The sequence below is a fragment of the Salmonella sp. SJTUF14076 genome, from assembly GCF_015534835.1.
GTDB classification, from domain to species: domain Bacteria; phylum Pseudomonadota; class Gammaproteobacteria; order Enterobacterales; family Enterobacteriaceae; genus Salmonella; species Salmonella enterica.
Map to the genome: position 1 here is coordinate 171,276 of NZ_CP064675.1, position 56,237 is coordinate 227,512.

The 56,237-nt window shown below is 41.3% G+C and carries 45 protein-coding genes and 3 pseudogenes (1 of these 48 only partly in view); 7 read left to right on the forward strand and 41 right to left on the reverse strand.

Features of this window, described 5'->3' with window-relative positions; genetic code table 11:
• The 16 genes from HU143_RS23555 to trhI form a co-directional block, all read right to left on the reverse strand.
• Positions 1-887 carry the 5' portion of a hypothetical protein gene (locus HU143_RS23555; RefSeq protein WP_046788424.1) on the reverse strand. The gene continues 70 nt to the left of window position 1, outside the view, so 887 of the gene's 957 nt are visible here — the first part of the coding sequence; it begins with the start codon at positions 885-887; its stop codon lies beyond the left edge, outside the window.
• A gap of 171 nt (positions 888-1,058) precedes the next feature.
• Positions 1,059-1,997: a hypothetical protein gene (locus tag HU143_RS23560; protein WP_000472043.1), complete on the reverse strand. Its 939-nt coding sequence runs from the start codon at positions 1,995-1,997 to the stop codon at positions 1,059-1,061.
• Positions 1,998-2,063: 66 nt separating this feature from the next.
• The gene (locus HU143_RS23565) at positions 2,064-2,984 is read right to left on the reverse strand and encodes a hypothetical protein (RefSeq protein WP_000991699.1); all 921 of its coding nucleotides are present in this window, start codon (positions 2,982-2,984) and stop codon (positions 2,064-2,066) included.
• A 68-nt stretch (positions 2,985-3,052) separates the two neighbouring features.
• Positions 3,053-3,988, reverse strand: a complete 936-nt coding sequence (locus HU143_RS23570) for a hypothetical protein (RefSeq protein ID WP_000691118.1) — start codon at positions 3,986-3,988, stop codon at positions 3,053-3,055.
• Between the two features lie 70 nt (positions 3,989-4,058).
• Positions 4,059-4,937, reverse strand: coding sequence for a hypothetical protein (locus HU143_RS23575; RefSeq protein WP_000762004.1), 879 nt, complete (start codon positions 4,935-4,937; stop codon positions 4,059-4,061).
• 78 nt (positions 4,938-5,015) lie between these two features.
• Positions 5,016-5,537: a hypothetical protein gene (locus HU143_RS23580; protein WP_080229799.1), complete on the reverse strand. Its 522-nt coding sequence runs from the start codon at positions 5,535-5,537 to the stop codon at positions 5,016-5,018.
• 270 nt (positions 5,538-5,807) lie between these two features.
• Entirely contained in the window at positions 5,808-7,040 is a 1,233-nt protein-coding gene (locus HU143_RS23585) for a DUF7146 domain-containing protein (protein ID WP_000220381.1), read from the reverse strand.
• A 113-nt stretch (positions 7,041-7,153) separates the two neighbouring features.
• Positions 7,154-7,375, reverse strand: a complete 222-nt coding sequence (locus tag HU143_RS23590; protein WP_042634307.1) for a hypothetical protein — start codon at positions 7,373-7,375, stop codon at positions 7,154-7,156.
• Between the two features lie 71 nt (positions 7,376-7,446).
• A complete protein-coding gene (locus tag HU143_RS23595) occupies positions 7,447-9,459 on the reverse strand; it encodes a VWA domain-containing protein (RefSeq protein ID WP_046788423.1) in 2,013 nt (670 codons plus the stop codon).
• Between the two features lie 77 nt (positions 9,460-9,536).
• The gene (locus HU143_RS23600; protein WP_000174395.1) at positions 9,537-10,664 is read right to left on the reverse strand and encodes a DUF3150 domain-containing protein; all 1,128 of its coding nucleotides are present in this window, start codon (positions 10,662-10,664) and stop codon (positions 9,537-9,539) included.
• Positions 10,665-10,727: 63 nt separating this feature from the next.
• Positions 10,728-10,901, reverse strand: a complete 174-nt coding sequence (locus HU143_RS23605; RefSeq protein WP_001176647.1) for a hypothetical protein — start codon at positions 10,899-10,901, stop codon at positions 10,728-10,730.
• 131 nt (positions 10,902-11,032) lie between these two features.
• Entirely contained in the window at positions 11,033-12,091 is a 1,059-nt protein-coding gene (locus HU143_RS23610) for an ATP-binding protein (RefSeq protein ID WP_000063335.1), read from the reverse strand.
• A 57-nt stretch (positions 12,092-12,148) separates the two neighbouring features.
• A complete protein-coding gene (locus HU143_RS23615; protein ID WP_042634278.1) occupies positions 12,149-13,126 on the reverse strand; it encodes a hypothetical protein in 978 nt (325 codons plus the stop codon).
• A 60-nt stretch (positions 13,127-13,186) separates the two neighbouring features.
• Positions 13,187-13,564, reverse strand: coding sequence for a hypothetical protein (locus tag HU143_RS23620; RefSeq protein WP_000120822.1), 378 nt, complete (start codon positions 13,562-13,564; stop codon positions 13,187-13,189).
• 57 nt (positions 13,565-13,621) lie between these two features.
• Positions 13,622-14,494: a hypothetical protein gene (locus HU143_RS23625; RefSeq protein WP_000041927.1), complete on the reverse strand. Its 873-nt coding sequence runs from the start codon at positions 14,492-14,494 to the stop codon at positions 13,622-13,624.
• Positions 14,495-14,888: 394 nt separating this feature from the next.
• Positions 14,889-16,673 (reverse strand): IncHI-type conjugal transfer helicase TrhI, encoded by a 1,785-nt coding sequence (gene trhI / locus HU143_RS23630; RefSeq protein ID WP_042634277.1) that lies wholly within the window; start codon positions 16,671-16,673, stop codon positions 14,889-14,891.
• A gap of 179 nt (positions 16,674-16,852) precedes the next feature.
• Between trhI and HU143_RS23635 the strand changes: the two genes are divergently transcribed.
• On the forward strand, positions 16,853-17,725 hold the full coding sequence (locus HU143_RS23635; RefSeq protein ID WP_000771832.1) for a hypothetical protein: 873 nt from the start codon (positions 16,853-16,855) through the stop codon (positions 17,723-17,725).
• Positions 17,726-17,753: 28 nt separating this feature from the next.
• On the opposite strand, the pseudogene trhN (HU143_RS23640) reads toward HU143_RS23635, so the two are convergent.
• Positions 17,754-18,761, reverse strand: a pseudogene (gene trhN, locus HU143_RS23640) (IncHI-type conjugal transfer protein TrhN); the annotation flags it as partial.
• 75 nt (positions 18,762-18,836) lie between these two features.
• Here trhN (HU143_RS23640) and HU143_RS23645 point away from each other — a divergent pair.
• Positions 18,837-20,065, forward strand: a protein-coding gene (locus HU143_RS23645) for an IS3 family transposase (protein WP_089541817.1) whose coding sequence is annotated in 2 segments (ribosomal slippage) — positions 18,837-19,152 and positions 19,152-20,065 — 1,230 coding nt in all. Because the reading frame shifts where the segments join, the coding sequence is not laid out codon by codon here.
• Between the two features lie 11 nt (positions 20,066-20,076).
• On the opposite strand, the pseudogene trhN (HU143_RS23650) reads toward HU143_RS23645, so the two are convergent.
• The 10 genes and pseudogenes from trhN (HU143_RS23650) to parM form a co-directional block, all read right to left on the reverse strand.
• Positions 20,077-22,278, reverse strand: a pseudogene (gene trhN / locus HU143_RS23650) (IncHI-type conjugal transfer protein TrhN); the annotation flags it as partial.
• 18 nt (positions 22,279-22,296) lie between these two features.
• Positions 22,297-23,352 carry an IncHI-type conjugal transfer protein TrhU gene (gene trhU, locus HU143_RS23655; protein WP_181196458.1) on the reverse strand — a complete coding sequence of 352 codons (1,056 nt, stop codon included), beginning with the start codon at positions 23,350-23,352 and terminating at the stop codon, positions 22,297-22,299.
• Between the two features lie 144 nt (positions 23,353-23,496).
• Positions 23,497-25,008, reverse strand: a complete 1,512-nt coding sequence (locus tag HU143_RS23660; RefSeq protein WP_001256133.1) for a TrbC family F-type conjugative pilus assembly protein — start codon at positions 25,006-25,008, stop codon at positions 23,497-23,499.
• Positions 24,995-25,507 (reverse strand): IncHI-type conjugal transfer protein TrhF, encoded by a 513-nt coding sequence (gene trhF, locus HU143_RS23665; RefSeq protein ID WP_001286759.1) that lies wholly within the window; start codon positions 25,505-25,507, stop codon positions 24,995-24,997. The genes HU143_RS23660 and trhF overlap by 14 nt, the downstream gene beginning before the upstream one ends.
• A gap of 277 nt (positions 25,508-25,784) precedes the next feature.
• Positions 25,785-30,089 (reverse strand): IncHI-type conjugal transfer protein RSP, encoded by a 4,305-nt coding sequence (rsp, locus tag HU143_RS23670; RefSeq protein ID WP_001232107.1) that lies wholly within the window; start codon positions 30,087-30,089, stop codon positions 25,785-25,787.
• 119 nt (positions 30,090-30,208) lie between these two features.
• Positions 30,209-30,763, reverse strand: a complete 555-nt coding sequence (locus tag HU143_RS23675) for a hypothetical protein (RefSeq protein ID WP_000235777.1) — start codon at positions 30,761-30,763, stop codon at positions 30,209-30,211.
• 8 nt (positions 30,764-30,771) lie between these two features.
• Positions 30,772-31,197: a hypothetical protein gene (locus tag HU143_RS23680; protein ID WP_000836980.1), complete on the reverse strand. Its 426-nt coding sequence runs from the start codon at positions 31,195-31,197 to the stop codon at positions 30,772-30,774.
• The gene (hdtA, locus tag HU143_RS23685; RefSeq protein ID WP_000952689.1) at positions 31,187-31,639 is read right to left on the reverse strand and encodes a H transfer determinant A; all 453 of its coding nucleotides are present in this window, start codon (positions 31,637-31,639) and stop codon (positions 31,187-31,189) included. Before hdtA ends, HU143_RS23680 begins: the two co-directional genes overlap by 11 nt.
• 403 nt (positions 31,640-32,042) lie before the next feature.
• The gene (locus HU143_RS23690; RefSeq protein WP_001107537.1) at positions 32,043-32,681 is read right to left on the reverse strand and encodes a hypothetical protein; all 639 of its coding nucleotides are present in this window, start codon (positions 32,679-32,681) and stop codon (positions 32,043-32,045) included.
• Positions 32,682-32,692: 11 nt separating this feature from the next.
• Positions 32,693-33,730, reverse strand: coding sequence for a plasmid segregation protein ParM domain-containing protein (gene parM / locus HU143_RS23695; protein WP_000818955.1), 1,038 nt, complete (start codon positions 33,728-33,730; stop codon positions 32,693-32,695).
• Positions 33,731-34,093: 363 nt separating this feature from the next.
• Here parM and HU143_RS23700 point away from each other — a divergent pair, with 363 nt between their 5' ends.
• The 4 genes from HU143_RS23700 to HU143_RS23715 are packed head-to-tail and all read left to right on the forward strand — an operon-like array spanning position 34,094 to position 36,774.
• Complete coding sequence (locus HU143_RS23700; RefSeq protein ID WP_000718594.1) at positions 34,094-35,041, forward strand: metallophosphoesterase; 948 nt, start codon at positions 34,094-34,096, stop codon at positions 35,039-35,041.
• A complete protein-coding gene (locus tag HU143_RS23705) occupies positions 35,038-35,874 on the forward strand; it encodes a hypothetical protein (RefSeq protein ID WP_042634275.1) in 837 nt (278 codons plus the stop codon). Before HU143_RS23700 ends, HU143_RS23705 begins: the two co-directional genes overlap by 4 nt.
• Positions 35,867-36,388 carry a hypothetical protein gene (locus tag HU143_RS23710; protein WP_000598516.1) on the forward strand — a complete coding sequence of 174 codons (522 nt, stop codon included), beginning with the start codon at positions 35,867-35,869 and terminating at the stop codon, positions 36,386-36,388. Before HU143_RS23705 ends, HU143_RS23710 begins: the two co-directional genes overlap by 8 nt.
• On the forward strand, positions 36,385-36,774 hold the full coding sequence (locus HU143_RS23715; protein WP_001572421.1) for a hypothetical protein: 390 nt from the start codon (positions 36,385-36,387) through the stop codon (positions 36,772-36,774). Before HU143_RS23710 ends, HU143_RS23715 begins: the two co-directional genes overlap by 4 nt.
• A gap of 61 nt (positions 36,775-36,835) precedes the next feature.
• Here the strand turns inward: HU143_RS23715 and HU143_RS23720 are convergent, their stop codons facing one another.
• From HU143_RS23720 to HU143_RS23765, 10 genes and pseudogenes are all read right to left on the reverse strand, one after another.
• Complete coding sequence (locus tag HU143_RS23720; RefSeq protein ID WP_032192066.1) at positions 36,836-37,840, reverse strand: ParB family protein; 1,005 nt, start codon at positions 37,838-37,840, stop codon at positions 36,836-36,838.
• Positions 37,837-39,090 carry a ParA family protein gene (locus HU143_RS23725; RefSeq protein WP_032084678.1) on the reverse strand — a complete coding sequence of 418 codons (1,254 nt, stop codon included), beginning with the start codon at positions 39,088-39,090 and terminating at the stop codon, positions 37,837-37,839. Before HU143_RS23725 ends, HU143_RS23720 begins: the two co-directional genes overlap by 4 nt.
• A 3,836-nt stretch (positions 39,091-42,926) precedes the next feature.
• The gene (locus HU143_RS23730) at positions 42,927-45,608 is read right to left on the reverse strand and encodes a TraC family protein (protein ID WP_000387412.1); all 2,682 of its coding nucleotides are present in this window, start codon (positions 45,606-45,608) and stop codon (positions 42,927-42,929) included.
• Between the two features lie 8 nt (positions 45,609-45,616).
• Entirely contained in the window at positions 45,617-46,567 is a 951-nt protein-coding gene (gene trhV / locus HU143_RS23735) for an IncHI-type conjugal transfer lipoprotein TrhV (RefSeq protein ID WP_001022587.1), read from the reverse strand.
• 9 nt (positions 46,568-46,576) lie between these two features.
• The gene (gene htdT, locus HU143_RS23740) at positions 46,577-47,329 is read right to left on the reverse strand and encodes a protein-disulfide isomerase HtdT (protein WP_183079335.1); all 753 of its coding nucleotides are present in this window, start codon (positions 47,327-47,329) and stop codon (positions 46,577-46,579) included.
• Between the two features lie 118 nt (positions 47,330-47,447).
• The gene (locus HU143_RS23745) at positions 47,448-47,930 is read right to left on the reverse strand and encodes a hypothetical protein (RefSeq protein ID WP_000377633.1); all 483 of its coding nucleotides are present in this window, start codon (positions 47,928-47,930) and stop codon (positions 47,448-47,450) included.
• Positions 47,931-47,937: 7 nt separating this feature from the next.
• The gene (gene trhB, locus HU143_RS23750; protein WP_000351841.1) at positions 47,938-49,293 is read right to left on the reverse strand and encodes an IncHI-type conjugal transfer protein TrhB; all 1,356 of its coding nucleotides are present in this window, start codon (positions 49,291-49,293) and stop codon (positions 47,938-47,940) included.
• A complete protein-coding gene (gene htdO / locus HU143_RS23755; protein WP_000521240.1) occupies positions 49,283-49,744 on the reverse strand; it encodes a plasmid transfer protein HtdO in 462 nt (153 codons plus the stop codon). Before htdO ends, trhB begins: the two co-directional genes overlap by 11 nt.
• 1 nt (position 49,745) lies before the next feature.
• Positions 49,746-51,017 carry a TraK domain-containing protein gene (locus HU143_RS23760; RefSeq protein ID WP_000592090.1) on the reverse strand — a complete coding sequence of 424 codons (1,272 nt, stop codon included), beginning with the start codon at positions 51,015-51,017 and terminating at the stop codon, positions 49,746-49,748.
• Positions 51,017-51,238 (reverse strand): annotated as a pseudogene (locus HU143_RS23765) (pilus assembly protein); the annotation flags it as partial. The pseudogene HU143_RS23765 and the gene HU143_RS23760, both read right to left, overlap by 1 nt.
• A gap of 69 nt (positions 51,239-51,307) precedes the next feature.
• On the opposite strand from HU143_RS23765, the gene HU143_RS23770 reads away from it, so the two are divergent.
• Positions 51,308-52,288, forward strand: a complete 981-nt coding sequence (locus HU143_RS23770) for an IS5-like element IS5 family transposase (protein WP_000019402.1) — start codon at positions 51,308-51,310, stop codon at positions 52,286-52,288.
• A 131-nt stretch (positions 52,289-52,419) separates the two neighbouring features.
• Here HU143_RS23770 and HU143_RS23775 read toward each other — a convergent pair whose 3' ends face one another.
• The 4 genes from HU143_RS23775 to HU143_RS23790 form a co-directional block, all read right to left on the reverse strand.
• Positions 52,420-53,004, reverse strand: a complete 585-nt coding sequence (locus HU143_RS23775; protein WP_229038689.1) for a type IV conjugative transfer system protein TraE — start codon at positions 53,002-53,004, stop codon at positions 52,420-52,422.
• An 11-nt stretch (positions 53,005-53,015) separates the two neighbouring features.
• Positions 53,016-53,366: a type IV conjugative transfer system protein TraL gene (locus HU143_RS23780; RefSeq protein WP_024152015.1), complete on the reverse strand. Its 351-nt coding sequence runs from the start codon at positions 53,364-53,366 to the stop codon at positions 53,016-53,018.
• Between the two features lie 17 nt (positions 53,367-53,383).
• Complete coding sequence (locus HU143_RS23785; protein ID WP_080229806.1) at positions 53,384-53,737, reverse strand: pili assembly chaperone; 354 nt, start codon at positions 53,735-53,737, stop codon at positions 53,384-53,386.
• 1,148 nt (positions 53,738-54,885) lie between these two features.
• Positions 54,886-55,761, reverse strand: a complete 876-nt coding sequence (locus HU143_RS23790) for a RepB family plasmid replication initiator protein (protein ID WP_000594612.1) — start codon at positions 55,759-55,761, stop codon at positions 54,886-54,888.
• Positions 55,762-56,237: the final 476 nt, after the last annotated feature.

Consider the following 56,237-nt stretch of genomic DNA (forward strand, 5'->3'; position numbering starts at 1 on the left):
ACTAAGTCATTACGGTCGTGGATTTTAATCCGCCCACCGGTTAACTCTGAAACATAAACGGTATGGCAGAGGTCAGTAACCACTTCGCCGTATTCATCAACGACTTCCAAAGATGCAATCATCGGAATATAAGAAGCCGCAGCATAGCTCTCATAAATACTTATTATGGAGTCATTGTTGCGTCGAGAAATTACCCTACCAGAAGGTAAAGCCTCATCTTCCATATAGCAATCAGATAGGTCCTCACAGAAGTCATTTTCTTTAAGTGAAATATTAAGGGTCAATTCACTGTTGATAGAGCGTGAATAAGAATATTCACTCAGTTTATAGCAAGCCAAACTAATATCACTAAAAGTTTCATAAGCTTTATAGAGGCTCGATGTTATAGACTCAGATACAAATGTTATTAGTCCAATAAAATGAGTATCCCAGAACTGTTGCAAAGCAAAACGGGCAATCATAACCTGACCATCAACCTGCATCAGTCTGTTATATTCATCCCGGTCATAACCTTTCGACTGAGAAACATCATTAGACATGCTAAGAACTTCACTACAAACATCATCATATTCAAAACGACTAGTTGCAAAGTGTTTTCCTGAAATTTCAAGGTACTGACCAGAGACTGCGTCAAACACCTCAAGAAAGTAACAGAGTCGCGATTTTAAAGATTCTCTGTTTAAAGCTTCTATTTCATTCTCAGAGATACTATCGACATATAAATCAACAACATTCTTGAGTTCAATAGCTTTGATATTACAGGTAAAAGAAAGCTCGTCACTTTGACAATGGCAAACACTTAATACTATATCCGCCTCATCAAAATCTATGCCAAGATAACTCAGAACTGCTCGGACATAGTTTTTATCATCAGATGAATGTGTCATATACACTACCTCGAATTTGAGAGGAAGTGCCCCAGAAGGGAAGCGACTTCCCCACTGGGTTAGATAAAAATTTGGTTAAGCTAAAAGAAGATGCCAGCGACAGATTTTACATTGTCATAGACAAGTGTCTTCAGCCAACCAAAGTTACTTTTTTGGACTGAAGCAAAAGGATCATTGAGACGCGTTACGAAAATCGTCAAAAGCTTCAGTTATTAGTAATGTGCGATCAGTTACTCTGTATCGGTCATTACTTTCGAGAGATACGTAAGTTGAATGCGAAGAATCACAGACAACACGCCCTCTTTTATTGATCAATCTTACTTCCATCATCACCGGCACATTGATAATTGAAGCAACATCGGTATAGAGGGATATGAGGGCATCATTGTCACAATATAACGCCCCGTTCCCATCAAATGTATCGTTAAACTTAATATATATATCTGGCATATTTGCCGGATAATCATCAGTATTGAAATCAATGCATAACTTTAAGTCATCATTAATACGGCGATTAATCTTATGCTGCCCTACACGTACAAAGCCATGTTCAACAGCTTTGATAATCCTTAAAGTTTCATTAAGACAATCTGTAATTCTTTTCTCGACAAATGAGATAAAGTCACCAAAGTCGGAATGAAAAAACTGTTTAAGTGCAAATTTCGCAACTAACACTTTCCCATCCACCTTCATTTTATCGAGATAAAGATTTCTTATAGCATCAGTAGAAGAATTAGCTTTAGATAACTCTTCACAGTCATTAATAATCATTGAAACAATATCAATAACTTTAACTGGGCTTAAAGTATTACTATATCCGCGAATATCAAACGTAAAAAATCCGAAATTCTTAAATACTCCAAGAAAATAAATTATTTTTTGTTTCAAAAGAATAGAATCGGAGTAAGATGCGTTGTGCTTTATTAGCTCAGATATGTAGAGATCCAACATACAATTTAAATTATCGATATCTACATCGTAATCAAAGGTTACTTTGTCGAACGAAGTATCAGATAATTGAACGGTTATATCGTCAGCGGAAACATTAAGGCCTAAATTTTGATAAAGAAAGGCACTAACAAATTCCACGTGGTCAGATTCTTTAAACATTTACACTACCTCATGACTAAAAAGGAAGTGCTTCCCACCGGGAAGCAGGTTCCCGGATGGGTTAGATTAATTATAAAAGAGTTCTTCAGAAGGTACATGCATTTCTGGTTTGAACTGTTTTAAGGAGTTGTTTATAGCTTTTCGATATAACCCTGAAGAGTGTGGCTTAAACATTTGATATTCCGTAACGAGCAGAGGAGACGTAAAGCATCCTAAGTTCACTAGTGAAATACTTGATGTTTCTTCACAAACATCTAATTCAGCGTATATCCGCCTCTTCATTACCCTGCCTGCTAAATAGCGACGAACATGATTTATAAACTTGTCCGCATCTGATATAGAATTAACTATATAATCAGATGTGACTATCTGATTAGATACAGTTTCAGGTATAGCTTCGGCTATTATTTTTACGTTCATTTCATAATCAACACTATGGAAGCAAGCAAGAATTTGTGGCTTCGCGCTTTCTAAAATCTTTTCAAGAACAGAAAAAATCAGAGAGAACTCGTTTAAAATTCGCTTTTGTATAAGTCCATGTAGATGTTTTATGAAAGGAGAACCGTGTTCAACAAGGCCTAGTATAAGATCCTTAGAGGCCAAATCTGAGCGGTAATAAACGTATTCTAGATTATCCCGGTTAAATCCTTTGAAAAGCAAATCAGGCTGCTCTGAGACCAGTCGTAAATGAGTTGAAGCTATAGAAACTTCAAAACGAAAGTTCGCGAGATTTACAGGACCTGCTTTTAATGTAGCCGCTTCGGAAAAATAAATGAAAAGAGGATGCAAATCATCGTTACCACTGTAAAGATGGTCTGCACCCTTAAGATATTTCACCAAATGAGGTAGAAAAGATATTACTGGAATATCAGCCACAAATCGAATATGCCGAAATGGTTTTGAATCCAAATATATATTTTCCACTACAGCGCCAACAAAACCCATTTTAACAAGAATAGATTCAACTAACTTTTGTATAGCATTCATTTCAATACCCTCTTAATAGAGGGATTTCTCCCATAGGGAGAAATCCCTATGGGAGAAAATAATTTTAATTAATAATTATAGCGAAGCGCATGTTCTTTTTCACTAAGATGGTTTTCATATTCCGACTTACCAGAACTTAAACACTCTTTGAAAAAGACCTTTGAAAAATTCTTCAAGTCACTTCGGTTATTAATTTCTTTGTCAGACATCAACTTAGCTGAGTGTGAGGTATCAACAGGCCCCAACCACCATTCATATTTAATATAAACACAATTGGTTTGTGTATGTCCATTTAGAAATCGTTTTGCATTTCTAAGTATTTTTCTACAACCGTTAAGGTCTGAAAGTAAGATATCTGGAGCAATGAGCTCTTCCAGAATATGACCAGGTAAGCCTTTCCTAAAAAGCTCAACATCGTAACTACAATACCAGTCACGATAATTAAAAGCTTTAATAAGTCTTTCAGGTGTATCCAAAGATATCTTATTCAGGATTTTTAATGCAAAGCATACAGCATCTTTTAACAACTCGTGCACCTCAACATTGATAAATGAGAAAAACGAGCTTAATTCTTTCTCTAAGGAATTATACAACTTACCGTAAATATCCTGAGAAAAAAGATACTGCAATCTTTCTTTATTATAAGTGCAATTCGAAATTGAATAGACTTCTCCTCTTTCGATTTTGCACCCTTCCCTTAAAACTATAGGAAACCTCAAATGGTTAACAAAGAAAGAATGATTCTTTCTTTGCTTCAAAGCATCTAATTGAAATTTCGTAATTTCCTCCAGATTTGCATCTTCAAAACCTGGAAAGGGAATATCACAGAAACAAGAACTATATGCTTTTGCTGATTCATACATAAACTCCAGTGAAACATCAGCATCAAAAGACATACCAGAGAACATGCCCTGCCCATTGTCTAAAAATGTAATGTTTTTAACCTGTATTTTTTTATGTTGAACAACCAAAAAGGCATTAATGATTTTTTCGATAATTTTCATGTGATCCTCTCTCAATAAAAAAAGGGATCACTCCCATATGGGGTGTGATCCCCACATGGGTATAATTTAATTAAAAATCTGTAAGACCTAAATCTTTATTTCTACCACAAACTGTAGAAGATATAAGACGTTTTACTCGCTTTCGAGCACTTCGGCCTGACGTATCTTTCAAGTACATCGGTAATGACAATGATGAAATTTGATTACTTCGCTTATGATGGCAGACTATATAGCCCTGCCTCCACCCCGAACGCACAAACTCACGGATGCGGTTAATATATGCCGAAGCTTGAGATTTTGTACTTATCGATTCAGAACACTTTAAGTTCTGTTCGATAGAGTAAAGCTCAGCCGCCATGAATTTCACCTCATACAGCTCATCGCCATAACTTATAGTTTTCAACAGCTCTTCCTTTTCCCGAATGAAAAATACTTGCTGCATTCCAAGGATCAGGTCATAGGCCTCTCGAAAGAGGTCGATAAGCTTATTACGAACATAAATCATAAACTCCTCAAAGTGCTGAAGCCAGAAATAAGCCGCATTACTTATTTGTGAATTGTGAGAACAAACAAGCCCTTTAGCAAGCTCGACCTCTTCCTCCCGAAAAGTAAAGTTACTTTTCTTAAACCGACTTTGTTCAAAAATGCTTTGATGCATTTCTATCCATACAGAAACAAAACCGAGGGATTCAAATTCTTCGTTTAACAAATGTAAACTTTCGAAGATTTTCTGAATTTCGATCCCGATGTCATATGACAGTGGACATTCTTTTATAGAATAAACATAACCGGGTAGGAAGTGAGATAAATGCTCAGTTCGCAAATATAAACTGAATTTAAGTTCTGTCAGTGGTTGTTTCAAAGATAACTTAGATGATTCGCTTATATTTACTGGTTCAACGCCATTTCTAATCAAAATAGCTTTTACCAGGTCCGTAGCTAACTTCATACAGCCTCCATTCGTTATTGAGGCCTCCCTGATGCAGGTTGGCCATCAGGGAAAATATGTAAATCAATTAGCAATCAATCAGACCGTTGCCATGACATTGTCAATGTATCTGACAAGGGATGGGCGGTCGTCCTGTAAGGCAAAACGGCGAAGGTCATCAAGATTATACGCAGGAAGAGAATCAGCGTAACCTCGAATACGAAGGTCCTCAACCACAACTTTTATATACTCAAATCGTCCAAGATTCCCTTTTAATGGGGGTTTTCCTGGACTAGACAGCATATCGTCTGCTTGCTCCCATGTGATTTCTTTAGCTTCACCACTATGTAGATCAAGATGGACATATATGAATGACTTATAATCTCCACGGCAACGAAGATAATATTTCGGATAGAAATATTTGTCACAACGCAACAAACACGTTCCTGAAGGACGAACTACGTACAACAGGTTTCTGTCATTTTCTAATATGCTATGTTTCAAAATCGTTATATCTATCTCATTATCATGCAGCAAATAGCATGACGATGGTTCATTGACGATGCGCGATTTTATAACAGCAGCAAATTTATTAAAAACTTCGTTAATTTGAAAATTCATTAAAATGCTCTCCGATGTAAAACGACGAGCATCACCATAACGGTAATACTCCCGTTATGGGTTTTAATAGTTTATGGAATAACCATGTCATACAACCGACCATAGCCAGTAGTACCGCACATTTATTTAACTGAGCAAGCATCTCAGCCGTGAAAAGACCTTAAAGGCAGGTAATTATCACGAAGGAAAGCGGTTATCTTATCAATACAATTTTAAAATATAATATTGATAAGATAACCCCCCCCGCAAAAAGCGGGGGAGTTATCGTTGTTACAGCTGATTAAGACATTCAGGAGCCCAGTGAATCGGGAATCCATCCTGCCCTGTTAACTGGAGAACATCGTTCCAGTCGATACCCTTTTTCCCATCAGGAATATCTTGTGCTGGTTCGAAGACTTCAATTGTCAGCTTTGATGCGGGATATCGTTTAGCCAAAAACTCAACCATGCGGCTTTGAAGTCGCTGAGCAGCTTCAATACCGGCACGAGTGCCTTGTGAGTTAGCAATATCCTTATCCGCCCAGATATAAAAGTTTATAGATTTTACATCCGGCGGAGGCAGTAAAAAATCAGGAACAGTAACGTTTTCAAGGCACCATGCGGAGCTGGCTGCCCAGCATGGTGTTGAAGTCGCTTCTACAACAGAAAGCGCGTTCTCGATCCCTTCAGCCACTCCCAGTGTCCAGGTCGAACTACCTGAATCATAGTGAGGGTCAAACAACTGAATTGAGCCACCTGTCATATCGGCAGGAGGCTTCATCATCAGCTTTGGATTTTCTACAGGTGCCTTATCACCATTTTTGTCTACGTATGTTCTATGAATAGTCAGAGGCCGACCTCGGGTGTCACGATAGATCGCAATCATTCCCGGATAGATAATCGATTTCTGCTTATCTTTATCCCAATAGTAGATCCGGTTATTAAAGCCTAAATCCTTTGGTAAGTGACTCAGTAAGCGGGAGATCCCACGATTACGGAGGTACAAAGCAACAGGAGTATTAGGCTTGATTTCACCGGTATAGTGATACATCACATCAAGTTTTCGCATTCGCTTTGCCACTTCCTCTCGGTCAAGAGTTTCTGTGGCACGAACTGCTGATTTATAGCGTCGTTCATTTTCAATGTCGGCGTCAGTTAACGGAGCATGCAGATCCATCCCGAAAAAATCTGAGAGAATCTTTTTGCAAGTCTGCGTTTTACTTAATTCATAATATTTCGCCAGAACATCAATTCCGTCGCAAAACTCATTTACCGGAAAGTCATTATGGATCGCACATCCGGTATAAAGGTCTTTTTGTCGGAAACGAAACTTCGATTTCCCTGCGCCAGTAAACGGGCAAGGAACCTGGCTCGGGGCTTTTGCACAAGCGTCTTTGAAAGCAGGTATTCTTTCGAATATATACTTCCAGCCAGACACTTCAGCAATTCGAGCATGAACGAGTTTAATAAAGTGTTCAGATACTTCCTGTGGATTACGACGAAGAGCCGGGGATGCATAAGTCATGATGATCTCTCTTATCTGGCATTGTGAGTTTCTCAATGCCTTCTGCGGTGCAGAAGACAGGGAGAAACCCACAACGCAGAATTTAAGAAAGAGGGCCCGGGGGCCCTCAACATTTATGCTTCAGTCGTGAAGCCATTATTCTCAAGACACTGTATGTAGTTATCTACAAGTAACGCAGCCTGCTGGCTATTACCCTCCGCTATAGTGACTTCGCGGAAGATTCTTTCCTGAGGGCTATCATTGCTTATAACTTCACCAACACGTCCGAAAATACGGACTTTATGCATCGCACCGACTTTTTCATGTTCTACACGGTAAGTTTTTATCTGAGTCATATTTTGCTCCTTATTCCTTCATGGAGCAAAAAGACCCACCGGGGCCTTTTGCCCCGATTGGGTAGAGTTTATTAAGAAAGTATTTGATGAACTAGCTTACTGACTTCAATAGACAATAAAGAAGTATCATCAACTGTTACGAAAGTGTCCGTTTCAAAACCAATTATTTCATCAGTCTTAATACCAACACCAACGATTTCTATTCCATTACATTTAGCCTTTTCCATAACTTCGCCGATAGTAAATTCCGATTTATTCGGATAACCATCAGTTATAAGAAAAATTATTTTCCTATCGAATTGGCTGTCAAGTAACAGATCAACAGCTGCCATTAAAGCCGATCCCGTAGGGGTATAATAACCCTTACATCCAAGAGTGAATTTCGATAGAGATTCCTCAACGCTTTGATCAAACGTTTTGATAATCTCAAATTCACTTTCCTTGAAGGGAAAGACTATATTGGAGACATGCATTTTTGACAAACTTTCAGCGGCCATCGATAAAGCAAGATCTGACTTAATGGCATGAATATATCTTTCATCATTAGCCATTGACGCTGAAATATCACGAACTAATACGAGGCCAACATGCCCTCTATTTTTAGATTCGCTTTGAGCTCTGAAGACATCACGAACTCCCATTGGTGACAGAATTAATCGATTTCCATCGAAGGTAATTCCACGCTCATGAGTTTTGTTTCGGCCACGCATTTTAACCTGCTGTAAAACAGACAAGTCGCTACCGATTGAATGACTCAGAGACAAAGCCTCATTGTAAACATTCAAATCGATAAGGAGATCAGGGATATCCCATTCAGAAGCACCGAATTCGGCTTTCACGTCATCGGATACTTTTGATGCAATACCTTCAATCTCTTTAGCCAAAGCATCGTGATAATCTTCGCTATCCTCATCACTGCCAAGAAAGGCATCCAACAAATCTGCCAGTATCTCCCATTGAGCCGATGAAAAGTTACTTTCATCTTCAACGTTAGTCGAACTGGCTTCATCTGATTCACTCTCGGAAGGGTTAATCGCATCAGTATCGTCTTCAATAATGTTATCACCTGTGGGATTGCCACCGGTGGGTTCATTATTTCCCTCGTTATCTTCAGCAAGTTCTGAAGGCTCAGAACATCCCTCTTGAGCAAGATCAGAGTTATCGGAAGTATCTGCCTGACCTTCACTATCGTCCTCAGAATCATCCTCACGACTATCAGTCGACTCAAGCGATTTATCTTCTGATTCGGTATCGGTATCGGTATCGGTCTCGGATTCATCATATGCCTCCTGCTCCTCCTGCTCTGTCTGCTGCTGTTGTTCCCTTGCCTCATCCCGCAGTCTCTCTAAAAGAGCCAGGGTCTTACGAGCAAGGGATTCACAGCCCTGAGTATTTTCACAACCAAGAGCATCATGAAAAATTTCCTCAACATCAGAAATTACTGGAGAAAGTATCTTTTGGGCATAGTCAAAAAACGGATCGAGTGTTTCTTTGTGACCTGCCTGCTGAAGGACTTTTACTCGCAATGAGTTAAGCAGATACCACTCAATAAATAGGACAGGATTTTCCGGACGAGAAGATATATCAGGAGTCATCCTTCCGGCTTTAACCATCAGTGCGTAAGTGGCTGCAAGCCGCCGCTTTGCATCCGGATAATCGTTACCAACCTTCTCTTCCATCTGTACATCATCGAACAGATTTATAAGCCCGGTAAGACGTTTTGCCCTGCTATAAGCTTTACGTTTCTCAGCGAGGCTCTCAAACTCTGCATTCATTCCGTCATCGAAGCGTGTAAACCCTTCAGATGACTTGAGAACACTATTAAAGGCGTCACTGTAAACCTCGCTGTCGGTATAGCGACCATGACCAGCTTCATGACAGGTAAAACCTTCAATCAGACTGACAAAGTCATCATCGCTATAATCGCCGTTTGGTAAAACACAAACTTTATTTACAGGATCAAAATACGGTCCTTTGGTATTGTCGTCTATTACAACTCTTACATCGCCTAAGCCGCTAATGACTTTTGCTATATTCTGTAAACGCTTAATATGGCGCGGTGATGATTTAAGATCTAATTTCATAGAATACCTCTTTATAAAAAAGGGGTACTCACCCAGATGGTGAAGTACCCATCTGGGGTTTTTAATAAAGCAAACAGTTACCAGCCTTTGAGCTCGATATCAAAACCATTTTCAACATTGTCTTCCTGTTGCGAAACTGATTTCTCAGGTTCAGCTACAGGATCAGTGTTTGAAAACGTGCTGTTATTTATATCGTTCTCTACGACAGGTTCAACCTGGAACACATTTGTTGAATCTAAAATAGCTTCAATACCTGTGTTCTGTAGCGCGTTCGGTTCTGTTTGTGAGCTTTGATTAAATGATCTGGTAATAGATTCCAACCAGTCAGTAACCTTTTGCTCTCCTGAAATAATACGCTTTAACATTGAAGCATCACTCATGAAATAAAACCACTGCTGTAACACCGCAACGTCGCGAGGTTCAGAAATGGCACCTTTAGGTAAATTATTCATTATGTGTTTTATAGCTTCTGCAAGTACTGCCGCCTCTTTATGTATAAACATGAAGCTAATGATCTTATTTTGCATTTGCTTCAGTCGGTCAATAGTACTTGAGCGCAAATTGTTATTTTTGCTAATTTTTTCATAAACCTTCATTGCTTCTTCTGCCAGATCTGTTATCAATTGTTCCTGATAGTAGTCCTGGGTTTCATCACCTTCAACGCTAATAGGCGTAAAAGGAATAAAGTGAGCAATATTAAATCTAAAGGATTTTATGAAATCATCTTTAGTTAATTTCAACTGATCAATCAAAGAAGACATTCTTGGGCTTCTATTTTTTTCAGCCTCAATATGCATCTCATAATTGTCTACAACGTTTTGAATACCTGCCTGAAACTCTCGTTCAATCTCTTGGGCCCCTTCCAGAAACTCTTCCATACTGGATACTGGTAAAATCCACATATTGCTATAGCGGATGCACAAGCGTGAGCAAAGAGTTGATATTCTGCTGGTAATCGTACTTTTGAAGCTAAGGGCTTTTATGTCAATCCAGCGTACTTCGCTTTTAGATACGCTTTTTTGATCCGTAATATCATCTCCATCATAAGACAAATCGATTTTATCGGTTCGACGCGATCCTTGACAGCCACTTATTTCAATTTTTGTTATAACTGCACCTTCCAGTAAATCTGGATATGATTTTGCAAAATTCTCAGAGATTTGTTTTGCAGATACTTTGTTAAGCATTGAAGTATTTAAAGTCATGGGTTTCTCCAAAAAAAAGGGGAAACCCTCCCCAACGGGAAAGATTTCCCGATAGGGTTGATATTAAAGCTTCTCTGGTGAAATTAAAAGAATACCGGGAAACTCAGCAACAACATCATCATTGCCCATTGCTCCCTGATACATATAACCTTTTAATTCCATTTGTTTAATCAGACCTTCCATATTTATTTTACCATCATGATAAAACAATAAAGAATAGTCGTTATTCAGTTGCATAAGTCCAGTAAAATTAGTTCCGTTTTTTGCTATAGCAATGGTAGCAGCACCATCCGTACTTAAAAACGCACTAAATTCAAGATGGGATAACTCTGAGATACAAATATCAGAGGTTTCATAACAAATCCCATCTAACTCGACTTTTTTGCTGTGAAATACTCCAGCGATTTATCCTTGTCTTCGCCAAGAGAAAGATCTATAGCTTGAAGAACAAGATCGACCACATGTAAAGGTAAAGCAGAAGCAAAAGCTATTTTGAAAGTGTCAAGAAGACTAAAGGTTTTTAACGTCATCGACGTGCCAACCCAAGCTACTAATTGACGAATATCCATCACACTGTCTTCTGTACCAGAGTCATTTACTGCAATCGCTACTCTTACGAACTTCTCAATGACCTGAAAAGGCAAAGAGCTATATCGTTTAGTAAGCACATTGGTTAAAGCAACTTTGTCGGGCTTCTCCATTTCAACTATCAAGAACCGCTTTATAAAAGCTGCATCTTGACGTTGAGAAGAAACGAACCGGCGAGCGCCTCCACTCATGTTTGTGTTTGCAGTACCAATAAATCGCGTGTAGCCATTAGCAGTTATAACCTCACCACCATTAGCACTGAGTGACCAGGGCTTACGTTCAATGGGCATGTGAAGTTTTGCTGCCGTATCAGGATCGATTTTGTCCACTTCATCCAGAAGAATGAGGTGACCATTACGAAATCCCGTTACCAAATCGCTGTGTACAAAACCTGTATTACCACCATTAAGACTGCGCTCACCTTCAAGCTCATCAACTCGAATATTGCTGTTGATCTGCTTAATTGTCAGCGGCCAATTCATCATGTGGCTAATGTACATTACCATTTCAGTCTTGCCAGAACCGGACTCACCTTTAAGACACACACTTAAATCTATATCCGGACTGATAAGCAGTTTAACCACTTGTTCAAGTATTCGGGGATTTGGTATGTAGTCTTTGTTCAGCGGAGCTCGATACGAGGTTTTAGTTTTGAAAACAGGCACAGCCATCTTTGGATCCATTTCTGGAATACCAAAAAGGTCCTTTGCTAGAACTAAAAGATACTCACCTTTATCCACATAATGTTTTAACTTTATAACATCCGGGGAAAGAAGAGCTTCTAATTTTTCATAAGCATCAGAAGATGTTTCATTTAACTTCATAGCGGCATTAGACATTTTTAACTCCGGTAAAATGCAAACACCGCCCTCTGGCAGATGTTTGCCAGTGGCATTTTATTTGAGATTCATTTGGCAAATAGTTGCCATCAGTTTCCTGATTTGAGGCACATTATAACCAAGATGATTTCCCACTATTTCAAAAGCTTCAGACATGATCCATTCAAAATGATTTTCGAATATTGGATTGATTTCTAACTTGCCAAAAGCGTTTCGTTTAGTTAACAGATCACATGAAACAAGCTCGTCAAACAACTCTAATGTGGATTTAAAAGCTTTTATGTAAACATCCATAATTTCCCTGTCAGTCCATTTAACAGCCAGTTTTTTTTCTGACATTAAATAATCCTGATCAAAGAAGATGTCCCAGCCCATATCGTCATTGCAATCATGCAAAATGATTTCATCATCATTCCTGCATTCAGCTAATTTCGTGTTTTCACTAATCGAACGATGCGAATGATAATAGAGCCATGATTTTAATTCCGCTCTAAATTCACATGCATCAAGTCCATGACATAAACAAGTGTATTCAAATGATTTTGACATATACCACCGTGTTTCAGCTTCTAAAAGTGGATTCACTGTGATATTACCATTGTCATCTTTGAAGAATAACTTTCTCCTCAACACTAGTTCTTTAATGATTTCCAAAGACTCTTCCATAGCGGATAGAAAAACAACATACACATCCTCAGGGGTCCATTCTATTACCAGACCACCCAAATCTGGGTTATATTCTTCAACCGTATATAGATAATCTGTTTCTGCTGCAAAATTAATTGTATGCAAAATCTGATTTTTAAGTAATTTGGATTTTTCATAAAGGTGATTTTCACGCCTTTCAGAATCATAATTTATCTCAGAAATGTTACTTTCTTCTGATTTAAAGTTTAATCCGGACGTGTAAGCATCATTTAAATGCTCTTTGGGTGAATCAACTATTTGCGTTATTTCATCTTCATCTATATCGAGTATAGAAAAAAAACTAAGTTGATTACTACTTATTGCAGTAGCCCTAAATTTTTGTTTCATGGGGACTCCAAAAGGAGAAATCCCATGAAGGGATTTCTCCCCTTTAGGGTGGGTTTAATGTCAGATCTGATTAAAGCTACTTTGTCCAAAACCTTTTAGAGGTTTAGGTATGTGAGCCAACTTACTTGTTGCTACCACTCTCATGTAGTCAAGAGGATGTTCTCTCCCTTCAATCATAATAGTATCGACAACAATATAACCGGAGACCATCAACTCATCACCCTGATTTATACCAGTGAAACAGGTTGAATACATTTCAGGCGACACCTTGATTTGAACTGAAAATTCTCTCTCAGTGATTTCACCATCAACTTCTGTCTTCATCCTATTTTTGAGCTTTATTAACAAACCTATACTCTGGTCAGTCATTTTTTTCTCCACAGCACTGATAACTATCCCGGACACTTTTACTTCATTGATATATTCAAGATATGACATTTTCCGCTCCTCGATTTGTTCAAAGAGAAGCCCCGTTAGGGTTCCCCCTTAACAGGATTAAATAAATTTATTAGTTACATACATGAACGTGCAGACTACCAAACAGGCAATTCCGGCAATATGTAACCAATTTCTTGTTGGTTTAGTTGGTGCAATCGCTAAAGAGTTCTCCAACTTCTCTGTTACAAGACGTCGATTCTCTGCTTTAGCCGCATCATCTAAATATTGAGTTTCACGCTTAGCGAGAGTCTCAATTTTCGATTTTATTGCATGGTCCCATCCTTTAGTTTCAAAAACGCTTAACTCACTAAAGGTGTGCGTCATGAGATCTTCTGGGAAACCCAGTTTTTTCATTAACGGACGAATGGTATCATACATTTTTTCTACATTTTCGTAGTGGGCCTTTACTGCGACATCAAAACGCTTACGTAAAGTTAATTTTTCACGTTTGCAAATGATGTCCGAAACCCAATTTATTAACTGCTCATTTTTGAGTTCACTGGCTTTTTCAAGTGAGTAATCCAGATTATCCACGTCAAGAAATGAATTTAATCCGTATTTTTCAAACTCCTCAACAAGATATTTATCCAGTTCAGTTAAGCTTTTAAAAAGTGGTACATCTGGGGAAGCTTTAAGAAGCTTATAAGCTCCTTCGAAATCAATTTTCTTGACCACGAGCTCCACAACATCCACATGATAATAGCTTGAATAAGCAGAAAGCTTTTCGGCCAACAAAGACACAGGCTTAAGAGACTTAAGTTCAATGATATTTGGGCCGTCCTCATTCAAAATAACAATCAGTTCATTATCACGTTCTGTATATTTCATCAGAACTTCTAAGAGCTGTTTGTTTAGCGCCTTATCCATCTCTGGAATAATTTCACTAAAGGTTTGATGAAGGGCTTTACTGCGAGCTTTATTTTTAGACATTTGGGGTCACCTATATATAGTAAGAAGGAAGAAACAATTTTTTGTTTCAACACGAAGGCAAAGCCTGTCATTCATCTCCCGTAAGCTATGAACCGCCTGATTTATACTATCTGGCATTAGAAGTACGCAACAAAAATAGCTCCAGGAGGAGCTAAATTAGTTACGGTTTGGTAAATTCAGATTGCCTTTTTCAGGCATGGGAAGTGCACCAGCGACAAAGGTGACATTTTGCCGGTGGTGTCTTACAGCTTGTTTAAGCTGGCCGCTTTTCACGGCTAAATCAACGCTTAACGCGAAAGTAACTTTAAGCAAAGTTACTCAAATTTGGGAGCTGATATTTAAGCTCATTGTTTTTATACTATAGCTTTAAGCATAAGTAAATGCCCATATCGAATTATTCTGTATAAACTGGAGAAATTCGAATATTAGCTGCTTCTTTTATCTTTTCTTCACTGCATTCTCTTAAAAAGAAAGAAGGGTCACCATACCACATTACAAAAAGTTGCTTTTCTGCACGCGTAAATCCAACATAAAGCAAACGTCTTTCTTCTTCTATTGCCTCCTCCCCAACTGATCTTTTACTTGGTATCTGATCCGCATTACAACTCATTATTATTACTTTATTCCACTCAAGACCCTTTGAACCATGCAAGGTTGATAGGACTACTTTCTCTGGGCTGTATTCCTCGTCCTTCTTCCTAGGGCCTAATGACATTGCAGCAGCACGATTGATCATATTCATCCAACCAGTCTTTTCTGCCCACTGTTTACAAGTGTCTAAAGCAATTTTTGTTAAGGTTGCTGTACCTTTATTACTCCTCATCTTGATTGACGACGATTCCATCCATTTCGTAAGGTTGGCGAAACGTTTTGCTATCTCAACTTTATCAGTACTTTCCTGGGTAAAGCGCACGAAGTTTGAATGTAATGTTTTTGTTTCGAGAGAACTGTCCTCCGGGATGGCAAGGTCGCCAAAAGTAACTTTTCTTCCTCTCATACTCAATGCCACATCATCCAAAACTGATTCCTGTTCTCCAAACAATGCCAATACTCTCTTCATTAAGCGAGGATCATTTGATTGTCGGAAAAAGGCCATAAGGCTTAACACATCGCTTGTTTCTTTTTCATCCCAGAATGATTTACCTCCGTAACGAATTACTGGCTGTTCGATCAAACTTTCTAGCTCATCCAAGTGAGCATTATTGCGGCTTAGAATTGCCCATCCATGTGGATCCTGATTTATAAGGCTTAAAATACCCTGTATCTGTTCCTCCATATCTACATATGAACGAAAAGTGACCTTTCCTCCTCCCTTTTTTGCCGAGCGTAACTCTTTGGCATAACGGTAAACATTCTTTCCTATCAGTGCTCCGGCCACCTCTAAAATTTCAGGTTCACACCTAAAGCATGTGTTTAAGTAAAATATGTTAGGTCTGAAGTGTTTTTCAAACTGTTGAAATATTTTGACTCCTCCTGAGGATCTGAAGGAGTAGATGGCCTGATCATCGTCTCCAACTATACTCGTATAGACTCCAGCTCTTGTATGCAATGCTATCCATGAGAATTGTATAGAGTCAGTATCCTGAACTTCGTCTACTATCAAATGTGTCAAATCTAACGTGCGCATTTTTCCCGAATGCATTTGACCGACAACAAATTTTGAAAGAGCATTGAGGTCCGCCACATGGTCTTTCTGGCATAACGCCTGATAGGTATTAAATAAATGGATCTGTTGTCTGTTATGCCGAACTGAAATCACATCCGTATCCATTTCTCTGCCGATAGCATCAATAACGAATTCAGCTTCAGCAAACTTCATCGTTACACCGGATTCTTTCAAAGCCCGGTGAATGACAGATCTCTGTGCTGGCCCTATCAACATCTTTCCCGGCCAGCGAATCATGTCCAGTTGCTTCTTAACGAGTCCGTGAAAAGTATCCACCAGCACCCGGTCAAGATCCTTCTTGCTCAATCGCTTTTGTAACTTTGCTGCAAGTGCGTTTGTTGCAGCGCGAGTAAAGGTCACCATCCCGATTCTTGCATATGGATACTTTTTGAGAATCGATATAACCGCTTCTATCATGGTGAATGATTTGCCTGATCCAGGCGCTGCTATCACCATATTGTTTGCGCTAGCATTCTCGATAACAGGTCTTTGCTCTTCTGTTGGCTTACCCATTTCAACCTCATTACTTCGTTTTAATAATTATACATTTTTATAAAAGCGCTTTTCTTGTGTACTGCTGGTTCTACTGGAAATCACTTTTTTTCCTTTTTTATGCAATCAGGTTGTTTGTGAAACGCGTGACTATGGAATAATGGTTCCATCTCCAAAAGACATTACAAAAAGGGCTTTAAATGAAACTTTTACGTTTAGTATCTCTGGTCTCTTCTGTCGTCATTGGTTTTTCCCTATCGGGTTGTGCCGGTGACACCGGCACTACGCCAGGCACCGCTCTGAATGCGTACAGTCACGGCCAGTACTGGCATGCTAAAGCAAATGATTCTGTCGCCAAGAATGCCTATTCGTTTGCTGGTTTCGACGTTAATTTTAAGGAGCAAGAGGTTACTCCTGGAGGGGATGCCGACAACTTTCTTTCTAAGTATCTCATCAATAGTTCGATGGGCTACGTAACAGGCGGTCTAAAAGGTTTTGGGATCATGAGCCTCGGCTCTTTGTACAGTTCTTCTGACGCCGAATACATCCAGGTCAATCAATACCTAGTGTTCGTCCCCAATCCAAAAAAATTGCCTTACAATGATGAAAGTTTGGTACGTGAAGGAGCTAAGTATGTTTTTGAGCATACAAAAGCAACTCAGGCCTCATTTGGATACAACCCTGAAAAACAGAAAGCAGCTCTGGCCACATGTAAAATTGATATGGCAGTCGTCAATAAATGGAGTACCTGTGATCTGCCCTCTAAGCCTGATGCTGATGTTTTCCCTACAGATTCAATGTACAGCTTTCAGGCGATTCGCCCCGCAACAGGAACCGAAATTCCTCAGCTAAACCTTCCCGCTGGTGATTACGCTGTAATTCGTTATGTGTTCATCCCATTTAAAGGAAACGAAACAAGCGCTGATTTTTCGGGTATCATTTTCCGTTCTGATAGCCCAAATACAACAACTCCAGGGGGTGTTGCAGCCTCCATCAACGGAAAAGATTATTACCTCTTTACCGGTGAATACGGTAAAAAAGGCTTCCCAGAAAAAACATTGAAAGCCAAGTAATTAAAAAAGGGGCCTAACGGCCCCTTCTTCAATATTTCGGCAACTGCTTGCCCGTAACCGGATCCAGCGTAGTTGAACCTACCTCACATATGGCCGGTCGAGGTAAATAGCTACAATCTACATTTTCCTCTTTTATAGCCTGAGCATTTTCTTGTCTGGCCTTTATCATATTTTCTTCACCGCCCATTGCTTCCTTGGTACGTTCTGATGGAAGTTGATAGTTCTCATTCTGGAATGGTAAGTTTTCCACAATTGATTCTTCGGAGAATTTTGAATATTGATCAGGAACTTCTCCTACCTGAACTGCATCATTAATCCACTCCGTCAGATCAATTTTATCGAAATCCAGTTGCTGTATTTGCTTTATTGATAGCCCCACGCAATTAGAGGCGACAGGGTCTATTCCTAATTGCGGATAAGCTTGTTGCATAATAACGCGTGACAACATGGAATTATAACAGCACATGTCTGTTGCTTTTTTAACGCATTTCTTTGTGAAACCAACATTCAGATATTTGACGCATCGTTCCGTATCTAATGTAAAACAGGATTTTTGATTCTTATGAATAGAAGCTTCCATCTCTTTCTGGTCGCATGCTACCAACATTTCTAAAAGCATTTTAGTGACCTGATAGGCTGTATAAATCCAACCGATCACGTTTAATGCAAGCATAAAGTTTTGAACCGCAGCCGAGAAGACAACCTCTCCTCCGGTAGTAGCAACGTTCTTAAAGACAAAGTCTCGAACTGTATCTGGTAGCAATTCGTAGGCTTTCTTCATTGCCATCTGCTTAAGCTGACCTATACCGAAGCTGGACATTGTTTCCTGTGCCAACTGGCCAGCACCTCCTGCCCCTCCAGAAGTTGCGGAAGACCCAACTGCCCTGCTTAGATTACCAGCGACGTTTTCATATACGCTCGTTAAGGAGCTCGTGACATTGTTCCACATTTGCCCTACTGTTTTACCAGCTGATGCAGTCCACTCACCGACCGCATTGGACATAGAAGCCCATGTACCTGTAGACTGGCCCCCTGAATCTCCAGACAACCAATATCACTTAAATAAGTGATAGTCTTAATACTAGTTTTTAGACTAGTCATTGGAGAGCAGATGATTGATGTCTTAGGACCGGAGAAACGCAGACGGCGTACTACACAGGAAAAGATCGCTATTGTTCAGCAGAGTTTTGAACCGGGAATGACGGTCTCCCTTGTTGCCCGGCAACACGGTGTGGCAGCCAGCCAGTTATTTCTCTGGCGCAAGCAATACCAGGAGGGAAGTCTTACTGCTGTGGCCGCAGGAGAGCAGGTCGTTCCTGCCTCTGAACTTGCTGCTGCCATGAAGCAGATTAAAGAACTCCAGCGCCTGCTCGGCAAAAAAACGATGGAAAATGAACTCCTTAAAGAAGCCGTTGAATACGGGCGTGCAAAAAAGTGGATAGCGCACGCGCCCTTATTGCCCGGGGATGGGGAGTAAGCTTAGTCAGCCGTTGTCTCCGGGTGTCGCGTGCGCAGTTGCACGTAATTCTCAGACGAACCGATGACTGGAAAGATGGTCGCCGCAGCCGTCACTCAGATGATACGGATGTGCTTCTCCGTATACACCATGTTATCGGAGAGCTGCCCACGTATGGTTATCGTCGGGTATGGGCGCTGCTTCGCAGACAGGCCGAACTTGATGGTATGCCTGCGATCAATGCCAAACGTGTTTACCGGATCATGCGCCAGAATGCGCTGTTGCTTGAGCGAAAAACCGCTGTACCGCCATCGAAACGGGCACATACTGGCAAAGTGGCCGTGAAAGAAAGCAATCAACGATGGTGCTCTGACGGGTTCGAGTTCCGCTGTGATAACGGAGAAAAACTGCGAGTCACGTTCGCGCTGGACTGCTGTGACCGTGAGGCACTGCACTGGGCAGTCACTACGGGCGGCTTCGACAGTGAAACAGTACAGGACGTCATGCTGGGAGCGGTGGAACGCCGCTTCGGCAACGAGCTTCCGGCGTCTCCAGTAGAGTGGCTGACGGATAATGGTTCATGCTACCGGGCTAATGAAACACGGCAGTTTGCCCGGATGTTGGGGCTTGAACCGAAGAACACGGCGGTGCGGAGTCCGGAGAGTAACGGCATAGCAGAGAGCTTCGTGAAAACGATAAAGCGTGACTACATCAGTATCATGCCTAAACCAGACGGGTTAACGGCAGCAAAGAACCTTGCAGAGGCGTTCGAGCATTATAACGAATGGCATCCGCATAGTGCACTGGGTTATCGCTCGCCACGGGAATATCTGCGGCAGCAGGCCAGTAATGGGTTAAGTGATAACAGGTGTCTGGAAATATAGGGGCAAATCCAACCTGTATCACCGCCGGTCCATTTTATTAGCTGAGCATTAACTCTGGTCCAGTTAGTGTTTCTGATCATAGATCCGGCAAGCATGATACCTTCAAGTGCTCCTGCGGTTCCCTGCGGTGCTTCGCAGCAGTCCGTCTTTGCCAGGCCATTTACAAAGCCTACTGAACGACCACACCATTCAGGTTTTCCTTCAAAGACAGAACAGGAATTGGCATCGTTAGGGTCTTCGCATTTGGCTTCGCCCTGCATGTACTGAACCATGTTTGAATAAGCCGCAACTTTTCCAAAATCGTTGTTCTCTTCCTTTGGCCCAGTTTCGCATGTTCCTCCAGAACATGGGATCATGCCAACACAGGCATTTGTAGAAGATTCAACCTCACGAACTACATCCTTACCTCTGTCACAGGTGTATTTCTGTTCATACATGTAGCAGCTGTTAGTGCCCTCATCGAACCAACCCTCTGCACATGTTTGTTTATCGAGTACACATGCTGCATCATTTTTATAAGAACTACATGCATCAGGCATACTCTTAATTTCTTCGTAGTTGTAACAGAGGTCCTTTCCATTAGCGTCTTTCATAATTTTCCCACTGGCGTCATAAGAGCAAATCTTGTCTTTAGCCAATGGATCACAAAAATAGCCTTCAAGGTTAGTCTTCCAGGTAAGAAAGCCTTTATCGCCTTCATACAGCGGCTTTGCCATAGAAAGCACGCTTTCCGGAAGCCGCTTCGTGCCAACATCCATATCTTTAAACCGATCGAAACGGCAGAATGTATTTGGTGTTTGTACAGCATCGTAACAACCAGCTGGTTCCTGGACGTGCTTATCTTCGAGCTTCATATTTTCAAACGTCAGCTCAACCTCAAAGTACCCTTCACCTCCCCCACCAACCCAGACTCTGGATGCCATTGTCACTTCACGATCAGGTTCTTCATAAACTGATTTTCTGACCTTTTCAGTTACATCGTATACTTTGTCGAGTTTCCACGATTTTTTTAACTCCCAAGATCCCTTTGGAGCCGGATAGTCACTTTCTCGATATGCACCATCTATGTGAGCAAAAATCTGCGTGCCATCAAGTGTTACCCGCATGTGGTCATCCCACTCCGCGTTAACAATCTTTGCTGAGGCCAATTTTGCATCCGGATGGAATTTTAATGTCAGTTCGTTATCAAATACCCCGTCACTCCAGTAGTTGTCATCACGGCGACCAAACCATATACGCACACAATTATCGCCGCACATCGACATGTCTCCGTTTCCGCCTGAAATGTATACAGGAACAGAGAAGTCACGAGTTATCGTGCAGCTGCTGAAGTTATCTTGCTTAGGCGAGTTACAGTAGAACTCTTTGTAATCAGGATAGTGTGTGGTTATTGTTTTTTTGGAGGTCTCAACATTACAGTTCTGAAGCCAGTTTCCAGTACCAGCAACAGCATTGGTTATCTCATTTCTCCCCGCAGTAAACATGGGATCGTTAGGCTTTACAGACGATGCCGGGTTGTCCTTGTTAGCATTTACGAGGGTGCGGTAGGCAACGCCATCATAACTTTGAGCATCAAATAACTGGCTTTTCCGATTCTTTATATCGTTAACAAAGCCATCCTCATCCCCATAACGATCTGCGGCGTTGAACTTTATATCGCTGTGCTTTTGCTCTGAGCTGAAAATCTCTCCCGTATTTGTTTTGGTTCCAGGAGTAGTATTGGGATTACTGCTTATACCAATGTTGCCATTAGCATCACGAGAGAGCAGCTTTGCCCCTTCCTTGGTGTAGTTTGAATTGATTGTCCCTCCAGACATACTCGGCAGTTGTACGGCGCTACCAATAGACTTTCCATCGGATGCGGCATTTTTCATGACACTTTCATTAGAGTTCCCTGCCCCATACTTCCCGAGATTAAGATTAGCGGATTCGGCTTTACCCACGTATTTCTCGGTGATCTTCCCACTGACATTCTCGCCTGAATCCGCGTTCTTGTATTTCTCCACAATGTCCTGAGCACTGGTGGTTGCATTGCGATTTGCGTTAGGATTTGCAAGGTTAAAATTATTTTCGAGCTGGTCAAATATAGCGTCAGCAGCGTAAACACGTGGTGTCATTACCATGTTTATGAGTGTGACATAAAAAGCCCAACTCATAGTATTGGCAACCATTGATGCAATAATCGCTGAGGTGATTGTTTTTCTAAGTTTCACTTATTTTCTCCTTAGAAATCAAACGCCTGGAACGTAGCGAACACAACAGTCATTGTAACGCCACAACATATAGACATAATTATCGTTGCCTATTTTTTTGCGCCCACCTTTAAGGGTTGACCAGTCGTGTACCGAATCACCAAGACGATGACAGCAATCCGGTCCCTTCGCCTCAGGAGTAGGGAAAAGCATTGAAAGCCGATACTGGGAACGTGGTGTAAAGTATTCCCACGTTTTCTCACACATTGCGTCTGCTCCCATCGTTCGCATCAGCATGCCTTGGCGATGTAGTTTTGTCAGAAGACGCTGGGTAATCAGTGAACTCGTCCTTACAGCGTCATCATTTGCGTAAATGTGGCCGGTTAATGGGTAAAGGTTGCCATCGCATCCGGCACAAAAGTATGCAGCGAGATTATCCTTTCCTGCTGTTACTGCTACACAGTCAGCAGCGCACACCATTGAGGCAATTGGGTTTGCAAAAACTACTGCCTCGGGATTCAGGACGAGTGTAAGCAGATCACTTTCCCACATAGGGTCCACTTCGCTTATATAGGTCAGGCTGGCATCTATATAGGGTTCAGCAGTGCACTCGCCAATAATCAGTAATTTGAGCATTGTCATGATTGGGAACTCCCAAAGATGAACATCGTAAAATCCGGCTTCAGTTGCTGTCATTGGCTGATTAGTGTTGCTTTTACCAATATCAAACTGCGATTTTTGAAGCATCGTGCCTTCAAGAAAGGGGCTGCACCAGGGGCTCTTTACAACTTCTACAATCTTCACCGGCTGAAAGAAGCTCAATTGCCAACCTATTTCCGGTACGCCGTTCTGATCTGTGCAGTAGCAACCCGGACGTGAAGGTGCAGCGCCTTCTGGAGCAGCCCCTATGCCCATTATCCTCATGGGAAAAATGCAGCTCCAACAGATATTCTTAATCAAGCCCTGCCACACTCCAGCTGACTGACACATAGCCCCAGGGACTCCAGCATCTGCTGCCATAGCCATACCAGGTATAGAAAGCGAAAGCATAACTGCTACAATGAACTCTAAAAGTAACTTTTTGAATTTTTTCACCATCATGCTCACTTGGATGTAATAAATGTTGCAACACTTTCGATATAGTCGACGGCTTTGGTAAAATAACTTCTCATCTGGTCCGGATAATTTAGCGTCAGCCATGTTGCAAAGAGAGCGCCTATAATAAATCCGAGTTTCATATTATTTTTCCTCTGAAAGATTTGGGGCTCCGATTCCACGGACTTCTGCCTCGCTAAACAGGGTGATCCGGAATTTATCTTGGTCAGTAGTTATAAGCGCAGGTGTATTTTTAATCTGAAAGCGTGAGATAATCTGTTCGTTTACTTTAAACACCTTACCGTTAAATTTTTCACGTAAATCATTTAGGTGATCCCATCCATTATCTTTTTGGATACGGGTAAACATTGGCATTACTTTTCCACTACCCAGACGTTGTCGATACTGCTGCTCAGCCCATACCAGCTGGCCCGGATTGAGTGGATCGAAAATTATCATCGTCAGGTTTTGAGGAAATCTCGAAAGTGGATTAATCAACTCACCGGCGGAAGCTATTACACGGCCCTGCTTATCTTTTACGTCCTGAGTGACCCTCACTGTAGGGTCAATTAAAAATTCTTTGTGTTCCTGGGCAGGAGGGAGATCGACCATCCATTGATTTTTCCAGGTGTCCGCAACGGCCCTTTTTTTTGCACCTTCCCAGTCATATTTTTGTGCGCGTTCTTCCAGTTCTTTAATGATGCTCTTTTCTTCAACGGGATAAATCGTACCAGCAACAGGAAAAATGTCCTGATCGGGTTTTTTAGCAAGTTCTCGCTGAAAAAACTCAACGTTGAAGGACCCTACCATTTTTGCAAAACGAGCTTGCTCCCGAGAAATAATTGTCGGTACTTGAGTTACTTGATACTGACTGAAGCTATCAGGATCAATTGTAATCAAAGGAGATTCAAATTTTCCTTTGACAATCATTTGGTTTATTGCTGCCTGTGTCTCTGGTAGCCGAGTAGTTCCTTTCTTTAGACCATTGAAAACTACACGAGCTTTATGCTCTGAGGCCGTACGTAAAAGGTCTTCCAGTACATAATCCGGTAAGCTAAATGAAGCAAAGATCGTTATACCATTTTCAGTTGATAGTGCTTCTTCACGTGTGCTATCCATTTTTCTTTCGAAGTCAGCAGCTGTGATGCCCGAGGAACCAAACAATTTTTCGATATTTTTAGATTGTCCTCGCATGACTTCCGGCTTATTTTCCACAGCTTTCAGAGCCGCTTCATTAAGGCTGGCGTTTTCCTGAATTTCATCACGTCTTCTAATTATATCGTTGACAGCATCAGAGTTATTACTTTGGGCCCTTATAGCCTGGGTATGGTCTATAACTGCTTGAACACTATCCGCATTCATACCGGGCACGTAACCACGGTTTGTTTGCCTGCTCAGGTCCTGGTTTTTTTTGAGTGCTTCAGCTTGCGCAATGTACTTCTGCACATCTGGTGAATTTAGCGTAGCATCAAGGCTAAGAGCCCCATCTGGCTGCTGTGCACCTTTAGCCTGAGCGCCAAGCCCTTTTGCTTGCTGAGCGATTAGGTCAGCATCATGTTGATACTCAGTGCTTGCATTTGTATTACTTAAAACTGCACATAACGCAAGTCCAGGAAGTATTGGTAAATATTTTTTATTTACATTAAAAGATCGCATATGTTTTCCCAATTACTGAATTCAGCTTTACTGTTCCCCAAAAACGGGAATCCCATGAGTGATCGGTTTGCCCAATTAGGAAAACTTCGCCTTCAGGAATTATCAATTCTTTTTCAATCAAAATGGACGGAATACTGTATTTCTTTGAAATACGACGTGCATTAGCTTCAAAAAATTTGTCCCCGTTATAAACCCCATCCATTGTTACTTTGAGTTTGTCACCGCCCACACCGGCAACAATTTTTATGACTCGTTCATTTTCTGGGATAAAACGAACCGATTTCGGCATGTTGAAAGCTATGAGTTCACCAGTTTTAATAGTTTTATCCGAATGATCAATCATATAAAAATCAGCAGGCAGGCACCCATTCAATAAACCGTATCCAAATGTATAACGGGTGAAAAAGACACACATAACGAGAATCAGCAATAAAATATTAATGGGGACATACCAATCCAGTATAAGCAGCCCTCTCTTTTTAGGTATGTAGTCGCTCATATTTTTCTCACTAGCACTGAAGAATATTTTTACTAAGTAGATACACCTCTATCCAAGTAACTATTATCCATGTTTTTCAACGCTCGGAAGTCTGCAAACTAACCTAATATTAACCTATAAGGATGTTAATTTCTCAGCATGTAGACGCAGCCTTGTTAGCGGCCATGAAAGATACCTTTGTAGCAAAGTTACTTTCCGGTATTAATTTTTCAAAGGTCCAATTGTTGGGCATAAAAAAGCCGGGACAAAATGTCCCGGCTTTATATTTAAAAATTTATTACTCACTGCTTGGTATTGATACAGTGTTTTCAGACTTACTTGCCTCTTCAGCCGGTCCGAAAACTGTCACGTGCTGCGTTGCAAAGTCTCCACTATCATCATAAGCAATTACTTTTATGTCCTGCTTACCACGGTTAAGGTTTTTAGAAAGTGTAGCCGTACTACCGAAAACGTTCCTTAATTCGCCGTTGATGAACCATTCATATCTAACCATTTTTCCATCAGTATCATCACATTTATTGGTAAAGCTCCAGCTTAGGTTGGTTTCCGTGTAGCTCAATGTACAATTAGGCACTGCGTTTTTAACGACATCAAACTCAACAGATGCTGAACCTCTCTGTCCAAGTTTACTAACAACATCAATTGTGATCTCGTATTTCTTTTCTTTTAAACCCGAAATCAGTTGAGCCCAATAATTTTTGCCGCTGGGTATTACCTCACCGTTCACCTTGTATGTGACCGTATCTATCGAGTCCGCCGAATGAGATAGCTTGATGTTTGACCTTAAGGTTACATCGAGTGGAGCTCTCATATATTTGTTAGAGAACTTGGGTGTCATCTCAACGTTCATTGGCGTTTGTTCATCGACAACAAAGGTATTTTCGATACGCTGTTCATTGTTGCGGTTATCTTTGAAAACAACCATCAATGTATATTTGCCAGGATTTTCAATTGTAAATTCTTTGGTGTCACCTTCATCTTTAGTGATTACCAGATTCTCTTTGTCGTAAATCCATTCTCGGGAATAAGTAACACCAGGATAGTCTCCATCCTTAATACCGCTCAACGCAACGCGTAGGGTGGTCGGTGCCATGTCGTATTTAAGTTTGGAGCTTATTTTCATTTCGGGGAATTTATAAACCCACGATTTGACAGAAACTCTACGGGTAGAAACCGTATTCTCCTTATTGTCCGCTAACCATGCACTGTATTCAAAAGCAGCATATCCCTGTTTATCCAACATTTGCTCAGTAAGGGTAACAGACAGTGTAGAGCCTTTAAATGTCTGGCCATCCGGTGTTTTCCATTCTTCAACTACGTTATTACCATTCTGGTACTTACTGTTAGGGTTCGTGAACTTACCTTCCAAAGTAACTTTTTGACCAACCTCTACCTTAGAAACCCCCGTTACCGAGACAGAAAGGCGCTTGGGTTTTGCGGCTGCCAACCGAGCAGACGTTTCCTTCCATGAAGACTCCTCTGCCAGTTCATCGGAATCAAGGTAACGCATCCGGGCATAAATCGTAGACGGTAGGGTATCAGCTGAAGCCACAGTGTAAGTTGTATCTCCCTGCACCCAGTTGACTTTATCCTCTGACCAGAGAACCTCAGCGGTGCCTGCTGGTATAGGCTCATCGTTATCAAGCAGGGTTACAGGTACATCTGAGCCCTGAAGAATGTCTGTCACATCTATACTGAGCTTAGGCTGCTTGTAGGTAACTACCGTTAAGGCATCTGTGTAGGAAACCTTAGATGTGAATTTATTGGTCATTTTTGCCCTATAAAGCCACTTTCCTACTTCTGTCTTTTTGATACTTACACTTCTCTTTCCGGTCATGTCGGAAAGCATATTCCAGGTTTGACCATTATCAGAGGACTGCTGCCATTCGGTGGGGGCAAGTGCGTCAGAGTTAGCAGTACTGGCAGATTTGAAGCTTACCAGAGTACTAAGTGGGATCCTTCCGATAATAAGGCTTTTCGACAGGTTACCCTCCAGTTCCTCACCTTTATAGATTCGAATGCCTACAGCACTGGTCTCACGTTTCATTTCAAAATCAGAGAATGGCGATCTGACCTTAGCCACACCAACCAGACGCATATTACCCAGATCCATATTTTCAATTTTAATCTTGGTTTCGACAATGCCCGCATCATTGACCGGCAATGCTTCAGTCAGCGCAGTTCTTTCGTATGTAGTTTTATAACGGCCTGTTTCTGGATCTTTGCCGTATACACTTTTTTGCGAGTATATCGTGACGTCCCATTCTCCCATTGTTTTACGGTCAAATGCACTTTTACGTGTGGAGTTGTTATAACGCCCCACTGTTACCTTTAAGGGCACTTCAAGAGATGTGGCTGTTTTTCTGTCATCCACTTCCATCGATGCTCGAATATTGAAATCAGGCACCGTATATACGTTGAGTGTGTCTGTAGTTCTTAATTCTGGATCCTTTGAGTATTCTACAGCTATGTCAAAGACGTTCTTTGTCCACAATGGTGCAGCAGCAACCTTAACCCTTTGTACAAAGGTCGTTGCATCGTTGTTTGAGGAACGATTTTTAAATGACGTTTTGACAGCCTCAGAGCCGTTTTGAGAGACGATCATCGTAACGTCAGCTGGTACCACCTTCGCTAATATTCGAGCGGCCTCCCCCCCGGTCGTATAAGCCAGAGCAGTGTTCGGATTGATGCCAGCTATGACTTTATTCTTTTTGTAAGAGATGATCGGGTTGTATGGTAATTGTGTGGTCAGAGTACGGCGATTCCTTGCGGATACCGCTTTAGAGCCCTTCCCGTTAATCATATAGACTTGATAGTCGAGCAGATTCTCACCTGTTTTATTAAAGAATCCAGTTAGACCCGGGGTACGTCCTTTAAAATAGAACTCCAACCCATCAGGGACATTGTTCCACTGAGGGTAGCATGCTGTAACATCTGATTTTTCCCCATACCAGGCGAGGTAAGCATTCGCATTTTCCTCTGTGGTAAACAGAGTGCATTTATCACCAGCTGTTTGACTAAGCAGGTCCGTATACTGACGTACACGCGAGTAAAGAGTTACGTTTTTTTCCAGATTCTTGAGAGTGAATCCAGTAGGTTGATAAGTGAAAACGGTACTGAAATTAACGTTTTTTCCATAAAGGTTTTCAGCCACCACAGTAATCTCGTGATCCGAATTAACTGCTAAATCGTCTCCAACCGGCAGGTAGTAAATACCTCTATAATTTGTAGGTGTTAACGAAACTACTTTGTTGTCTATTGTTACTGATTTTATGTCAGCAACCCCAGCCTGCCCCTGGAAAGCTGCAACGATAATCTCGTTCAGGAAGTATACGGGTGCTCGTTTAGTTAATACCTGCCCATCTTTGAGAACCATAAGCGTTGGGTTATCAGACAGCATCAGTTTGCTTTCAGGCTCAGTGTACGTAGAAGAGTTTTTGCTCGTATTTTCTACTGTAAAAGTCGCTGCGTAGGACCCGTTTATAAGATCCGTTAAGTCGAAGATATAGAGGTACTCATCACCGACTTTTTGAGGTCCACTTACCGGCTGTAAAGTTCTACGTAAAGGGGTTGCCCAGGACTGTTTGAAATCAATCTCAGTGCCATCATCTAAAGTCACTTTAGTCGTCGGTTTAAACACGCCATCCGGAGTCATAGTGAGCGACATAGCTGTTGGGAGCCACCATTCACCTTCTGTTTCTTGCTGGGGTACCTTAACGGCCACAGCAACGGTTTTGGCTCCGGTATAGATGTCCTGGCCACCTACTTTGATTGTTTTAGCCTCATCGGTAAAATTCCAAAGTGTATGGTCTACTACAGGAGGCCGATAATCCCAGTTAACAACAAGCTTTTTGGATTCAGGAGGTGCGAAATAATTATTCTTAGAGTTTGCTGTAATTGTGATATCACGTGAACCCAAAAGTTCATCTGTATCACTGGCCTTAATGCTTCCAACTTCAATGGTACAGGAAGTTCCGCCAATAGGAACTTCACAGGCGGAGCCTGAACCTATTGAGATGTATTGAATATAATTGCGGGGCTCAACAGAAACAGCGATATCTTTGATCGCTTCATCCTTTAAATACGATTTGAAAGAAAAGCCGTCATAGACTAATCCGTTCAGGGATGATTTAAGACCGGTGATAGTAGGTTTTACCGGTGCCACACTTTTGATTGAATATTCACCTTTTACTATTTCAACTTTTTTCCGTTCAGAACCAGAGAAGTAAGAAATCTTGTAAGGTAGTTTTAAATCACCGGTGGTGTTGGGAACGCCTGAAAGAGTGAAACCGTTAGAAGTAAATCCCAAGGTATTGGGTAACCACTCAAAAAAACAAACGAGGTTATCAACAGAGGAAGTCGCTCGATCATCAACCGTTACATTACAGGCTGTGCCTGCACCTGAGGCAGTGATAGTGTTAGAATTAACGTATGCAACAAAGTCGCCCGGCCCCGGGTCAAAGGATACGGCTGGCAAATCAGCCTGTAGCTTTCCTGAAATCATAATCGCTTCGGCATAGACCGCTTTAATCGGAGCAATTAAAGAAAACAACAGGGCTAAACCTAAACCTGATTTTCTCATGACGAATACCTGTTTTTCTGAGCAAAATTAAACTCACTTTACGATGAAAAACAGAAATATCCGTTCGTATAACATTTAAAAAAACCTGTATTTTTCCATGTATTCCGTATGTTAATACGCTATTTTGAATTCTTGGCTTCAGATAAGCGAAGCGCGGTAATTATAGACTCGGAGCTTACCCAAGGCGTTTTTTGAGCAAGATATCCAAGTATGTAGAGGCCAATTTTAACGCAGTCCATTTGTGAGACGGGGACCATGTGCATGAAGGGTTTTAAGCCGTCTTTATCGACTGGAACTATCCCTGCTGATAACAACAAACCGCCCCTCTCGTTTGGGGTAACGCTTATATTTTTGTATACGACGTGGCCATGATGTGAGGTTTTCCTCTTATCAATTTTTAAAGTATGCATGATTCTAAGAAATACAGATGCCATCTGCATAACTTCATTCGTCGACAATTTTAGAAGTACAGAACGGTTTGAGCCCCAGTCATAATCTTTTTTGGCGTTCCTCGGAGCGACGTGCAATGTAAGATAATAATTATCAATCTCATTTGAAAAAGGTGAAGGTTTTGATGAGCTAACATCTTCATTGTTCATCTCAATGACAAGTGCTGCATCCTGACCAAAAGCTTTTACATTATGGTTTTTAAGAGAGAAGTCTGAAGTTGCCATATAAAAAGTCACTTTTGATAAAACCACATACCACCTAATGATTCATCATCGGCAAGATGCTTGAAATTTGAGAGTGTATATCCTGTTTTGGTTTCAGAAATCACCATGCTGTAAGATGCCGTATGTACAAGGCGAGAATTGTTTAGATCAAGATCATCACAAAAACCAGGGCTTTTGACGGGGTCAGCCTTTTCAACAAAAGTTACTTTTGAAGCGATGCCGTTGATCACGATTTTCTCGTTATCAGCAATTTTAATGTTTAAAGAAGGCGAGCTTTTATCACATGGCAGGAAGAGTGATGTCTTTTTAAATGTGTTTCCAGTGAAGTCCAAAAGGTCAGGTTTAACCGGAACATTGTTTAGGATTTTATAAACTCCAGCAAATGCACATATCACAACAAAACCAGATAAAACATATCTAATCTTAGACTTCATCCCCCAGTTCCTCTCCTAAAAGTTTTAACGCACTTACGCACATAAGCCTCAACTGATACAGTAAGTTATCAGCGGTTATTCCACCAACGAAGGTAACTGTACGTCGTATTGATGCTCCGCCAGGCTCGCACTGGATATGGCCGATACCAGAATCACGGAGGAAGTCATTTTCTGCACTTACAAGGTCTGACTCTACAGGTGGAATGATAACTTCAATGAGTATTGTATCAACTGGGGCCCACTCCCAATCGAACTTAAGAGAGGAAATTGGGGATATAGAAACAAGAAGCTCATCAATATTAAAAATTACGGGTTTTATTCCCATAACCTCAGACTGAATGAAGTGGCTTTCTACCATAACTACCGGAAACTCTGAAATAGTCAGAACTCCGATTAACTGGTCTCGGCGTAAACCATGTATTAGTGAGTTGCGAGATAGCATTCGATCAGCCTTTATTATAATAATCAAACATTTGGGACAAGAACAAAAGGGATTACAGAAACGAAGATTCTACATGAACATCGTTGTCAGTGACCTTAGGTCCATCGGGTATAAGGGTATCAAAAAATCCTTACATAACCATTAAAGCACAGAGACTTTATAAGTAAAATAATAATTAAGTACCAGATTTATTAAGATAATTCTTAGGTTTTTTACAAATTTAGGAAAAATCCGCACTTCCTGTAACAGCACCCAAATTAACCTAAAATACCGTTTCATTAACAGTAATTTTACATACCCAGGTGAAGCCTGAAATTATTATAACAAAAAAAAGGCCAGCAAGTATGCTGGCTTTCCTGGTAAGACAAGTTGGAACTCAGAAGTCGATTGTACTGTCTCTCACCTATCTTGCCAAAGTTGCCAGTCGCTTGTTTGCCTTAGCTTTAGATTTTATGCTTATGGAGGCGGTTTGATTTTCATCCGATACTTTTTCTAGCACTGGCACCACAGCGGAAATGGACTTTTCTTTTGAAATTTTGGATGCATCTGAAGAAAGTGGGCTTTCAGATGGTATAGAGGTATCGCTTCCCTCATTTTCAATCTTCACACCAAAGCAGGCATGTTCCTTTTGTACAAGGAAGGTTTCTTTTACAGAAACAGAATCCTGCTTTGAATTATCTAATTGTAGAGGTGTTAAATACTCCTTAAACTTTTGATCTAAGACATTCTCTAGCAATACATTAATAGGAGGCTTAGGTTCAGTATCTATAGTATTTCCATCATTCAGAAACCTATTAAGATCTGCAAGTGTTAATCTTTCGTTTAAACCATTTATAAAATTTGCCAAGTCAGGAAATAAATTATTCAATACCAACCCGGTACTAATAGCCGACCTAATTAAATCCAGTTGGTCACCCCTATGAGAAAGTTCTGTTTTTTTCAAGAAACTATAAACATAGGGTGCTTTTCTTTCGGATATCCAGAAAGACCGGATCTGAATCCGGTCGTTATCTGCCTTATTTGAGATAGGGTTTTTAGCCATGTTCTAGCTCATTATTCTGAATAAATAGTATCAGCAATTGCCAAAGATAATGCGAACTGCGGATTGTCTACCATGATAACTTTAGCCGTTTCAAAATGTTTACGAATAGCTGTTTCGATGAGATATGAACCTCCCCCAACAAGGAAAACATTATGAGGCCTCTCTTCGACTTGTGTAACCGCTCTGATTACTTTACTTTGCAACTTCTGTACCGCAGAGTTTACCGCATCAAAAACACCGTCACGCTTATCCTCTGCAACCTTCAAAGCTGATTTATCATGACGATTATCAACAAGATGATGAATGTAAGCATTACTCGTATTCAGTTTCTCAGATTCAAGATACCTGCTGATCTCATCGTAAACAATAGAACAACCAATACGGTCAAAACCTTTTACTTTCGAAATCTGTTCTAATTGCCCAGTAATACTTGCAACATCAAGAGTAGTACCACCAAGATCAATTACCAAACTTGATTCAAATGAAGCAATATCCTCAATTTCATCTGCCCGGGTCACAGCTGGTAAAGATTCAGGGAAAACAGTCACAGACAAAACGTTGAAAGAATAGCGTTTACCGTCAAGATAACGCTCAACTGGTTTCATCAGGTTATCTTTTTTTCTCTGAATATTTTCAATATTCGTTTCCCCTAAAGCAGTATAGAACTGGCTAAGAGGTAAAGTAACAAAGAGGTGAACATCCTGAGGAACTAAACCAGAAGCATGAAGTGCATGGTGAACATTTAACCGGCTAATTTCATCGTATTGGTGAGATACATCAGTCGATTCCAGTGAGTTACTAGATTCGCTGTGATGCGAAAACCTTTCCAGCCCATCAATAAGATAGTTAAAAGGATTGAGACCCTCATGGCGAACACGGAAATCTGGAACAAAACTATTTTGTGTGAGCAAGGGAACTAATTCGTTTCTTTCATTAAGACAAACCAGTTTTGCAGCTTTACTTCCATCATCGACAACGATTTTTAAAGCTTCAGTGATATCCTGCAATGATTGTGAAACAGGACTTTCAGATTTTAATAGTTCAGCCATAAAAACTCTCTTTTATTAATAGGACCATATTAGATATTAACTTTATACATTAATGGTGACCTATTATCAACATCAACACTATTAAAAAAATACGTAACTCTATGTTATTTCAGCATCCTTCCATTTTAAATACATTACCGTTAAATATCCTGTATTCATGAAGTAAACATGTTTATAAAGGAGCCAATTATAATCAGAAAGTTACTTTGCATCCTAAGTATGAACTGTTTGAGAGCCAGGACTGGAGCCTTTACCAGTAAGTAACAAAGGTCCTTAGGCTTAGAATCCAAAATGACGCCTTTATGTAAAAAAATCATAGCTCGAAATACCGTATCATCGATGTAAACATACGTAGAGGAATTTATGGCAGCTGAGCACGTCCAAACTATAGACCTTACAAACTTCTCGGGAAGGATTTTCTTTCTGGCAGATCCTCATGGACATTACTCTGCGCTGTGCAACTTGATTCAATCAGTTACAAAGCCAGAAGAAGAGATAGTAATTTTCTCTACTGGAAATTTGTTTGACTATGGGCCGGAACCCATAGAGTTGATGAAGGCGATAAACAGTGGCTTTTTCGATGGACGTTTTGTGAGGCATTTCTCAGCTGCCGGAGCCGGAGAAGAAATGTTAAAAAAATTGTTACCATTAAACAAAGACCGGAGAACATTTTACCCCAGCACATACCTCAATGAGAGATGGTGTGTAATGGGCGGAAAGTGGCATAAAGCTGTAAATCGTTACTATTTAGAGGAAGAGGTAAAAAAACTTCTTAATACCCAGCTTGGTACGATGATGCAGATTTTACTCAAAGGCGATATAAAAATTGGGGTTTGCCCTTCTGATTACGCCCCTATCCGCACATCATTCACTGATACTTATAATGCGCTTCAAGCATTCAACTATGCCAATGTGAATATTTTTCAGAGCCAGTTTCTATTCGGTATGGACCATGCCGTAATACCAATGATGATAAATGACGTCAACCTTATGGTCCTAGGTAGGAATCCTGTAAACAGCATTCGAAAAGCCCATGGTCGTACTCAAAACAATCTTCCAGTACTGATCGGTAATTGTTTACATATAAATACTGGATCACTCTATATGTCAAAATTAGAAGACCAGGTAATAGTTGCTCCGGGTATACCGCCAACTGACTCACCAGCACTTACATTAGTAGAAATAATCATGAAGAACAATCCAGTTTTATTGTGTCATCAGCTAATACAAACAACAAACAAGTTTTATTCACTTAAAACCTATCCGTTAGAACTCGATTCGATTGAAAACAACATTGAGGTAACAAGATGAAGATAAAATGGAAGATTATCTCAATTTCAACATTACTTTTGCATCTTCACGCAGCAGCTGCACCACATCAAGAGAAAGAGCAAAGAAAAGATGCTTTTTCTTCTGCCGCTCAGAAAAGTGATTCACTTATATCTGCTAAAGCGGAGCTTATAAACGGAAGGTGGTTTATAAATGGTAAATATAGGCCTGTTCTAAAGACCAGCATGACCAAAACCAATTTCTTAGAAATCATGAATGTTTCAAATAAAGAATCACTTTTTATGGTGATACCGAAACTTGAGTATAATATCATTGCCAAAAATAAAATCTTACTAAATGAAAAAATTGCATTAAGCGAAGGCACATCCGGAAAAAGCATTATTTGGGTCGAGCCTAAATCAAGTATAACTATATCGTTTATAAATGACCTTGCTAATACGCCCCTTCAGGCTATCGTTTCGATCACAAGAAACAACAAAGATGTAATTGCCATCTTTGGACCGGATCAGGGTAAAGGGTTTACTCTTCCCGGAAAGACATCTAATGATCAAGTGTCCGTTCCTGACGATTCTGATCTAAATATAAAAAAACTTAACATACCTCAAAGTGTTGGTAATTCAGTAACCATCAATCCTAAAGAGAAGAATTACCTCTTAGTTGGACAAGTAAAATATAAAATCTTATCTCTTCCGAAATATCAACATTTAGAATTTTCTGAACCGGTTTATATTGAGAAAAGAAAAGATATCCTCGGTGGTTATCGTTATTGGACGAAAGAAACAATTCTCTACCCCGGTGAATCATTATCTTTTATAACCAGCGCCAAAAACAATCTAAGGAAGCGGGATGATTAAAGTTATCACACTTTTATTGTTTGCATTACTGACTGGTTGTCAGTCAGTAGAAAGTAAAATCGAAGAACTCCCGACAGTTGGTTTTGACCCTATTCTATACAATAAAAGTGAGGCCTTTACTGACGGAAAAGTTACTTTACGTGTCGAAAGTTCAGGAACTGATGTTTGGCTTGTCGCCAAGAATGGAACCAGAAGTTTTATTGAGCTTTCAGGCCTAACGCTAGGTGGTAGTCGTTGTGCTTACAATGCCCGTAGTAAGCAACTTTTGCCCCCAGGCAGCGTAAGCACATTCGTAGTTCCTACGGTTGGAATGCTTGGACTTTGCTTCAACAATGAAGATCAACTTATGTTTATTAACCGTGCTTTTAGCAGAATCTCTCCCAAAGCAAAAGGAAAAGATTCTCTTTCTCTTTTATTTTCTGTTAGTTACGATTTTCCCGGAAAAGCGGACCTAATTAATAACCACGATTTTCAAGAGTTATATCTTTTATTTTTGAATGAGGATAATCTATGAAAAAAACATTAATTGTTATTTTATTATGTTTTTGTCACTCAGTTTTAGCATATCCATACCGTATCTATACTGTCCCGGAAGGGGCATTAGTAAAAAACATACTAACTAATGAATATCTAGGAAAAACCCCTGTGGTTGTGGACGTGAGCAATACCGAAGCTGGTTCTACTTTTGGGATTTCTTTATTTAGACATGAAAATGTTGCTATAAAGATTTTTACAGTAATGCCTTCAGCAGAAAATAATTTTGCTGTTTCTGGACCTGACGTTGCAACTATGTCATTGCCGGGCAAAGCACCTTTAAACGTAGTAAATGATGGGAATGGCGCTTCTGTTCATATAGAACTAAGACCTTATATGTCTGAACCTGCGCACACCCCATATTAATATAACAAGAAATTAAAAATATAAATCATATGAACTGCATCATAAAGATGCAGTTCAATATTTATTCTGATACTTTTAATTTTTCTTTTATGAACTCCTCTAGCTCCTTAATAAAACCCGCACTTATCCTATTGAATTCAATGCGAATTTTTCTTCCAGTATTGTTTTTACTGATTCTTGCATACTTATCTTTGTTATCAAAAGTAATAAGATCACTTGTTTCCCATTTTGTGGAATAAGATTTTTCACAAACACTTTCCACAGATTGTGTGATTTTCTCCATTACAACTTTTTGGGCAACTTGGAGATCTCCAATGTCTAAATCTTTTGTTTCCTCTTTAACATTATCTATTACTTCATCTAAAGGAAATAGATTTTTTTGCACATATTTCTGTAAACGAGACAAGCGACTATAATAGGAGTTCGGTATTCCTTCATAATCCGGGAATAAAGAGATCAATGTTTCGTCAATACGTGCCGCCTGGATTCTTTTGGCTACCGATACATGACTAATCCCAAGATATGCTGCGAGTTCTTCATTAGTAGAAAATCCCTTTTCTTCCATTTTCTTGATAAATTGAAACCCAACTTCTCTATATGAAAATTTTCGAGATGTTTGTGCTGCGGATATAATTGAATTTATATCATCTTCGGTTAGTTCATCCGGTAGTACCCACAGGGGGAGATCCTTTTCTGCCTTTATACAGCAGAAACGTCTGCGACTTCCTTCTATTAATAAATAAACCCCATCTCTTTTTACAGCGATCCCTTCGGTATCGACCCCTCTTTCTTCAATCTGCTTAAGAATATCTCTAACAGAATAATCTGTAAGGGCTTCTTGATTTCGTGGGTTTGCTGGATGGACTAAGGTCTCCTTCTCCACTCTCTGGGCTGGAACAATCACATGTTCCGCTTCAAGTCTTCGGCCCTTATGAAGAGTGAATAACTTTTTTATGCGAGGTGCTGTTTTCAAACCCGCAAGACCTGAACGGTGACCGACTTCTGTCCGCTTTGGTGCGTTTAAATATCGAGATTTATCATTCCCGATATGTTGCTCATCGCTCATGCGTTAACTCCTTGCTTAGCTGAAAAACTTTTTATTTCATTTATAAATTGTTGATATACCTGTAATACAGATTCTTCTGCGACATCAAGTTGCTTTGCGGAACAAAGTTCCTCTGATTTTTTGATATCAAGCACTGTACGCCCTTTGGAAGCAGCTGCCTTAAATGCTTCAGAATTTTTTATGTTAGCGGACATCAAAAGGTCCTGAACAGTTCTGATTAATTTATCCAAAACTATTCTTTCATATGGACTTTTGTCATCAACATTGACAGCAAGAACTTTGAACCATTTTAAATTATCGCCCTTACTTGGTGATTGTTTAAACCTTTCACTTATTGTAAGCATGAAGTCTGTAGTAGAGGCGTAATCATATTCACGTGGTGACACTGCGACAAGAATCCCATCGGCCGCTTCGTCAGCAGCCCAGATCAAAGGTGAATCTTCAGGTGGAGTGTCTATAATAATCAAATCATAGTTCTGCTTCAGTACCGGTAAGATAACTTCCTTGAAACGTAGTAACAAAGACGTTCGTTCTTCTCTAGAACATTGCCAGTATTTATCTTTAAAACGAGCATCTGTCGGAAATGCCGTTATCACGTCCAAGTTTGGCAGATGCGTTGAAAAAGGCATATTAGTGATGATTTCTTCTTCAGAGAATCCTGAATCTAAATATTTTTTATACTCAGAATTTTCTTCATAAATTCCAAGGATTGCATCAATTGCTGTAAGGAAGACATCATCTTCTGAGACACTTTGAATCATGCTGCTTCCAATCGAACCTTGTGGGTCCCATTCGATCATTAATACACGTGCATTCAGTTGTAGATCTAAAGCAGCTGCTACTGCTAAAGCTACAGATGTAGTGCTTTTCCCTGTACCGCCTTTATGATTCTGAGTAACAATAGCTCTGCTAAAGTAATGATCGCGGTACTTGGGATAACCCAGGGCATCCATTATTTTTTGAACATCCCAGCGGGTGTAAAGATGATTTTTGTTTTGATAAATAGGTGCACCAACAACTTCTTTTTCTTCTAAGTCCGAAAGTATTTTATTGAACGTTACTCGTGACTTCCCAAAAAAATCAGAGAGATTTTTTTTATTTAAACAGTGGTTGTAGATCAGTCTATCAACACCATCAACACTATCATCAGAAACAGATACTCTTGATGAAGCCATCAGAGATTCCTTAAGAGAAATCTGCTCGCTTTTCATGCGCTGACCAACGAGGGCGATCTTTTCAAGTAAATTCATGGTTATGACCTTTTTGCACTGAAAACCGACTTTTACGCATATATGTAAACTTTACGCATAATGCGTCCATTTCATTGTTATACGTACAATTCTATCCTTTGTTTCAATCCTAAGCTAATGTTTGTTTACTTTTTTATGATTTTTTGTGAGCTTAACTTGCAGATGAGAGCTCAGACTCTCTAGTCCATACCTAATGCTCATTCTTTTTAAACCACGATTCTTGTCGACTTCTCTACGCTTTGACGTTATGAGCTCCATTAATGAATCTTCACGCCTACCCTATTTCTTGCTTAGACCCTAAAATCTATCTCACCGGTGTGCTGATTTACGTTTCCTAACTGTGAATCGTTGTCGTCAGTCCAGTCTAAAGATATGAGGTGTTAATCTCTTGAGTAGGCCCACTACGAATTATGGGAGCAGAGTTAGCAACCTAGCCCAGAACTGAAACCCAACTTCAGGAGGCAACCCCAGTGTGGCGATTAAGGGGGTTAAATCTGCCAGCGGCTGACAGTGTCCTAGCTGCTGCTCAGTCACACCACGCCCTGATTAAATCTCCTGCCCGGTATTGTAAGGACCGAAAAAAGCCCGTGCATTTGTGTCGGCAGACCGGCATGAAGGAATATGACGTTAATCTGTATCAGCAGGCACTTTTCGCATGATGGGAGCAAGTGATAGCAACCCCGCCCAGAACGGAAGGCCAGCATCAGGACAAAACCCAAGTTTGGCGATTAAGGGGGTTAAATTTGCAAGCGGATGACAGTGCCCCAGCTGCTGCTCAGTCACACCACGCCCTGAGTAAATCTCTCGCCAGGTCTTGTTATGACCGAAAATAGCCCAAGCACTGGTGTCGGCAGACCGGCATACAGGAATATGACGTTAATCTGTATCAGCAGATACATTTCGCATTATGGGAGCAAGAGATAGCAACCCAGCCCAGAACTGAAGGCCAGCATGAGGACAGAACACCAGTTTGGCGATTAAGGGAGTTAAATATGCAAGCTGCTGATAGTGCCCCAGCTCCTGCTCAGTAACACCACGCCCTGATAAAATCTCCTGCCCGGTAATGTAATGACCGAAAAAAGGCCGTGCACTGGTGTCGGCAGACCGGCACGCAGGAAAATGACGTTAATCTGTATTAACAGACACATTTCGCATTAGGGGAGCAAGTGATAGCCACCCAGCCCAGAACTGAAGGCCAGCATCAGGACAGTACCCCAGTTTGGCGATTAAGGGGGTTAAATCCGCCAGTGGCTGTAAGTGCCCGAGCGGTGTATAAGAAATATTTCCCGAAGGACAATCTTTCGCTCGTACGATGAATAAAGTGTTCAACCCGGGAGCGGGGATCACTTAACCTGCTTAGCCTAAATCTTACGTCATTCTCTAAACGGAGTTTAAGCTTAATGGTCCTTAGAAAGTTAAAAGGACTACCCATAATGACGTCTTGAGATGGCGAATAAAGGGTTTTAATCTGCCAGCGGCTGACAGTGCCCCAGCTTCTGCTCAGTCACACCACGCCTGATTAAATCTCCCGCCAGGTCTTATTATGACCGAAAATAGTCCCCGTGCACTAGAGTCGTAAGACCGGCATACAGGAATGAAGCTTAAATCTTTATCAGGTTGCAAGGTTCGCATCATGGGAGCAAGGGCCTTGAACTGTAGGTTAACATCAGAAAATCCCAGATTGGCGATTAAGGGGGTTAAATCTGACAGCGACTGAAAGTGCCTTCAGATGCTGCTCAGGTATATTACAACCTGAAAAAATCAAGCGTCTGTTCATGCGAATATCGAAAAAAGCTATGCACCAGTTTCGGCAGACCGGCATGGAGTAATGAGACGTTAATCTGTATCAGCTGGCGCATTTCGTATCATGGGAGCAAGTGTTAGCAACCCTGCCCAGGACGGAAGGACACTATCAGGACTGATCCCAGTTTGGAGATTAAGGGGGTTAAATCTGCCAGTGGCTGACAGAGCCTTCTGATGCTGCTCAGACATACTATGCAACGATAAAATCACCCGTCCGTCCTTGTGATTATCGGAAAAAGCCATGCACCGGAGTCGGCAGATCGGTATGCAGTAATGTGACTTTAATCTGTATCAGCAGGCGCAATGGGAGCAAGTGTTAGCAACCGAGCCCAGGACGGAAGGACACTATCAGGACTGAACCCCAGTGTGGCGATTAAGGGGGTTAAATCTGCAAGCGGATAACAGTGCCCCAGCTGCTGCTCAGTCACACCACGCCCTGATTAAATCTCTCGCCAGGTCTTGTTAGGACCGAAAATAGCCCGAGCACTGGTGTCGGCAGACCGGCATACAGGAATACGACGTTAATTTGTATCAGCAGGTACATTTCGCATTATGGGAGCAAGTGATAGCAACCCAGCTCAGAACTGAAGGCCTGCATGAGGACAGAACACCAGTTTGGCGATTAAGGGGGTTAAATCTGACAGCGGCTGACAGTGCCTTCAGATGCTGCTCAGGCATACTACTCTCCCTGATATAATCTCCCATATGTTCTTGAGATCGTCGGAAATCGCCCATGCACCGGTGTCGGCAGACCGGTATGCAGTAATGTGATTTTAATCTGTATCAGCAGGCACATTTCGTATCATGGGAGTAAGTGTTAGCAAACCGAACCCCGCCCAGCACGGAAGGTCAATATCAGACCAGAATCCCAGTTTGGCGATTAAGGGGGTTAAATCTGCAAGCTGCTGACAGTGCCCCAGCTTCTGCTCAGTCACACCACGCCCTGATAAAATCTCCTGCCCGGTAATGTGATGACCGAAAAAAGCCCGTGCACTGGTGTTGGCAGACCGGCACGCAGGAATATGACGTTAATCTGTATCAGCAGTTACATTTCGCATTATGGGAGGAAGTGATAGCCACCCAGCCCAGAACTGAAGGCCAGCATCAGGACAGTACCCCAGTTTGGCGATTAAGGGGGTTAAATCCGGCAGCGGCAGTAAGTGCCCGTGCTGTGTTAAAGGAATATTTCCCTAAGGACAATCTTCCGATCGGCCTTTTGTATAAAGTGGTCACCCCGGGAGCGGGGATCACTTTACCTGCTTAGCCTAAATCTTACGTCAATCACTATCCGGAATTTTAGCTTAATGGTCCTGAGCAAGTTAAAAGGGGTACCCCTAATGACGTCCCCAGATGGCGATAAAGGAGTTAATTCCGCCTTCGGCTTACAGTGCCGCAGCTGCTGCTAAGGAACACCACGCCCTGATTAAATCTCCCGCCTGGCCTTGTGATGACCAAAAATTGTCCGTGCACTGGCGTCGTAAGACCGGCATACAGGAATGAGGCGTTAATCTTTATTAGGTGGAAGGATTCGCATCATGGGAGCAAGGGCCCTAGAACTGTAGGCTAACATTAGAAAATCACAGATTGGCGATAAAGGGGGTTAAATAAGTTAAAAGTCTTCGGTGAGCAAATTGGATAAATTTTCATAAACCAAAGCGTTAATATTAAACTTTTAGAAGAATGATTAAAGGATATTAAGTTTTGTATGCAATATGACACCAGTGATCTGTTTTCACTAATAATGCCGCGCTCCTTTGATTACCTTTGGTAAACAAAAATGTAATTTACGTGAATTTCATCTTATAAAGTCAGTATTGATGTTATAAATTTTGTTTACTTAATGCGTACACAACCTAAATGCGATTTGTAATTATGTCACTGTTTTTAAGCCATATTAATTATAAAACCAAAATTTGCAGCACAGTGATGAACTCATTAAGTCATAACCTCATTTGTTTACTTAAGGCATACAATAAAAAACCAGATTCTTATGAGACATCTGGTTTAATTGTTTTTGCTTGAAGATATTTACTCTACGCGGCCAAACCCGCTGCTACTTCTTGAGCATAGAGAATTTCTATTGCCTCGCCATAGCTACAATTCTCGCGGCTTTGAATTTCCCATAATTTACTCCTGTCAGCACTATCCGTAGTAAAACAAAGCTCCATTTTCCGGTCTACGTATAACCGACAGATCTCTTGGAAGTTTTCGAACCTGACTAACATCTCTGAAAACACCTTTTTGACTGTACGAATATTTTTCATTCGTTCATATTCTGCATCTGAAGTAGAAAAATATTTATTAGCCTTCATTGCTTCAATGCTTTCTTTTTCTTGTTTCATGATTATCTTCCAAGGCGAGTTAGCAGTCAGGGCCCGGCCAACAGAAGAAGTAAAATAATCTTCAAACGACTGTGTGATACAGATGCCAGCGCAGTTTGTTTTCCTGAACCTACGCCATGCCGCTTCGAGGAAGGAAGAGAAGAATTGGTTTGATTGATTTCCGGCACCTGATGAATTATCAGGACGAATGTACTCCCAAGCTTCATCTAGGATGAACAAGCGACGACGCCCATCTTTTTTGATGAACATTGCATGCTGAGCAGCCTGAATGATAGACATTAAAACAACTGTCTGAAGGTGGGGGGTGCCTTTTAGCTCCTCCAGTTCCAAAACAATAAATCTGCTGTCGAAGTTGATTGGAGGCAACGTATCGGTAAACCGGTGCCCATAAATTCCACCTTCGCACCATGCTCCGAGTTGCTCCCCAATATCCTTTATACGTTTGTCTTCATGCTTCTTGCAACGCAGAGCAAAGCCGGTTATTGAACCGGTCCGACCTGATTTTCTGGATTCCTGGTACTCTTCTGCAATAAGCTGAAGCATCACTGATTGTTGATAATCATCGATAAGGCCTTTCTCTGAAGCCATAATTTTTAGCTGATTCAGAACCATTATGGTCTGAGCAACTTTGTCTTTTTCTGCATCGTTTGAAGTTGATTCACCGGTAAATTCAGGTGCTTCGTTAAATACATCGTCGTTAACAGTGATGTCAGTTAGGAAGGCAAAGGGATTTAGGGTGAAGTCAGGGGTTTTACCGAAATCAATAAATTGACTGTTTGTATATTGTTCCGCAATCCCCTGGTAAGAACGCCCCACGTCCACTACAAAAACTTGAGCACCATCAGGATCATCATCTGGGTATTCGTTTTCTAAAAAATGCTTAAATGTTGAGCGATAATGAACGAGGTTATTAGATCGCGGTCCAGCTCCAAGATAGTTATTGATTAGATATGCTGTCCAGAATGACTTGCCTGCACCTGACGTTGCACCAATAACCATGTTATAGCTTGCAGAAGTCTTGAAAATATCAAGTCCCATGAGTTGACCTTCACGAGAAACTAAACTCAGTACTGGTCTATCTGTATTACCTTTCCAGGGCCCAAAGATCGGCGTCATATGAGCCGCTCCGGTGTTGCTCACTACTTCGGATCGGTCAAGGTCGAAAATTGTCTTTGGGTCATTGCACATTGGCAGACATGACATAAATGACGGGAAAACGATAAAGGAATCATCTGCTACTTTGACCCGGCTTTCGAGGTAAAAGGATTTGAGATCGTTAGCTGCTGTCTGCACAGAATTGGCATTACTACCCATAACAGTGAAAGTAAGATACCCTCTTAAAAGCTTTGCGCCATCCTCAAGCTCGCGAGTTACGGCCATGTAGTCATTATCCATATCCCGCAGGCGAGGGCAGAATGTGACAACTGAAGGTATACTTGCCTGTTTATTAGTGATTGCTTTGTAGCGGACGTTTTCTTTTGACAACTTGAGCGGATCGGCAAACTGAACAGTCTGAGTGATCATAAATGGGCTGAAAATTGTCTTACGTCCATGCATCCAGTTAACTACTAACTCATACATACAACCGAAATTGACGTATTCAGGAAACTTTACAACGGAAAGTTGTTTGAAGTAACGATGCTCAGATTCGTCGTCACTTTGTGTGACTGATGAGAAATGATTTTCTGTGACTGTATACTTACGGCCGGGAACGTTAACTTGTTCATTAAGCCTTTTCATAGTGTTAACGTCTATAAAACCTTCAGCCCACCGAGAGTTCTTTCCGGGGTTTACGACCTTATCTATACAATAGAGCCAGTTTTCTGCATCGACCTTAAACGGATGCAGTCCAATCGTAATTAACTTACTTACAAGTTCAGAGTAAAGTGAATCGATACGCGAATGTTCCAGCTCGGTAGGAAGGGCAGACTGTAAAGGAATCGATAGCGAGATCCATACCTGAAAATCCCTCAACATAAGGTTATCATGATCAGGTTTTAAAGGCTTATGCATACTTCTGTCGTAGTAGTCCAACTGATAACCATTAAGCAGATCTGCTTTAAGCTTATCGTTCCCAGTCATACGCCCACCTCGCACAGCTGACCAAGCACTAAGCTGTAAAGTCAAGTCTGGCAATGCAGTCAGAGATATTTGACAGACAGTATCTGTAGGAAAATCCATTTTGAACATTTCAGCAAGAACATCTTGCTGATTATCAAAAACTCCAGGTGATGGATTACAGATAAACATAAACCCTAATCTGTTGCCATCAATCAAAAAATAGTGAGTCCCTGCTAATTGATCGTAAACAGGGATAAACCCACCTAATTGATGGCGATTTAAACCGCTATTGTAATTATTGATAGCTTCCATATTTGACCTTACAGTTGTCTAACAATGCCGTTCGAAGAGACAGCTTTAGTTGCTTTTTGTTGCTGCTGCATATTTTCCCGGGCCGCATCCTGTACTTCTAAAGGAACTATGCGAGCTGGGTTTGAGGTCGAATTCTTGCCAGCAATCCATGTTTGCGGTTTTACGTTGACATAAACGTAGCCGGGAAGATTAAGCGCATCGTTATCATCGGTATAAGGTGCAAAAGTAATTCTCATTACTTTCCCCTGTTGCAGAACAGCAAGTGGTTCAGGAGCCACTACAGCTTGTTTATAACCTTGCGAACGGTATTGCTGGATCTGCCCAGTGTTGAGAGTAGGGTTAACGGGCTGGCCATTGTAAAGAGAGTACATATCCTTGCCAGGGCTGATATCAGAATTAGGTGCAACGTAGCGTGGTGCATTTCCAGCAGAAACCGGATAGCTTGTTTGTTTAACGACTTCCGCAGCCGGATGAACGAAAGGGTTACCAGCTGAAGAGGCAGTGCTATAACTGCTAGTCATCCTTACGTTTGAATTAACCGGTACACCAGAAATAGGCCGTGGTCCAATGGATGAAGTAGGGGCACCCATTTTTAAAGTTTTATCGTACATGACAGGTAACTGACCAACTGGCTTAATTTCGGTTTTTGAATAAGCCACAGGCTGATTTTTAAGGGTTGTAGACTGTGGATATTTGACTTCCCCTGGAGGGCTAATTTCAGTTGGATAACGGCTGTCATTGACAGCCGATTTCTCCTTTCCCGATTCCGACTCTTCCCCCGCAAGTGCAGACAGATCATCTCGATTATTAGTTAACTCCATAACTTCGCGAGGACCTTTACAGATAACGCCCTTTTCAATGCCTGGACATTCGGATTCGGAACTCCCGATGGAGCACCCCGTAAGATATGAGGATGTACCTACAACCAGAGCACTGAGTACCAATCTTTTGATGTTCATAAACTAGCCTTAATTTGTCTCAAATGGATTTTTTAAGAGAGGTTCAACGCTTTGGTTCAACCAGTAGTCGAAATCTTTTGGAATGCCATTACCAGCCAAACCATCCTGTCTGACAACTGAAGGTACACCCTGCAATTTATAAATTCCTGCGAGCATCAATGACGCTACCAAAGGTTCCGCCGGACATTCTTCTGCTTCTTTTTGAGAGAGCAATCTTTTTTCAATGTCGGATTTGCTTCCCATTAGCCAACGAAGAATATCGAGGTTGTTTATTTTTCCTTTTTCTTTACTACACCAGAGCCTTCTAAGCTCTTCTTTTGGCTCACCGGGTGAGGGAACTAAAACAATATCTATCCGATACTTGTCCCGATCTGCATAAAATTTCTTAACAAGTTCCATGCAACCGTCACAATCAAGTGTTAAGAAAATGGCTGCTTGTCTCTTAAGCTTTGAATTTCCCAGATGAATGGACGCTACAGTTTCCAGAGGGAAGGGGGCCTCATCAAGACTAATAAAATAGGAATTTCTGATTTCTTCTACAGTCAGAACAGGTTTACGTTTAATTACATCAACAAGGCTTCCCCCAGTAAGGGAGTATCGGCCATCGGTCGTTACTGCCATTAGCTGCGAACGCTCGTCCTGAAAGAGGTATAGCCCACCAGAAGGAATGTATATGGCATCCTTAGGTTTATATCCTTTCATTTTTGATAACGCACCCGAGATCTGACTGGGTGAAACGCCGCCTTCCTTTGCCTTTGCCATTAACGCAGCAGCATCACTATTAGTTAGGACCTGCTCTGAAGCATAAGTGACCGTATTCGCCATAATGGCGAAAGCCGCCATTAAAGGGAAAAGTAACTTTTTCACTATTGGGTGCCCTCTACTTCTTTGCATTATAAGAACTTGATTGTACCGCTTCAGAGCTATCTTCAAGTTCCATATAAGTGACGATTTCAACACTATCCGGTACAGTAACGGCAAGCGTTGCATCAATAATTAAATAGCCACGGTCACGGTAGATCTTCATTAATGTTCTGAAATATTCTTCGAATTGAGTTCTATCATTGTCAGCAGTACGGCCTCCGTGATGCTTGAAAAATTCCTTACGTAATTCAGGCATGTCAAGCACTGCAATCTTGTACGAAGGCTGTGATTGTTTATTGAAGTAATCGTAAACATTCATAAAGCCTTTATAACCATAAATAATGACCAAAACGGCAAAGGCGAAGAAAAATAAATACTTCAATATTTTTTCAATATCAATTTCGAAGGTAATTTTTTTTGTTGTCCTTTCTCGCACCATTTTTTTAGTGATTTCAGGTCCAGCTGATTCAGTCGATTCTTTTTTTTCTAAACTATCCATTTAAACCTCAGCGACTGGTCAGATTCGTTGGAATTGTAGTTCCGGTCTGAACGACAAATGTAATAGCTCGGCCAGGGCTAATTTCTACGATTGGCCACTGTTGTTCTGCAATTGCGGTGTAGTAATCGACGAGTCGATTAAGGCCACCTTGAGCTGCACCAGCCCCGGCTAATGCCCCAAGTGCACCAAAATTAGGGGACTGATACTGAGCCTGTGAATTAGGGTCGATGTTAAGTGAAGATACCTTACTGGGGCTTAAGCTACCGGCAAGTGAAGAAAGTCCACCGGCAAATGCAGCTCCTGCAATTGCGTTACCATTTCGGCTGATAAGCGTGCCTCGGATCCCATTTTTTCCGTCATTTTCACTTACAGCATATGCTTCCAGTTTTACGTCAAAAGCTTTCCCTTTTGAATTAACACAAGAGATAGAAGTGGCACGTATGTAAGCACGCTGTGACGCCAAATCACCAACAGCTGAACCCAGAAGGTTACAGTCACGCAAATCCATGGTGAAATTATTGGGCATGATGACATCTTTTTTAATACGCATTGTTACTGGCATTGGTTCTGATTTGGAAGAAAGGCTTGTAGGCGCTTCAAGCCCGGTAATCAGAACACCAGTGATAATAGATGTTGCCGGAAGAAACATTTCATCTTTTCGGGCAGCATGCCGCGCTTTGCTATCAACTGGCGCAGTACCATCACCTCGTACAGTCCGAGTAGGCGCTTTATCTCCTGCAATGACCTCTCTGCCTTCCTTGATTCTGTTTTCAGACACGGGCATAACCTGAATGACACCATCGGTACCATTAGTCTTAATGGAACTTTGTGTGATTGTTCTCATCGGGCTATTACGCGTAGGTGTGATAGACGCGTAATTAGGGTTTACGCCATTAATCGGCGCATTAGCATTAAGCTGATAAGGAGCTGCCGGTGCCTGCTCATTAATCGTTTTACGCGAACTACCAGCATCCAAGTTACGATTGCCGTTTCGATTAGTCTGCATATCATTAATTTGCTGAGACAGTTGCTGAAGTTGAGAAGTTAAACTTGCAACTTGGGCTTTAGTTTCCTGTTGGGCTTTTTCTGCTTTTTCGCGGTCCTCTTTCGCCGCATTTTGATCAAGTCGGTTTTGCTTAACCATTTCCTTATATACTTTCTGGCTTTCTTCATTACTCAATTTGTTCATTTGCGAATCATCTAACAACAAATTGGTCTGCATGTCTTTTTTCTGTGTTTTCTTTTCTTTCTTAACTGGTGTGGAAAAAATAGACTGGCTAATAATATAAACAATCACTACCAGCAGAGCGCCAATAACAGAAAGTCTGACGGTCTTATTTTCCCAGGCCTTTTTAATGTCCATGATTAGCTCCACTTGTAGGTTTCTGGAATCGTTTAATTTTTAGATTTCGTTCGCTGTCAGACATCTGAGGAACGATATAGGGATCACCTGCTCTGGCCCAGTTTTCACGAACAGATGGATGATTCATTTCAGCTTTATCTATCTGGCTCGTTCTAGATATTTCATGTTTGTAATTAGGTTCCAAAACGTTACTTTTGTGATAGTCAAAAGCATTCTCCTCATTAATATTGTCCTCTCCTACAAATTTATCAATAAGAGTTGGATCGTTCATTATTACTGTCTGAACGGGAAAAGCGTTACTGCCATCTTCGATACTAATGGGTGCGTCCGGAACGATTAATACACTCCTTTTTGGTATATATTCTGACCTGTAGTAAAAGCTGGTTAAAGCAAATACGACAAAACCAATCACGGTGGCCCCAAGCAGAGCAGGCAAAGTAACTTTTCCCATATTATTTTCTGATTAGACTTGGTCTGGTTGTAACCCGGGCCTCGCGTTCCTTGAACAATTTATCCCGGACTATGTAAAGCTCTGTTTCTTCTCCCGGTTGCAGGTATGCTTTATCAAATAAAGCACTTGCAATAACGCCTTCTGCCATACACTGCTGATCAGCAACGATTTGACCGTATGGTTTATCGTTTTTCACAAGAATTACATCAATAAGTTCACGTGAGCCAACCAGTCTCTGACCGAGCTTTGCATACATATTAAAGTTACATGGGGACTGCTCTGACGCAGGAATACGAGAAAGTCGGTCCTGTTGTAAACTGAATCCTGAAGGGACCTCACCAAGAGCCACAGGAGTCAATAAATCAATGATTCTTTGTTTATGATCGTCTTGTTTTGGATCCGATGGAGCCAGTTCTTCTGACTGGGAGCGGGCCAACATTTCCTCATAGTTTTGCTTATCCAATGAGGTTTCACGTTTGGCTTGCATAGATGGGCTTAAAGATGTAGTAACTGAAATCATCGCACCGGGAACATCAAGCGGTACCAGGGTCAGGTTATAGGTCGATTCAGGTACCTGATCTTCCGACAACATAATCCCGATTGGTTTATCGGTATTAGTTGAAATAAAGACATCGCCACCATTAACAAATATGCTTGCCTCTTCAGCAGGGGTAGAAGTGCTGACAGAAGCATTCTTGAAGCTGGTCGATATTCTGTTTTGAAGTCCTCGTGAAACTGGCAGTACCACATTCCCACCAGGCGGCACATTTACACGCTGAACTTCTTTATATCGGTTACGAGCTTCGACATAAAGTTCATCGGCTTTTGACGTGGCGGTCGCATTGGTTGCATTCTGCTGGGAAGAGGTACCTGTTGGTCTCCCATAGCTATCAATTGCACCAGAGCGGGTCTGTGCGTCAAATCCGGGGAGACTAGGATTATTTGATAATGCTCCAGTAATAGCGCTTACCGCAGGCGAAGCATTGCTGGCTGGGGAAAGTTGCACGGTAGGGAGATCAGTTGTAGGTTTTTGTCCCTGCGCATTACCGGCTTCACTAAGGTTTGTTTGTGCACCTGACTGTTCAGAACCAGCTTGACCCGGAATAATGGCTTTTGCAGCTCCATTCTGAAATCCGTCAGCACCAACTGGCATTACAACCGGGTTATTAATTGTTGCTGGCAATTGGTATTCTTCAGCGATTACGCAGTTCGAAGTCGTGAGCATGATCAATGCGGTAATTGCGTTGAACCCTAAGCCCTTTTTTTTAATCATCACTTGTTACCTGTAGACGGTGGCGGATTATCCAGCGTTGCCAGTTGCTCTTTGCCGTTTATCGTAATTTTTTTAATATTCGGTGTTCCGGAATATTGATTTACATATGCAATTCTTGGGCGACCATTTTTCATCCCGAGAACCCATTCATAAGTCCATTTCGATGATTCAGTTTTGTCCGGAACATTTACAAGTCGAGTCGTTTTGGTACCCCAGACATAGGGAAGGTGCGAACAAGTCCCTGATATGAGATCATGTTTGTCATCTGGAGCCATGGAACAGGGTTCATCATGAGTCATCAACTTACCTTCGCCGACAGTGAATTCAGCAGTAAGCGCCGTCAGACCAGAAAAGAGATTTTCTTGTCCCGCATGGAGCAGATTCTGCCATGGCAAAACATGGTGGAAGTCATCGAGCCGTTTTACCCCAAGGCTGGTAATGGCCGGCGACCTTATCCGCTGGAAACCATGCTACGCATTCACTGCATGCAGCATTGGTACAACCTGAGCGATGGCGCGATGGAAGATGCTCTGTACGAAATCGCCTCCATGCGTCTGTTTGCCCGGTTATCCCTGGATAGCGCCTTGCCGGACCGCACCACCATCATGAATTTCCGCCACCTGCTGGAGCAGCATCAACTGGCCCGCCAATTGTTCAAGACCATCAATCGCTGGCTGGCCGAAGCAGGCGTCATGATGACTCAAGGCACCTTGGTCGATGCCACCATCATTGAGGCACCCAGCTCGACCAAGAACAAAGAGCAGCAACGCGATCCGGAGATGCATCAGACCAAGAAAGGCAATCAGTGGCACTTTGGCATGAAGGCCCACATTGGTGTCGATGCCAAGAGTGGCCTGACCCACAGCCTAGTCACCACCGCGGCCAACGAGCATGACCTCAATCAGCTGGGTAATCTGCTGCATGGAGAGGAGCAATTTGTCTCAGCCGATGCCGGCTACCAAGGGGCGCCACAGCGCGAGGAGCTGGCCGAGGTGGATGTGGACTGGCTGATCGCCGAGCGCCCCGGCAAGGTAAGAACCTTGAAACAGCATCCACGCAAGAACAAAACGGCCATCAACATCGAATACATGAAAGCCAGCATCCGGGCCAAGGTGGAGCACCCATTTCGCATCATCAAGCGACAGTTCGGCTTCGTGAAAGCCAGATACAAGGGGTTGCTGAAAAACGATAACCAACTGGCGATGTTATTCACGCTGGCCAACCTGTTTCGGGCGGACCAAATGATACGTCAGTGGGAGAGATCTCACTAAAAACTGGGGATAACGCCTTAAATGGCGAAGAAACGGTCTAAATAGGCTGATTCAAGGCATTTACGGGAGAAAAAATCGGCTCAAACATGAAGAAATGAAATGACTGAGTCAGCCGAGAAGTATTTCCCCGCTTATTCGCACCTTCCATAGACCATGTCATTTTTTGGATCAAAGTAAATATCATTAGGCTTAAAGGTCTGCTCAACACCACGAGCCTGCATGATATTTATCTGCTCCTGTAAAGACTCACTCGTTTTAGCCTGTAGTTCAGGTGAAAGGGCATCGAGGACATAGGCCGTCACAAAGGAAATATTAGTTGGATTAATATTCCCTAAAAGGGTACTAAAAAAGAGAGCCCATTGTGTTTTATAAGATTCCGATGCTTTGTTACCAACAACCGTGATCTCTTCATTCATGTTTGGAGGGGTAACAATCGTCACTGGGTCAGTGAAAAAAAGAATCTTTGCAACCAATAACCCAATGACGGCTATTGAAACAGTATTAATGCGGATAAGTTTTGTATCACGATTAATCAGGGCGCTGTATGTAATTCCAGCACCTGACGCTTCAGCTTGTGGGCTAAATCGTTTTTTAATGTCCAAAAAACGTCCCTTAGCACTTTCATCTTTCTTTACGTATGACTGTTCAAGATCACCGTTTTCATCCTTTTTAGATTTTTTGAAAAAAGGGATGTTAATGCCACTTAGCATTTTCATTCATAGCTCCATCAAGAATACAAATCTCTGATAAATGGATCGTTGAAATAACGGCTACTAAAAACTGCTTTACCTGGCAAAAAACCGAGCCACCAGAGTCTGTGTTTTAGCAATCCTCTTATTCCTGACTCAGCTGCTTTGTTATACGCAATCCAATATACAACCGCTACTACAACAGAAAACCCGAAGCATTCGAAGATATTCCCAAATGCAACCAGAATGAATGCAAGCCCTATTTTTTTTGCATCCCAAAACAAAATCAGTAGAGGCATGTTGATCCTGAAAGGGAATCTATAGGTATGCTGAGGAACGTCGTTCTGCTTACTCATTAAAAATCCAGAGAGGGGGATGAACCCCCTCATGCATGATTAACAATAAATTACAGCGGTACGCCAGCATCCATAAAGGTGCTGATAATTTTCTCGCCGTTGGCCATTACCAGCATCATGAATAATGAAACCAGTGCCAGGCCCGGGTTAGACTTAAGGACAGAGAAATATACGCTTGAGATCAACATCGCGGCTGCCAGAATTTTGCCCGGAGCTCCAGTCATACTTTCACTCATGTATGACCAAATATCTCCCAGTGCCCCATCATCTGAACCCGCATATGCCAGACCGCAAAAAAGCACGGTCAGCAGAACAAACAAAATCACTTTTGCGCTTTTTGTTTTAAAAAGTGCAGCCGTGTTAGATTTCTTTTCACTAAGGCCAATATTTAAAGAAAGTTCCATAATTACTCCGTGTAGATTTGAGTTCACGTAAACGCGAATGAATAATACTTTTTTATTCCGATCCTTCCGTTCGCATAAACCCCCTTTTTTTAACGTTTAGCGATTGGTGAATTTTTAAGCAAAGGGGCCTAAAGCATAATCTTTGAAAAGTACCAGTGAACGCTTAGTAAAAGTTTGAAAGAGGGGAGGGGGTAAGATTACGTTAAGCTCAATCCTGAAGCTGATGAGACTCCTCAAGCATAAAAGTCACTTTTGATGGTTTGAAAAGCTCTAACTAGATATCGGGCAGGTAACTAAGCTTCATATCTAATCTTTTTTGTTCCCTTAATATCTATCTCTTGATTCTGAGAAGGCCGCATATCACTGTGCTCCCTGGTTCGGCAACTATCAGTTGGAGAAACTACATACAATCCTCGGCCGGTGCGTCATTCATCTAAATGCCTTTTACACCTCTGGGCGTGAGTGGGACTTTGTCTTGTCCATATGAACATCATTCATTCGAATGCTTTTGGCCAATGCTATTTAAGCAAATGCTTTCTGGCTGAGTCCTTTTGCGAATGAGTCTTTGATATAACTGCATGAATTTTGGGTTGTTTGGTGTACTAACAAAACAAAGGCATTTCTTTGAATGCCATTGGAGTTGTGATGCTTCTGATATTTTTTTGATCTCATATCAAACACATAGTCCTTCTGATGCCCAATGTCATAGATGTCTTGGACCATTCTCGCTCTTAACAAAGCTGTACTGTGTGTCATTCGACCTAATGCCATTCACCAAAATGCCTTTTTATACCACTGCATAGCTATGCTCGGGATACAGTGGCAAACAAAAGCATTTCAATGAATGATTTTTTGGGATACCGACATCAAAAGCATTTGTATGAATGTAAGAGGCGTAATCCACAAAAGGCATTCACGTGAATAGAGTGCGCACGAAACCATCTTGCTCCACGGCATTTAATGAATGGGCTAGCATGTACGCTTGAGCCAGAAAGGCATACAGATGAATAGTCAGGAGTTCGTTTGAAAAGTTACTTTTTTGCACATTAAGCCGAGATGTAAGACCAGTAGTAAAAGAAGCACTAAGCATAGCACTGATAAATAACTTATTTTTCAGCATGTTATAACCAGTGCATACCTGGTAGCTTTCAACCTTGTTTGGCGAGGGCCAGCTTAGGGCTTCTTTTGAAGATCTGAAATTGTATGTCGCGACCTTTCTTAACTTCTTGATAATCGAGATATCCGATAGATTCAAGTTCCCGCATTGCTTTACGAATTATCTGGTTTTGCGTACGAATAGGGGTTGTAAGAAGCAACCTTTCCCTCAACCGTTTCATATTAACGAACAACGTACCAGCTGGCATTGCTTCAAAATAAATATAGAGAGATTGCGCAGCTTCTTTTTTAGCCAAAATGTATAGAACCTGAAGGCTTAACAATGTCTTATGGTCGTAACGATACAGTTCCCACATAGAAGGATCCCCAACCAACTCAACAGTATCGCTTTTTGGATCAATCATAGCCTTCTGCACCAGATGCGTTACTGTGAACCGACCACTCCGAGAGTCTGAGAAGGCAAGCACTACCGATGCAAGGTTCATTAATGACTCTTTAAAGCGCGCACGAGTTCGTTTGTTGATGTTTGTTGAACTGATACCACACATCTTCGCAAACTCGTTAAAAGTCAGGGTAATCTTCTCGGAAGTAAAACCATATTTACTGAAAGCCATGATGATCCCGAGCCAGCACTTAAAGTCGGTAGACATAGATAGTTTGACACCAGTTATCTTGATGTCGTCATAACCCTCCGATCTTGCAATTTCCATACACGAAAGCTCATCAGAGGCATCAACTTCAAAGTTTCGGTCGCGGTTTTCTTTTGTGCCGACAGGGGTAAATACACTCAATCTCAACAGGGCCACGGGCTGAACCGACTTGGACGAGTTAGGCGTCAGTTGATAAGTCTTACCTGATTCATTACTGGTTACGTCAAAAGGATGGATTAACTCGTTGTTTTTAATCATTAACTTAACTCGTCGGTGATAAGATTTTCATTTGGCAAACTGTTTATAACATATTCTTGCAAATGCTTTTTACGCATTAACCTAAATGCCATAAGCATTCCAGTAAATGCCTTCCTTATTCATTCAAATGCTTTTCGCATGCATCCGAATGCCGGATCCTTTCATAAAGTCACTATAATCAATGAGTTAAAGATGCCGTGATCTTTACTTGAACTCTATTGATCTTTAGTGATCTAAAGAATTGATCTATCCTGTTGAAAACAATGATAAGTCCATATAAAACAAGGAATAGCGCTCCTTTAACAATATCTACAGATCGCAAACGGAAATGAACGAGGGTCTACTATCATTGTTTTATTCAAGACAGTTTTTATTTTAATTTTATTAAGCAAATTTTTTGAGTTTACCTTTTAGATGTATCAGCCCTATTTGGCAAATTTGAGGTTCATGTATCATGTAGTAAACAGGAGGAAGAT

What these genes read in the sequence shown, in the direction of transcription:
- hdtA (WP_000952689.1), bottom strand. Translation starts at nt 31,639, where the DNA reads ATGCTATCTCGCAACTCACTAATACATGGTTTACGCCGAGACCAGTTA.
- HU143_RS23745 (WP_000377633.1), bottom strand. Translation starts at nt 47,930, where the DNA reads ATGGATAGTTTAGAAAAAAAAGAATCGACTGAATCAGCTGGACCTGAA.
- HU143_RS23690 (WP_001107537.1), bottom strand. Translation starts at nt 32,681, where the DNA reads ATGGCTAAAAACCCTATCTCAAATAAGGCAGATAACGACCGGATTCAG.
- htdT (WP_183079335.1), bottom strand. Translation starts at nt 47,329, where the DNA reads ATGGCAAAGGCAAAGGAAGGCGGCGTTTCACCCAGTCAGATCTCGGGT.
- rsp (WP_001232107.1), bottom strand. Translation starts at nt 30,089, where the DNA reads ATGAGAAAATCAGGTTTAGGTTTAGCCCTGTTGTTTTCTTTAATTGCT.
- HU143_RS23620 (WP_000120822.1), bottom strand. Translation starts at nt 13,564, where the DNA reads ATGTCATATCTTGAATATATCAATGAAGTAAAAGTGTCCGGGATAGTT.
- HU143_RS23615 (WP_042634278.1), bottom strand. Translation starts at nt 13,126, where the DNA reads ATGAAACAAAAATTTAGGGCTACTGCAATAAGTAGTAATCAACTTAGT.
- HU143_RS23565 (WP_000991699.1), bottom strand. Translation starts at nt 2,984, where the DNA reads ATGAATGCTATACAAAAGTTAGTTGAATCTATTCTTGTTAAAATGGGT.
- HU143_RS23700 (WP_000718594.1), top strand. Translation starts at nt 34,094, where the DNA reads ATGGCAGCTGAGCACGTCCAAACTATAGACCTTACAAACTTCTCGGGA.
- HU143_RS23725 (WP_032084678.1), bottom strand. Translation starts at nt 39,090, where the DNA reads ATGAATTTACTTGAAAAGATCGCCCTCGTTGGTCAGCGCATGAAAAGC.
- HU143_RS23610 (WP_000063335.1), bottom strand. Translation starts at nt 12,091, where the DNA reads ATGTCTAATGCCGCTATGAAGTTAAATGAAACATCTTCTGATGCTTAT.
- HU143_RS23675 (WP_000235777.1), bottom strand. Translation starts at nt 30,763, where the DNA reads ATGGCAACTTCAGACTTCTCTCTTAAAAACCATAATGTAAAAGCTTTT.
- HU143_RS23680 (WP_000836980.1), bottom strand. Translation starts at nt 31,197, where the DNA reads ATGAAGTCTAAGATTAGATATGTTTTATCTGGTTTTGTTGTGATATGT.
- HU143_RS23625 (WP_000041927.1), bottom strand. Translation starts at nt 14,494, where the DNA reads ATGTCTAAAAATAAAGCTCGCAGTAAAGCCCTTCATCAAACCTTTAGT.
- HU143_RS23585 (WP_000220381.1), bottom strand. Translation starts at nt 7,040, where the DNA reads ATGACTTATGCATCCCCGGCTCTTCGTCGTAATCCACAGGAAGTATCT.
- HU143_RS23580 (WP_080229799.1), bottom strand. Translation starts at nt 5,537, where the DNA reads ATGAATTTTCAAATTAACGAAGTTTTTAATAAATTTGCTGCTGTTATA.
- HU143_RS23595 (WP_046788423.1), bottom strand. Translation starts at nt 9,459, where the DNA reads ATGAAATTAGATCTTAAATCATCACCGCGCCATATTAAGCGTTTACAG.
- parM (WP_000818955.1), bottom strand. Translation starts at nt 33,730, where the DNA reads ATGGCTGAACTATTAAAATCTGAAAGTCCTGTTTCACAATCATTGCAG.
- HU143_RS23605 (WP_001176647.1), bottom strand. Translation starts at nt 10,901, where the DNA reads ATGCAACTGAATAACGACTATTCTTTATTGTTTTATCATGATGGTAAA.
- HU143_RS23775 (WP_229038689.1), bottom strand. Translation starts at nt 53,004, where the DNA reads ATGAAAATGCTAAGTGGCATTAACATCCCTTTTTTCAAAAAATCTAAA.
- HU143_RS23785 (WP_080229806.1), bottom strand. Translation starts at nt 53,737, where the DNA reads ATGGAACTTTCTTTAAATATTGGCCTTAGTGAAAAGAAATCTAACACG.
- HU143_RS23780 (WP_024152015.1), bottom strand. Translation starts at nt 53,366, where the DNA reads ATGAGGGGGTTCATCCCCCTCTCTGGATTTTTAATGAGTAAGCAGAAC.
- HU143_RS23635 (WP_000771832.1), top strand. Translation starts at nt 16,853, where the DNA reads ATGAAACTTTTACGTTTAGTATCTCTGGTCTCTTCTGTCGTCATTGGT.
- HU143_RS23730 (WP_000387412.1), bottom strand. Translation starts at nt 45,608, where the DNA reads ATGGAAGCTATCAATAATTACAATAGCGGTTTAAATCGCCATCAATTA.
- HU143_RS23770 (WP_000019402.1), top strand. Translation starts at nt 51,308, where the DNA reads ATGAGTCATCAACTTACCTTCGCCGACAGTGAATTCAGCAGTAAGCGC.
- HU143_RS23600 (WP_000174395.1), bottom strand. Translation starts at nt 10,664, where the DNA reads ATGACTTTAAATACTTCAATGCTTAACAAAGTATCTGCAAAACAAATC.
- trhB (WP_000351841.1), bottom strand. Translation starts at nt 49,293, where the DNA reads ATGGACATTAAAAAGGCCTGGGAAAATAAGACCGTCAGACTTTCTGTT.
- HU143_RS23705 (WP_042634275.1), top strand. Translation starts at nt 35,038, where the DNA reads ATGAAGATAAAATGGAAGATTATCTCAATTTCAACATTACTTTTGCAT.
- trhI (WP_042634277.1), bottom strand. Translation starts at nt 16,673, where the DNA reads ATGGGTAAGCCAACAGAAGAGCAAAGACCTGTTATCGAGAATGCTAGC.
- HU143_RS23575 (WP_000762004.1), bottom strand. Translation starts at nt 4,937, where the DNA reads ATGAAGTTAGCTACGGACCTGGTAAAAGCTATTTTGATTAGAAATGGC.
- trhV (WP_001022587.1), bottom strand. Translation starts at nt 46,567, where the DNA reads ATGAACATCAAAAGATTGGTACTCAGTGCTCTGGTTGTAGGTACATCC.
- HU143_RS23715 (WP_001572421.1), top strand. Translation starts at nt 36,385, where the DNA reads ATGAAAAAAACATTAATTGTTATTTTATTATGTTTTTGTCACTCAGTT.
- HU143_RS23590 (WP_042634307.1), bottom strand. Translation starts at nt 7,375, where the DNA reads ATGACTCAGATAAAAACTTACCGTGTAGAACATGAAAAAGTCGGTGCG.
- HU143_RS23760 (WP_000592090.1), bottom strand. Translation starts at nt 51,017, where the DNA reads ATGATTAAAAAAAAGGGCTTAGGGTTCAACGCAATTACCGCATTGATC.
- trhF (WP_001286759.1), bottom strand. Translation starts at nt 25,507, where the DNA reads ATGAGCGACTACATACCTAAAAAGAGAGGGCTGCTTATACTGGATTGG.
- HU143_RS23720 (WP_032192066.1), bottom strand. Translation starts at nt 37,840, where the DNA reads ATGAGCGATGAGCAACATATCGGGAATGATAAATCTCGATATTTAAAC.
- HU143_RS23570 (WP_000691118.1), bottom strand. Translation starts at nt 3,988, where the DNA reads ATGAAAATTATCGAAAAAATCATTAATGCCTTTTTGGTTGTTCAACAT.
- HU143_RS23660 (WP_001256133.1), bottom strand. Translation starts at nt 25,008, where the DNA reads ATGCGATCTTTTAATGTAAATAAAAAATATTTACCAATACTTCCTGGA.
- HU143_RS23560 (WP_000472043.1), bottom strand. Translation starts at nt 1,997, where the DNA reads ATGTTTAAAGAATCTGACCACGTGGAATTTGTTAGTGCCTTTCTTTAT.
- htdO (WP_000521240.1), bottom strand. Translation starts at nt 49,744, where the DNA reads ATGGGAAAAGTTACTTTGCCTGCTCTGCTTGGGGCCACCGTGATTGGT.
- HU143_RS23790 (WP_000594612.1), bottom strand. Translation starts at nt 55,761, where the DNA reads ATGATTAAAAACAACGAGTTAATCCATCCTTTTGACGTAACCAGTAAT.
- HU143_RS23710 (WP_000598516.1), top strand. Translation starts at nt 35,867, where the DNA reads ATGATTAAAGTTATCACACTTTTATTGTTTGCATTACTGACTGGTTGT.